Source organism: Pseudomonas sp. GW821-FHT01C01 (assembly GCF_059422645.1).
Genome location: NZ_JBWKXF010000011.1, coordinates 42,134 through 99,246 on the forward strand (window position 1 = coordinate 42,134; position 57,113 = coordinate 99,246).

General features: G+C 59.2%; 51 protein-coding genes and 2 pseudogenes (1 of these 53 cut by a window edge). 19 read left to right on the forward strand and 34 right to left on the reverse strand.

What is annotated here, in order from left to right:
• Positions 1-252 precede the first annotated feature (252 nt).
• From fapF to pnuC, 8 genes are all read right to left on the reverse strand, one after another.
• Complete coding sequence (gene fapF / locus AC07XF_RS10355; RefSeq protein WP_495026391.1) at positions 253-1,560, reverse strand: fibril amyloid transporter FapF; 1,308 nt, start codon at positions 1,558-1,560, stop codon at positions 253-255.
• 46 nt (positions 1,561-1,606) lie between these two features.
• Entirely contained in the window at positions 1,607-2,368 is a 762-nt protein-coding gene (gene fapE, locus AC07XF_RS10360; protein WP_495026392.1) for a fibril amyloid subunit FapE, read from the reverse strand.
• Between the two features lie 26 nt (positions 2,369-2,394).
• Positions 2,395-3,075 (reverse strand): fibril amyloid maturation endopeptidase FapD, encoded by a 681-nt coding sequence (gene fapD, locus AC07XF_RS10365; protein ID WP_495026393.1) that lies wholly within the window; start codon positions 3,073-3,075, stop codon positions 2,395-2,397.
• Between the two features lie 61 nt (positions 3,076-3,136).
• Entirely contained in the window at positions 3,137-3,964 is an 828-nt protein-coding gene (fapC, locus tag AC07XF_RS10370; RefSeq protein WP_495026394.1) for an amyloid-like fimbrin subunit FapC, read from the reverse strand.
• A 64-nt stretch (positions 3,965-4,028) separates the two neighbouring features.
• Entirely contained in the window at positions 4,029-4,607 is a 579-nt protein-coding gene (fapB, locus tag AC07XF_RS10375) for a fibril amyloid subunit FapB (protein WP_495026395.1), read from the reverse strand.
• Between the two features lies 1 nt (position 4,608).
• Positions 4,609-5,046, reverse strand: coding sequence for a functional amyloid chaperone FapA (gene fapA / locus AC07XF_RS10380; RefSeq protein WP_495026396.1), 438 nt, complete (start codon positions 5,044-5,046; stop codon positions 4,609-4,611).
• 356 nt (positions 5,047-5,402) lie between these two features.
• Positions 5,403-5,927 carry an AAA family ATPase gene (locus AC07XF_RS10385; protein WP_495026397.1) on the reverse strand — a complete coding sequence of 175 codons (525 nt, stop codon included), beginning with the start codon at positions 5,925-5,927 and terminating at the stop codon, positions 5,403-5,405.
• The gene (gene pnuC / locus AC07XF_RS10390) at positions 5,924-6,487 is read right to left on the reverse strand and encodes a nicotinamide riboside transporter PnuC (protein ID WP_495026398.1); all 564 of its coding nucleotides are present in this window, start codon (positions 6,485-6,487) and stop codon (positions 5,924-5,926) included. Before pnuC ends, AC07XF_RS10385 begins: the two co-directional genes overlap by 4 nt.
• 287 nt (positions 6,488-6,774) lie before the next feature.
• Here pnuC and AC07XF_RS10395 point away from each other — a divergent pair, with 287 nt between their 5' ends.
• The gene (locus AC07XF_RS10395; protein WP_046042069.1) at positions 6,775-7,605 is read left to right on the forward strand and encodes an undecaprenyl-diphosphate phosphatase; all 831 of its coding nucleotides are present in this window, start codon (positions 6,775-6,777) and stop codon (positions 7,603-7,605) included.
• On the forward strand, positions 7,602-8,030 hold the full coding sequence (locus AC07XF_RS10400; RefSeq protein WP_495026399.1) for a DUF1294 domain-containing protein: 429 nt from the start codon (positions 7,602-7,604) through the stop codon (positions 8,028-8,030). Before AC07XF_RS10395 ends, AC07XF_RS10400 begins: the two co-directional genes overlap by 4 nt.
• Positions 8,031-8,041: 11 nt before the next feature.
• On the opposite strand, the gene AC07XF_RS10405 is transcribed toward AC07XF_RS10400, so the two are convergent.
• Together AC07XF_RS10405 and AC07XF_RS10410 are read right to left on the reverse strand one after the other, a co-directional pair.
• A complete protein-coding gene (locus tag AC07XF_RS10405) occupies positions 8,042-8,401 on the reverse strand; it encodes an MmcQ/YjbR family DNA-binding protein (protein WP_495026400.1) in 360 nt (119 codons plus the stop codon).
• Entirely contained in the window at positions 8,398-9,306 is a 909-nt protein-coding gene (locus AC07XF_RS10410) for a LysR substrate-binding domain-containing protein (RefSeq protein WP_495026401.1), read from the reverse strand. The genes AC07XF_RS10405 and AC07XF_RS10410 overlap by 4 nt, the downstream gene beginning before the upstream one ends.
• 131 nt (positions 9,307-9,437) lie before the next feature.
• On the opposite strand from AC07XF_RS10410, the gene AC07XF_RS10415 reads away from it, so the two are divergent.
• Both AC07XF_RS10415 and AC07XF_RS10420 read left to right on the forward strand, forming a co-directional pair.
• A complete protein-coding gene (locus tag AC07XF_RS10415) occupies positions 9,438-10,049 on the forward strand; it encodes an FMN-dependent NADH-azoreductase (RefSeq protein ID WP_495026402.1) in 612 nt (203 codons plus the stop codon).
• A 167-nt stretch (positions 10,050-10,216) separates the two neighbouring features.
• Entirely contained in the window at positions 10,217-11,254 is a 1,038-nt protein-coding gene (locus AC07XF_RS10420) for an alpha/beta hydrolase family protein (RefSeq protein WP_495026403.1), read from the forward strand.
• A gap of 105 nt (positions 11,255-11,359) precedes the next feature.
• On the opposite strand, the gene AC07XF_RS10425 is transcribed toward AC07XF_RS10420, so the two are convergent.
• A complete protein-coding gene (locus tag AC07XF_RS10425) occupies positions 11,360-12,547 on the reverse strand; it encodes an MFS transporter (RefSeq protein ID WP_495026404.1) in 1,188 nt (395 codons plus the stop codon).
• 259 nt (positions 12,548-12,806) lie between these two features.
• Entirely contained in the window at positions 12,807-14,393 is a 1,587-nt protein-coding gene (locus tag AC07XF_RS10430) for an ABC-F family ATPase (protein ID WP_108228295.1), read from the reverse strand.
• A gap of 488 nt (positions 14,394-14,881) precedes the next feature.
• Here AC07XF_RS10430 and lpxO point away from each other — a divergent pair, with 488 nt between their 5' ends.
• From lpxO to AC07XF_RS10445, 3 genes are all read left to right on the forward strand, one after another.
• Positions 14,882-15,781, forward strand: coding sequence for a lipid A hydroxylase LpxO (gene lpxO / locus AC07XF_RS10435; protein WP_495026405.1), 900 nt, complete (start codon positions 14,882-14,884; stop codon positions 15,779-15,781).
• Positions 15,782-15,928: 147 nt separating this feature from the next.
• Positions 15,929-16,276 (forward strand): hypothetical protein, encoded by a 348-nt coding sequence (locus AC07XF_RS10440; protein ID WP_495026406.1) that lies wholly within the window; start codon positions 15,929-15,931, stop codon positions 16,274-16,276.
• 65 nt (positions 16,277-16,341) lie between these two features.
• The gene (locus tag AC07XF_RS10445; protein WP_495026407.1) at positions 16,342-17,493 is read left to right on the forward strand and encodes a PQQ-dependent sugar dehydrogenase; all 1,152 of its coding nucleotides are present in this window, start codon (positions 16,342-16,344) and stop codon (positions 17,491-17,493) included.
• Between the two features lie 57 nt (positions 17,494-17,550).
• Here the strand turns inward: AC07XF_RS10445 and rimI are convergent.
• A pseudogene (rimI, locus tag AC07XF_RS10450) lies at positions 17,551-18,003 on the reverse strand (ribosomal protein S18-alanine N-acetyltransferase); the annotation flags it as partial.
• Positions 18,004-18,095: 92 nt separating this feature from the next.
• Between rimI and AC07XF_RS10455 the strand changes: the two are divergent.
• Complete coding sequence (locus AC07XF_RS10455) at positions 18,096-19,682, forward strand: RimK family ATP-grasp domain-containing protein (RefSeq protein ID WP_495026408.1); 1,587 nt, start codon at positions 18,096-18,098, stop codon at positions 19,680-19,682.
• Positions 19,683-19,689: 7 nt separating this feature from the next.
• The gene (locus AC07XF_RS10460) at positions 19,690-20,613 is read left to right on the forward strand and encodes a magnesium transporter CorA family protein (protein WP_495026409.1); all 924 of its coding nucleotides are present in this window, start codon (positions 19,690-19,692) and stop codon (positions 20,611-20,613) included.
• Between the two features lie 142 nt (positions 20,614-20,755).
• On the opposite strand, the pseudogene AC07XF_RS10465 reads toward AC07XF_RS10460, so the two are convergent.
• Together AC07XF_RS10465 and eco are read right to left on the reverse strand one after the other, a co-directional pair.
• Positions 20,756-20,896, reverse strand: a pseudogene (locus AC07XF_RS10465) (IS110 family transposase); the annotation flags it as partial.
• Positions 20,897-21,068: 172 nt separating this feature from the next.
• A complete protein-coding gene (gene eco, locus AC07XF_RS10470; RefSeq protein WP_204928727.1) occupies positions 21,069-21,551 on the reverse strand; it encodes a serine protease inhibitor ecotin in 483 nt (160 codons plus the stop codon).
• A gap of 251 nt (positions 21,552-21,802) precedes the next feature.
• On the opposite strand from eco, the gene AC07XF_RS10475 reads away from it, so the two are divergent.
• A complete protein-coding gene (locus tag AC07XF_RS10475) occupies positions 21,803-22,069 on the forward strand; it encodes a DUF1652 domain-containing protein (RefSeq protein ID WP_495026410.1) in 267 nt (88 codons plus the stop codon).
• Here the strand turns inward: AC07XF_RS10475 and AC07XF_RS10480 are convergent.
• The 14 genes from AC07XF_RS10480 to AC07XF_RS10545 form a co-directional block, all read right to left on the reverse strand.
• On the reverse strand, positions 22,066-22,461 hold the full coding sequence (locus AC07XF_RS10480; protein ID WP_495026411.1) for a hypothetical protein: 396 nt from the start codon (positions 22,459-22,461) through the stop codon (positions 22,066-22,068). The two genes, AC07XF_RS10475 and AC07XF_RS10480, sit on opposite strands and share 4 nt — an antisense overlap.
• A 91-nt stretch (positions 22,462-22,552) precedes the next feature.
• Positions 22,553-22,819 (reverse strand): DUF2790 domain-containing protein, encoded by a 267-nt coding sequence (locus tag AC07XF_RS10485; protein WP_495026412.1) that lies wholly within the window; start codon positions 22,817-22,819, stop codon positions 22,553-22,555.
• 204 nt (positions 22,820-23,023) lie between these two features.
• Entirely contained in the window at positions 23,024-23,968 is a 945-nt protein-coding gene (locus AC07XF_RS10490) for a carbohydrate kinase family protein (protein WP_495026413.1), read from the reverse strand.
• Positions 23,969-23,981: 13 nt separating this feature from the next.
• A complete protein-coding gene (xylB, locus tag AC07XF_RS10495; RefSeq protein ID WP_495026414.1) occupies positions 23,982-25,478 on the reverse strand; it encodes a xylulokinase in 1,497 nt (498 codons plus the stop codon).
• A 145-nt stretch (positions 25,479-25,623) separates the two neighbouring features.
• On the reverse strand, positions 25,624-27,096 hold the full coding sequence (locus tag AC07XF_RS10500) for a mannitol dehydrogenase family protein (protein WP_495026415.1): 1,473 nt from the start codon (positions 27,094-27,096) through the stop codon (positions 25,624-25,626).
• A 16-nt stretch (positions 27,097-27,112) separates the two neighbouring features.
• Entirely contained in the window at positions 27,113-28,216 is a 1,104-nt protein-coding gene (locus AC07XF_RS10505; RefSeq protein ID WP_495026416.1) for an ABC transporter ATP-binding protein, read from the reverse strand.
• Positions 28,217-28,383: 167 nt separating this feature from the next.
• On the reverse strand, positions 28,384-29,214 hold the full coding sequence (locus AC07XF_RS10510; RefSeq protein ID WP_495026417.1) for a carbohydrate ABC transporter permease: 831 nt from the start codon (positions 29,212-29,214) through the stop codon (positions 28,384-28,386).
• Positions 29,215-29,222: 8 nt separating this feature from the next.
• Positions 29,223-30,122 carry a carbohydrate ABC transporter permease gene (locus tag AC07XF_RS10515; RefSeq protein WP_495026454.1) on the reverse strand — a complete coding sequence of 300 codons (900 nt, stop codon included), beginning with the start codon at positions 30,120-30,122 and terminating at the stop codon, positions 29,223-29,225.
• 183 nt (positions 30,123-30,305) lie between these two features.
• A complete protein-coding gene (locus AC07XF_RS10520; RefSeq protein WP_495026418.1) occupies positions 30,306-31,616 on the reverse strand; it encodes an ABC transporter substrate-binding protein in 1,311 nt (436 codons plus the stop codon).
• A 278-nt stretch (positions 31,617-31,894) separates the two neighbouring features.
• Positions 31,895-32,800: a helix-turn-helix domain-containing protein gene (locus tag AC07XF_RS10525; RefSeq protein ID WP_495026419.1), complete on the reverse strand. Its 906-nt coding sequence runs from the start codon at positions 32,798-32,800 to the stop codon at positions 31,895-31,897.
• A gap of 73 nt (positions 32,801-32,873) precedes the next feature.
• Positions 32,874-33,740, reverse strand: coding sequence for a phosphatidylinositol-specific phospholipase C domain-containing protein (locus AC07XF_RS10530; RefSeq protein ID WP_495026420.1), 867 nt, complete (start codon positions 33,738-33,740; stop codon positions 32,874-32,876).
• A 279-nt stretch (positions 33,741-34,019) separates the two neighbouring features.
• Positions 34,020-34,910 (reverse strand): phosphatidylinositol-specific phospholipase C domain-containing protein, encoded by an 891-nt coding sequence (locus AC07XF_RS10535; protein WP_495026421.1) that lies wholly within the window; start codon positions 34,908-34,910, stop codon positions 34,020-34,022.
• Between the two features lie 101 nt (positions 34,911-35,011).
• Positions 35,012-36,304, reverse strand: coding sequence for a glycosyltransferase (locus tag AC07XF_RS10540; RefSeq protein WP_495026422.1), 1,293 nt, complete (start codon positions 36,302-36,304; stop codon positions 35,012-35,014).
• Positions 36,305-36,379: 75 nt separating this feature from the next.
• Positions 36,380-36,742 carry a response regulator gene (locus AC07XF_RS10545; RefSeq protein ID WP_495026423.1) on the reverse strand — a complete coding sequence of 121 codons (363 nt, stop codon included), beginning with the start codon at positions 36,740-36,742 and terminating at the stop codon, positions 36,380-36,382.
• Positions 36,743-37,001: 259 nt separating this feature from the next.
• On the opposite strand from AC07XF_RS10545, the gene AC07XF_RS10550 reads away from it, so the two are divergent.
• From AC07XF_RS10550 to AC07XF_RS10570, 5 genes are all read left to right on the forward strand, one after another.
• Positions 37,002-40,493 (forward strand): response regulator, encoded by a 3,492-nt coding sequence (locus tag AC07XF_RS10550; RefSeq protein WP_495026424.1) that lies wholly within the window; start codon positions 37,002-37,004, stop codon positions 40,491-40,493.
• Complete coding sequence (locus AC07XF_RS10555; protein WP_495026425.1) at positions 40,493-41,326, forward strand: CheR family methyltransferase; 834 nt, start codon at positions 40,493-40,495, stop codon at positions 41,324-41,326. Before AC07XF_RS10550 ends, AC07XF_RS10555 begins: the two co-directional genes overlap by 1 nt.
• Positions 41,323-41,916, forward strand: coding sequence for a chemotaxis protein CheB (locus AC07XF_RS10560; RefSeq protein ID WP_495026426.1), 594 nt, complete (start codon positions 41,323-41,325; stop codon positions 41,914-41,916). Before AC07XF_RS10555 ends, AC07XF_RS10560 begins: the two co-directional genes overlap by 4 nt.
• The gene (locus tag AC07XF_RS10565; RefSeq protein WP_495026427.1) at positions 41,910-43,091 is read left to right on the forward strand and encodes a hybrid sensor histidine kinase/response regulator; all 1,182 of its coding nucleotides are present in this window, start codon (positions 41,910-41,912) and stop codon (positions 43,089-43,091) included. The genes AC07XF_RS10560 and AC07XF_RS10565 overlap by 7 nt, the downstream gene beginning before the upstream one ends.
• A gap of 77 nt (positions 43,092-43,168) precedes the next feature.
• Entirely contained in the window at positions 43,169-43,546 is a 378-nt protein-coding gene (locus AC07XF_RS10570) for a response regulator (RefSeq protein ID WP_007983728.1), read from the forward strand.
• Between the two features lie 11 nt (positions 43,547-43,557).
• On the opposite strand, the gene AC07XF_RS10575 is transcribed toward AC07XF_RS10570, so the two are convergent.
• Positions 43,558-44,613 (reverse strand): tetratricopeptide repeat protein, encoded by a 1,056-nt coding sequence (locus AC07XF_RS10575; protein ID WP_495026428.1) that lies wholly within the window; start codon positions 44,611-44,613, stop codon positions 43,558-43,560.
• A gap of 215 nt (positions 44,614-44,828) precedes the next feature.
• On the opposite strand from AC07XF_RS10575, the gene AC07XF_RS10580 reads away from it, so the two are divergent.
• From AC07XF_RS10580 to AC07XF_RS10590, 3 genes are read left to right on the forward strand one after another with little or no spacing between them, the layout of a single operon-like run.
• Positions 44,829-46,964, forward strand: a complete 2,136-nt coding sequence (locus AC07XF_RS10580; protein WP_495026429.1) for an FUSC family protein — start codon at positions 44,829-44,831, stop codon at positions 46,962-46,964.
• Complete coding sequence (locus tag AC07XF_RS10585; protein ID WP_495026430.1) at positions 46,954-47,154, forward strand: DUF1656 domain-containing protein; 201 nt, start codon at positions 46,954-46,956, stop codon at positions 47,152-47,154. Before AC07XF_RS10580 ends, AC07XF_RS10585 begins: the two co-directional genes overlap by 11 nt.
• A 4-nt stretch (positions 47,155-47,158) precedes the next feature.
• Complete coding sequence (locus tag AC07XF_RS10590; RefSeq protein ID WP_495026431.1) at positions 47,159-48,124, forward strand: HlyD family secretion protein; 966 nt, start codon at positions 47,159-47,161, stop codon at positions 48,122-48,124.
• A 204-nt stretch (positions 48,125-48,328) separates the two neighbouring features.
• Here AC07XF_RS10590 and AC07XF_RS10595 read toward each other — a convergent pair whose 3' ends face one another.
• The 3 genes from AC07XF_RS10595 to mexE are packed head-to-tail and all read right to left on the reverse strand — an operon-like array spanning position 48,329 to position 54,204.
• Positions 48,329-49,750: an efflux transporter outer membrane subunit gene (locus AC07XF_RS10595; protein WP_495026432.1), complete on the reverse strand. Its 1,422-nt coding sequence runs from the start codon at positions 49,748-49,750 to the stop codon at positions 48,329-48,331.
• Positions 49,750-52,938: an efflux RND transporter permease subunit gene (locus AC07XF_RS10600; RefSeq protein WP_495026433.1), complete on the reverse strand. Its 3,189-nt coding sequence runs from the start codon at positions 52,936-52,938 to the stop codon at positions 49,750-49,752. The genes AC07XF_RS10595 and AC07XF_RS10600 overlap by 1 nt, the downstream gene beginning before the upstream one ends.
• Positions 52,939-52,950: 12 nt before the next feature.
• Positions 52,951-54,204, reverse strand: coding sequence for a multidrug efflux RND transporter periplasmic adaptor subunit MexE (gene mexE / locus AC07XF_RS10605; protein ID WP_495026434.1), 1,254 nt, complete (start codon positions 54,202-54,204; stop codon positions 52,951-52,953).
• 404 nt (positions 54,205-54,608) lie between these two features.
• Here mexE and AC07XF_RS10610 point away from each other — a divergent pair, with 404 nt between their 5' ends.
• Positions 54,609-55,616, forward strand: coding sequence for an Ldh family oxidoreductase (locus AC07XF_RS10610; RefSeq protein WP_495026435.1), 1,008 nt, complete (start codon positions 54,609-54,611; stop codon positions 55,614-55,616).
• A 128-nt stretch (positions 55,617-55,744) separates the two neighbouring features.
• Here AC07XF_RS10610 and AC07XF_RS10615 read toward each other — a convergent pair whose 3' ends face one another.
• A protein-coding gene (locus AC07XF_RS10615) for an aldehyde dehydrogenase (NADP(+)) (RefSeq protein WP_495026436.1) crosses the window boundary here: on the reverse strand, positions 55,745-57,113 show its 3' portion. The gene runs 212 nt beyond the window's last position; the window shows 1,369 of its 1,581 coding nt (coding positions 213-1,581); its start codon lies off the right edge, out of view; the stop codon is at positions 55,745-55,747.

The following is a 57,113-nucleotide window of genomic DNA, read 5'->3' on the forward strand; positions in this document are numbered from 1 at the left end:
ATGGTCGTTAACGATTACGCGTGTGAACTGGATGAACGCGGCGTACTTGAGTCCATCGCCAGCAAGCTGGCTCCTACAGATTCAGCGTGGGCACGCTCCCTTGTAGGCGCTGGCTTGCCAGCGATGGTCGTTAACGATAACGCGTGTGAACTGGATGAACGCGGCGCGCTTGAGTCCATCGCCAGCAATCGAGCGTCGACCGGCTGCTCCTGCAATTCGCCGGAGTTGCGTGAAGAACCTGTTTTGTTCGGGTCAGAAGTAGTAAGGGAATTTCAGGCTGAACTGGAAGTCCGGGGCATCGTCCGTCATGCCGATGGACAGGTTCGGTACGATGGTCAGGTTGTTGGTGGCAGCAATGGTCATGCCGATGTTGAAGTAACCGGCGTTGGCATCGCTGGAAACCACCGATTGCCAATCCCCGCCATCTTCCTTGAGCTGGCTTTTGCGTTGCACCAGGTCAGAGACCGAGAACGACATACTCATCTTTTCGTTCAAGGCGAACGCAATACCGGCGCCAATCTGGAAGCTGTCGCCAATGCGTACTTTCCCAGGTGTCTTGACTGCCGGGTTGGAGCTGATGTCGTCGAAAGACTCTTCCAGGTTGTGCGTGTAGGACAGGCTGCCGAACAGCACTGCCGGATCGAACGTCTTGACCAGCGAGATCCCGGGTGTAATCGACCAGACGCCGTTACCGGTAGGCAAGGACTCAGGCACGGCCAGGTTGGAGTTATCGTCCACACGAATCAGCTTGATGCCGAACGGATCTTTGCCGGTCGGCGCCTTGACGCGCAAGGTCACCACGGCATCCGGGGTGTTGACCGACTCGTCGAGGAACTTGTAGGCGATACCGAAGTTGACGTCACCAATGGTCGGGTCTTCTTTGACGGTGTCTTCGGTCGTGACGTTTGCCGAACCGTTATTGCCGCCACCGGACTGGTACGTGGACTGACGGTAGACCACCGGCACGTTCAAGTCGAACTGCCAGCGATTGTTGAAGTTGTAGCGGCCGGTGAGGTCCAGCGTCCAGGTGTCGGCCTTGATCCGGTCCAGGTTGATGGCACCCAGAAAGATCGAGTCCAGGGCGAGAAAACCGTTGAGGATCAGTTGGCGGGTATCGTATCGGGAGTAGGTTATCCCGGTTTCGAAGCTGAACTTTCCGCCGCCGAAGAATCCGCTGGCCTCGTCATACAGGTTTGAAACACTTTGCGCCGGTTGTGAATCATCGGCCAGCGATTGCCCATAAGAGCTGCCACTGCCCCCGGCGGCGCCCCCTGAAGCCGCTGCGGCACCGGTGCCAGTGGCGACATTTTGATTGCCCTTGAGATCCGCTGGCGACTTGGCCAGGCGTTTGGGAGGGGGCGAAGCGGGCTGGTCTTCGACCTGGCGGATCCGTTGTTCGAGAACCGCCAGGGCTTTTTGCTGTACTTCGTATCGTTGTTTCAACTCCAGAAGTTCTTGTTTGAGAGCCTCCATTTCCGGGTCAGGTGCTGCCTGCAACATCGCCGCGGGGAGTAGAGCACTCAAGCATGCAACTGCACGCAGTGATACTGATCGATACATGAAATAAGCCGTCCATTTGTGCCCAATGCTCGAGACTTAGCGTAGTTCAATACCCCTGGGTCCGTAATGCAGCGAGTTGGTTCAGATTGCAGTCCAATACACTGGCACTCGGGCCATTATTGTTGAGCACTACGTTGAGTTGAGTCATGTTGTTGACCACATTGCTGCTGCCCAGCAACCGGGTGTTTTGCAGCAACCCGCCGTGGGCGACTTGTTGCAGGCTTGAGCCCTGGTTGTTGTTGGCGGTAATGGCCATCTGAACACCGCCGCTGGTGGCGGAAACCGCGACACTGCCTGCGGCATTGCTGCCGGTAATGGTTTGACCGGCTGTCAGCGCCTGGCCCTGGCTCGGCACCAGTGCAGGGGCCGTGCTGGCCTCTTTGACGTTGATGGCGATGTTGTTGTTTGAGCTGTTGCCATCGCCTGCGGCCCGTGTGACCTGGGTGATGCCCCGGGAGGTGTTCAGTCCGGCGCCACCCGTCACGTTACCGGTACCCTCGTTGTGCGAACTGCCTTTACCGGATTGTTTGATGGTTGAAACATAGAACTCGGGCTTGACCGTTGCGGCTTGAAGTTGCATCGAGGTGGATGCCCCGATCAGATCATCACTGGCGTTGCGCCAGGTACTGCTCATGACAACACCGAAGCTGATGATCCGCCCCGGCATCACATACCGGCCACGCAACTCGGCCAGTTCCTGGTCCTTGATTTCGATGGGTCTGAACTCATCAGCAAAACCTGAAGTGGTCGCTGCCAGACAGGCAGCGACCACCCAATACGAGGTTTTCATTTGCTGCTCCCGGAGCATCCTGCCCCCTATCATCTTATTGGCGATTAAAAGAAGTCGCTCTGTATGAAACCAAAATCCATCAATTCAGCATCTTTGACCGGGTTGAAATTATCCAGCTTGTTCTTGGCTGTCAGCGGTTGCGGTGGACTGCGTAACGCATTGGTTTTGTCATAACCCGTACCGACAATAGCGAAGATAATGCCATTCCAGCCTTTGACAAAGTCATCATGGGAGTAGCGTTTGTGACCGAGTACCGGGTCGCCGATGTAGACCCAGTTCTTGTCCGCCCGCTGCATCACCACGAAGTGCTTGTAGCCACGGATTTCCATCAGTACCACCACTGGAATCGTCACTGCATCGAGTCTTTCCGGTGGGATCTTGTAGCCCCGGGCGCGCATGCCGATGCTTTCTATGTAGCGCTTCATGTCCAGCATGGAAAAACCCTGGGTACGAACAAGGTCCTGGTCGGCGTAGACCAGCATGCCTTTGATAATGTGCTCCTCATCGACGTCGAGCCAATAGGCCTGGCGCAGTATCGTTGCCAGCGCGGCGGCGCCGCAGCTGAAATCGGTTTTCTGTTCGACGATGTCGCTGAACTTGCGCTCACGCAAACTCTGTACATGCTTGTACACCAGCACGCCACCCGGCAGGGCGGCAACCGGCATCTGTGCAGCCTGGGTCAGGCCAGACAGGCAGAGCAGGGCGAAAAGGACAGTCTTACGCATGATCGATACGCCTTGGGACTGTGGAAAAGCCCCGTCGCCGGGGCTTTCATTGCAATCGCGATTACAGACAGGACTTGCAGCCTGCGGCGATGGACAGCGAGTTGCTTTGCTGGTTGCCGACGCCGGACGATACGTTGGCTCCGCCGTTGCCGGAGAAGTTGTTCATCGAGCCCGTGATCGAAGCATTGTTGGTTACAGGAGGTTTCCAGCTTTCTGGCGTCATCACTTGTTGAGTGGTTATGCCGGACAGACCGAGTACACCCACGGGTACGAAATCAGTCCTGGCGTTGTTGGTGACGTTCAGCCCGGACGTGCTTTGGTTAGCCGCCGCCGCGGCAACTGCTACACGGCCACCCGAAACGGCAATCGCCAGGTTGTTTTTCTGTTGGTTGAAGTCGCCGGTGGTCACGTTGATGCCGATGTTGCCGGAACCGCTGTTGCCAGCGTTATTGAGCGTTGTGTTGTTGGTGTTGGAGTGGTTCCTGGCGGTGTTGCCGGTGTTCTTCTGAGTCGCGCTGGAGGCGGCGACCGCGGTGCCGAAGATGAAGCTTTCGTCAGCCGTGGCAAGGGCGGCGGCGTTGTCTTGTTGGTTGCCGTTACCGGCTGCAATGTTGGCGCCCATGTTGCCGTTGGAGTTGTTCAGGGAGTTATCGATTTTAGCGTCGTTTTTGGTGCCCCGGTTCACTACCCTGCTGTCACTGCTTTCCTGCGAGTCCAGCACGGCGGCCCCGGCGCCTGCGGTAATCTGCAGAATCTGATCCAGCGACGGGCCATTAGGCTGTTGGTTGCTGCCCTGTCCATTGCCCTGCACGGGATCAGCCTGGGCTGCGAATGCCATCACTGCTGCCAGGGCGAAAGCCAGTGGTTTGAGAGCAGTTGTCGGGTTCATGGTGTTTCTCCGTGCTCATTAGTTGTTCAAGTGTTGGTACTTCCCTAATTGCACTCCATAAGGGTCAGTCAGCGACCCGGATGCTCAGGGTGTTAGCCATTCGGTTCCCCACCCCGGCACTCTGGTTTACCTGGATCACTCCCCGGCTGCCGGTGAAGGCCTGGTCGCTTGTCACGACCTGGCGACTGCCGTTTGGGGTGCCAGTTGCTCCCGAGTTCGGTAACAACGCCACGTTCTGTTGAGAAAGGGCACTATCGTCAATGGCTTGCGGTACAGCGCTGATGCTGATGCGCATGGCGTTGGCCATCTGGTTGTTCGCCCCGGCGCCCTGGTTGACGCCCAGCACGCCGTTGCCATTACTGAAGGAGGTGCCGTCGATATTGGCCGTCGCATCCATCGACGGATTGGCGGGCGTGGTGATTCTCTGCCTGACGCTGGTGGTCGCACCGGCTTCGGTACCAATGGCAATCGCGCGGGCGTTGGCCTGCTGCTGTTGATCTCCAGCCGCCTGGTTGACGTTGAAGTTGCCTCGGTAATTTGTCCCGGAATCCTGGAGGGTGGCGGAGTTCACCGAACTGACGCCCGAATCGGCCATCACGCTGGTACAGCCGAGCAGGGCAAGTAAAAGGAGGGAACGACTCATCTCATTGACCTCCCGCCATTCTTCCCAGTGAGCCTAGGCCGCTGCTCATGGCGCGGTTGATGGTTCCGGAAATGGCGCCGCCACTGCCGCCACCGTGGCCGACGGACATCCCAGGCAAACCGTTGGGGTTGGTGACGACATTGAAGCCTTGCATGCCACCCAGACTTTGCCCGTTGCTGTTGCGAAGGGCCGTTCCGGTGGTTACCCCGGCAATGTCGGTGTCGCTGAGTTCGCTGGTGACGCGGGTCGACGGGTTGGCATTGATGGTGATCGGGGCCGGATCTCTACCGCCGCTGCGACCGATGGGAGTTGCGTGAATGGTTCGATCAAGCACGATGACACCGTTGCCTTCGGCTTGTATGTTGAAACTGATAACAGTGCCGCCAGCGCTCGCGATCAGCAGGAGGCACGTCAAGCCCTTTTTATTCAGTATCCCCACGACGGTCATTCCTTCATTTGTGGGCTGGCACTGGTCAGCTGTGTAAGGGATAGAGCGAAAGCTGTGCCGTTTCTTGAATATCGCGTTGATTCAATGACTTGCGGAATTTGCCCGGGGACCCTTTGTCGAGGATGTTCCAACGGTGAGACGAAACCATGCGCCGGGAGCCCGGAAATACCGACGCACCGCTCTAGAACAAGGGTTATAGCGTTGTTGTATCAATGCCTTAACAAGTCCGGCGACTAAACGATGAAGGGCGTTGAAATGGGCAGTTTCAGGCAGGGAGGGTGTTTCAGGATCGGACACTTTTCCCCCAAAGCAGGGGGGGATGATGGGGATATTGCCCCAAACGCCGGTCAGGCGCCGAGCAATCGGGTCACGGCGTTCAGTGCCAGGAGTCGGCGTTCTGCCCAATCTCCGTGCAGTACCTGAACCGGTTGTGCGTGGCGCTCGAGCCAGGCGAGGGTCTGGTCGAAAAATGCCTGGCGCTCACTCAAACGGGGCTGGCAACGCTGGCCGTCGTCAGTCCAGTCGACGTGTTCCGGCGACAGCAACAGGTGCAAGTCGTAATGCCGGGCCAGTAGCGCTTGTTCAATCCAGGTGGGGCAATCGCCAAACAGGGTTTGGCTCCAGAGAATATTGCTCAGCAGGTGCGTGTCGAGGATCAGCAAAGACGGTTGTTGCGCCCGCGCCTGGTCTTCCCATGCCAATTGACCGCGAGCGATCTGCGAAATGTCGGCCAACGTGGTGTCCCGCGGATTCTGCTCAATGAAGAAGCGCACATACTCCTCGACCAGAATCCCGCCGAAACGCTGTTGCAACTCGGCCGCCAGCCAGCTTTTACCGCTGGATTCGGGACCTGTAAGTACCAGTACTTTCATGCGCGCAATGCCGGATCGGCGCGCCATTCGCGCCAGCCCTGCACGGCGATAACGGTGAACAACCCGTACAGGGTGGCGGTCAGGTACAAGCCCTTATAGACGAACAGCCCGACGAAAATCACATCCAGGGCGATCCACAACGGCCAGCACTGGACACGTTTTTGCGCCATCCAGACTTGCGCCACCAGGCTGAATCCAGTCAACGCCGCATCGAGCCAGGGTTGCGCAGCGTCGGTCCAGTGGGCCATGGCCGCCCCCAGCAGCAGACTGCCGAGTGCGCCAATGGCAAGGCTCAACGCCACAGAGCGGGTATCGAGCCGACTGACTTCGCGGCCATGGGTGGTTTCGCCAAACCGCGTCCACTGCCACCAGCCATAAAGCTGCAAGGCGGCATAGACGACTTGCAGCAGCATGTCCGAATACAGCTTCACCTCAAAAAAGATCCAGCTATAAAGCAGCACCATGACCAGGCCGATCGGCCAGCACCAGGCATTCTGTTTGACCGTCAGCCAGACGGCAATGACACCGAGGGCGGCGGCAAACAGTTCAAGCCCGGACATGGAGGTTCCTTGGGGAAGTCGAAGAGGGGGGCGGATTGTAACCGGATTGGCGTCAGGAATCCCGTGCCAGGGCCGCGCGCCCCGATAACGTGGCAGCGCCAATCGGACTTGTCTGATAGGATTTCGGCCCCGCGCGGGAAACTCCGAATCAGGGTTGTTTTTTCACAGGATTTTTACGGTTCTGTGGTAATCCTTGATGCGCGGGGCTTCAGCGACGCTGATCGCGATGAACGCTTTTGAAAAATACTAACGGGGCATGCCGATGCGCATAGCCTTTTGGGGGATTGATGGATCTTTGGACCGCCTTTCAGGCATTGATTCTTGGGGTTGTAGAAGGGCTGACCGAGTTCCTGCCCATTTCCAGTACCGGCCACCAGATCATCGTGGCCGACTTGCTCGGCTTCGGGGGCGAGCGGGCGATGGCGTTCAACATCATTATTCAGTTGGGGGCAATCCTGGCGGTGGTGTGGGAGTTTCGACGCAAGATCTTCGACGTGGTCATCGGTCTGCCGACCCAGCCGGGCGCTAGGCGGTTTACCGCGAACCTGTTGATCGCGTTCTTGCCGGCCGTGGTGTTGGGCGTCATCTTCGCCGACCTGATCCACAAGTACCTGTTCAATCCGATCACCGTGGCAACGGCGCTGGTCGTGGGCGGGTTCATCATGTTGTGGGCCGAGCGCCGTCAGCATGAGGTACACGCCGAAACGGTGGATGACATCACCTGGAAAGATGCCCTGAAAGTCGGCTTCGCCCAATGCCTGGCCATGATTCCGGGCACTTCGCGTTCGGGCTCGACGATCATCGGCGGCTTACTGTTCGGCCTGTCGCGCAAGACCGCTACCGAGTTCTCGTTCTTCCTGGCCATGCCAACCATGGTCGGCGCGGCGGTGTACTCGGGCTATAAATACCGTCACCTGTTTGTCCCGGCGGATTTCCCGGTGTTCGCGATCGGCTTCGTCACGGCATTCGTCTTCGCGATGATTGCGGTCCGTGGGCTGCTCAAGTTCATCGCCAACCACAGCTATGCGGCGTTTGCCTGGTATCGCATTGTGTTCGGTCTGATCATCCTGGCGACCTGGCAATTCGGCTGGGTCGACTGGAGCGCGGCCAAGCCGTGAGTGATTCGCGCTCGCGCAACAACCCCGGGCGCCAGTCCGGGGGACAGATCCGCCATTCGCGGCTGAAGTGGCTGGTGTTTGCCATCCTGTGCGCGTTGCCGCTGTCGGGTTCGGTGTCGACATGGCTGCACGGGGAGTCGCTGATTCCCCTGGCGGCCTACGGCATCGTCAGCGTCGTGACGTTTTTTCTGTACTGGAGCGACAAGCGCAAGGCGCGCGCCGAGCAATGGCGGACTCCGGAGAATGTCCTGCATGCGCTGGAGTTCGCCGGTGGCTGGCCCGGCGCGTTGCTGGCCCAGCAAGTGTTTCGGCACAAAACCCGCAAAGTCTCGTTCCAGTTGGTGTTCTGGGTCATCGTGCTTCTGCACCAGGTGTTCTGGATCGATCACCTGTTCCTCGGCGCACACCTGTTCGCCTTGTTCTAATAAATAAGGCCCTATAGCAACAGGCCTGCTTGCGTGCGCTTTGGCAGCTTGCTCACCACCAATTGGTGGGAACGCTGCAGCAATCCCTGTAGTTCTTCGCCACCGAGCGGGTAGGGCGTTTCCATGATGATCCACTGGGCGCGCGCCAGATAAGGCGCTGGGTGAATCCCCGGTCGGTCGCAGTGACCGAGAAACAAATCCTTGTCTACCTTGAAGGCCAGGGAATCACCCCGCAGGCCCTGCAAGGCAAACATCTTGTTCCCGGCAATCGAAAACACCCGCACGCCTCCCCATTTATAGTCTTCCCGCGCTCCGGGCAGGGCGAGGCAAAATTTTGCGACATCCTCTTCGCTCATCCGTCCGGCTTTCATAACAATCGTTCCCCGCAGGCATTGAATGATTCGACCAAATGGTCAATCCAGGCGCGTACCGCCGGCATCACCCCCCGTCGATGAGGATAGACCGCTTGCAACCAGCCACCGGGCAACGACCACTCGGGCAACAGCTGCACCAGTGAGCCGTTTTCCAGTTCCTGCTCGCAATACATCATGGGCAGCATCGTGAAGCCCAGACCGGAGAGGGTGCTGGCCTTGCGCACGATAAAGTCATCAATGCCCAGCCGGGCCTCAAGCGCGAGTTCACAGCTTTTGCCTTTTTGATCCAGCATGCGGATGTGCACCATGCGGTCGGCTTCCAGGGCGCCGAGTACCGGCAGGCTTTTCAGATCCTCGGGATGGTTGATCTCACGGCCAACGAGGAAACCGGGACTGGCGACCATCAGCATCTGCGCCTGACGCAGACGGCGGGTGACCAGCAGCGGGTCTTCGTCACCCAGTTCCCGCACGCGCAGGGCCACGTCAATGCCTTCGTTCACCAGGTCGACCCGCCGGTTGAGCAGCATGACCTCCAGCTGGACTTGCGGAAACCGTTCGAGAAAGTCGCTGATCACATCCGGCAACATTTCGTGGGCCAGCCCAACCGGGCACGACACCCGTAATCGCCCACGGGGCTCGCTGGACATGCTGGCCACGGCCTCGTCGGCCATTTCCGCCTCCAACAGCATCGCCTGGCAGTGCCTGAGGAAGCGCTCACCCACGGCGGTCAGCTTCAGCTGTCGGGTGGTGCGTTGCAGCAATCGTGCGCCAAGGCGTTCTTCCAGTTCGGCGATGCGGCGTGACAGACGAGACTTGGGGATGCCCAGCAAGCGCCCGGCCGCCGCGAAACCATCGGCTTCCACGACTTTGGCGAAGTAGTACAGGTCGTTGAGGTCTTGCATGATGTGAGCCTGATTGTTCTATCTGTGAGACGAACTATCGCATTGTTGCCGTCTAATCAGCTATTGGTTTCGTCTGTAGGATTAGTCCCATCAGATCGCCCTTGTGGGCGATCCTCACCTGGAGATCCCACATGAAACTGCTGCATATCGATTCGAGCATTTTGGGCGACAACTCGGCTTCCCGTCAGCTGAGCGGCGAAGTCGTCAAAGCCTGGCAGACCGCCGAGCCAACCGCCGTGGTGACCTACCGTGACCTGGCCGCCGACGCGATCAGCCACTTTTCCGCCACCACCCTGGTCGCCGCCGGCACCACCGCTGAGCTGCGCAACGCCGCACAACAGCACGAAGCCGAACTGAGCGCCTCGACCCTGGCTGAATTCCTTGCCGCCGATGCCGTGGTGATTGCCGCACCGATGTACAACTTCACCATCCCGACTCAACTGAAGGCATGGATCGACCGCATCGCCGTTGCCGGTCAGACCTTCCGTTACACCGAAGCCGGCCCTGAAGGCCTGTGCGGTGGCAAGAAAGTCGTGATCGTCTCGACTTCCGGCGGCATGCACGCCGGTCAGGCCACCGGTGTTGCCCACGAAGAATATTTGAAGCTGCTGTTCGGTTTCATCGGCGTCACCGACATCGAAATCGTCCGCGCCGAAGGCCTGGCCTACGGTGACGATGTTCGCAACAAAGCCATGAGCGATGCCCATGCGCAAATCAGCGAGCAATTGTTCGCCGCCGCGTAAGGCTTGCGTAAAAGTAAGCAAGCGTTCAGGTAAAGCCCAAAAAGCTCTGTATTCTGGTTGCGCAAGTACCAGCTACGGAGTTTTTTGTTTCTGGTCGTTTCAGATTGTGGCCCGACTTATGCAGTCAAGGGCTCACGTCTCAAGTCCGGTAACAAGGTGGGCATCCCATGATGCGTCTTTGTGCAACTTTACTGATTTGTCTGCTCAGCAGCCTGAATACAGTGCACGCCGCGCCTGCACCGCATCCTCACTGGAGCGTCGGTTTCCATGAGATGACTTTTCTCGATCCTCTGGACCTGCAGCCGATGCGCGCCATCGCCTTCTATCCTTCCAGTGACTGGGAGCACACCAGCAAACTCGAGGGTTACACCGTCGAAGCCGGGGAGGACACCAAAGTCGCCATTGGCCGCTTCCCGATGCTGATGCTGTCCCACGGTAACACCGGCACTCCGCTGGCCCTGCACGACCTTGCCACGTCGCTGGCGCGTAAAGGCTTTGTTGTGGTGGCGGTGATTCACCCCGGTGACAACTCCAGGGACCACAGCCGCCTCGGTACTTTGAGTAACCTGTACGGCCGGCCGATCCAGATTTCCGAAGCCATCACCGCCACCTTGGGCGACCGTATGCTGTCACCGTTCGTCAATGCCGACCAGGTGGGGGTCATCGGTTATTCGGCCGGTGGCGAGACTGCATTGATTCTGTCCGGCGCGACCCCGGATCTGGATCGCCTGCGCCGTTACTGCCAGGAGCGTCCGGATGACCGCGATGCCTGCAACACCCGGGGCGAATTGATTGTTGACCGCGACGACCTGCAGCCGGTGGCTGATCCTCGCGTCCACGCCTTGATGCTGATGGCGCCGTTGAGCCTGAAGTTCGGCCGCCACACCCTGGCCGATGTGCATGTGCCAGTGCTGCTGTACAGCGGTGATGGCGACAAACTGGTGGCTTTCGACAAGAACGCCGCGGCACTGGCGCGCAAACTGCCGACGGCGCCTGACTTCAAGTTACTGGCCGGGGCAGGCCACTTCGTGTTCATGGCGCCGTGCAATGACGAACAGATCGTGATCATGCCCGCGCTGTGCACCGATGCCGATGGCGTCGACCGGGAAGACATTCACCGCAATCTGATTTCCGAGGCTGGGAGTTTCTTCTCGCGCACCCTGGGCAGAGCGACCCGGGCGGGGATGCAGACGGCTGATCAGTAAGTTTCCTCGACCCTCTGTGGGAGCGGGCTTGCTCGCGAAGGCGGTGTGCCAGTAGGCATATGTATTGCCTGACACACCGCCTTCGCGAGCTAGCCCGCTCCCACATTAAGCCATCGCGCGACGCTTGAGCAGCAGGGTCAGCCCCAGGCCCGTCACCGACAACAACGCCGCACTGAAGAAAATCCACGCATAACCCAGGTTCAACGCCACGGCGCCCATCAACGGGCCGGCGATTGCCAGTGCCAGGTCGAAAAACACCGCGTAAGCACTCAAGCCCGCGCCCCGGCTGGAATCAGGCACCTGTTTGATGGCCTCGACACCCAGTGCCGGGTACACCAGGGACAGGCCGAATCCGGTCAGCCCGGCGCCAATCAGCGCGTACCCGGTCGACGGTGCCAGCCACAGCAGCACCAGGCCAACCGTCTCGATGCACATGCAGGCAATGGCCGACGAGAACCCGCCAAAACGGCTGATGGCGGAAATGAACAGCAGTCGCGACAGAATGAAACACACGCCAAACATGGTCAGGCAGTAGGCCGCGCCGGTCCAGCCGCGATTGGCGTAATACAGGGTAATAAAGGTCGTCAGGGTGCCATAGCCAATGGACGCCAGGCTCAGACTCGCGCCAAACGGCGCAATACGTCCGAACACCGCCCAGAACGGCAATCGCTCACCGCGCACCACGGGTACCGAGGGCTTGTTGCGAATCAGCAACAATGCGGCCAGGGCCAACAGCGAAAGGGCGGTGCCCAGGCTGGCGAAACCGAGTTGTTGAACCATCAGCACACCCAGCGGTGCACCAATGGCAATCGCGCCATAGGACGCAATGCCGTTCCAGGAGATCGACCGCGCGGTGTGCTCGGCACCCACCTGGCCCATGCACCAACTGATGGTGCCGACGCCGATCAACCCTTGGGCGATCCCCAGCAACAGGCGCCCGGCGATCAAAATCAGCAGGCTGAGCAAGGGAAAGCCTTGCAACAGGGTCGACAGCAAGGTCAGCACGCCACTGAGCACAATCCCGGACAAGCCATAAATGATTGCGCGCTTGGTGCCAACACTGTCCGACATCCGCCCGGCCATGGGCCGGCTGAGCAGGGTGGCGAAGTACTGCGAGCCGATAGTCAACCCGGCCACGATGGCGCTGAACCCGAGTTGCTCGTGGACATAACCCGGCAAAACCGCAATCGGCAAACCAATGCAGAGGAAAGCAATGAAGGTATAAAAAACGATAGAGACGATCTGCAGGGTGATCGCCATGGAGCTTTGCGGAGCGACTTGCTGCACAGACATGAGGGCTCGTTCGCGGGCGGCGGTGGGAGAACTGCATCATGGCGCGGGACAGTGACAAAAGAAAGCAGGCTAACTAATTATTGCTGGTCTTGAAGGCCTCTTCGCGAGCAAGCCCGCTCCCACAGGGGGAATGCATTCCAAATGTGGGAGCGAGCTTGCTCGCGAAAAACGTCTGGATAACGCGTTCTGGCAGGTTGCACGCGTTATCGTTGTCGTCCATCGCGAGCAAGCTCGCTCCTACAAATGCAGCGAGGTAGTTTTAGAACACCACACCCTGGCTACGCAGGTAGTCGTCATAGGTGCCGCTGAAGTCGGTCACGCCGTTAGGGCTCAACTCGATGATGCGGGTGGCCAGGGACGATACGAACTCACGGTCGTGGCTGACGAAGATCAGTGTGCCCGGGTAGTTCTCCAGCGCCAGGTTCAGCGCCTCGATGGATTCCATGTCCAGGTGGTTGGTCGGTTCGTCCATCACCAGTACGTTCGGCTTTTGCAGGATCAGCTTGCCGAACAGCATGCGGCCTTGCTCACCACCGGAGATGACCTTGACCGACTTGAGGATCTCGTCGTTGGAGAACAGCATGCGACCCAGCGTGCCGCGAATGATCTGCTCGCCCTGAGTCCACTGGCCCATCCAGTCGAACAGGCTGACATCGTCTTCGAAGTCATGGGCGTGGTCCTGGGCGTAGTAGCCCAGCTCCGCGCTTTCGGTCCATTTCACAGAACCGGCGTCCGGGGTCAGCTCACCCATCAAGGTGCGCAGCAGGGTGGTCTTGCCGATACCGTTCGGGCCGATGATCGCCACGCGCTCGCCGGCTTCGACAGTGAAGCTGAAGTTCTTGAACAGGGTCTTGCCGTCGAAGCCCTTGGACATCTGCTCGATGGTCACGGCCTGGCGGTGCAGCTTCTTGGTCTGTTCGAAGCGGATGAACGGGCTCACGCGGCTCGATGGCTTGACCTCGGCCAGCTGGATCTTGTCGATCTGCTTGGCGCGGGAAGTGGCCTGCTTGGCTTTCGAGGCGTTGGCCGAGAAGCGGCTGACGAACGTTTGCAGTTCGGCAATCTGGGCTTTCTTCTTGGCGTTGTCCGACAGCAGTTGCTCGCGGGACTGGGTCGCCGCGGTCATGTACTCGTCGTAGTTGCCCGGGAACAGGCGCAGCTCACCATAGTCCAGGTCGGCCATGTGGGTGCAGACACTGTTGAGGAAGTGACGGTCGTGGGAAATGATAATCATGGTGCTGTTGCGCACCGTGAGAATGGATTCCAGCCAGCGAATGGTGTTGATGTCCAGGTGGTTGGTCGGTTCGTCGAGCAACAGCACTTCAGGATCGGAAAACAGTGCCTGAGCCAGCAATACGCGCAGTTTCCAGCCTGGAGCGACTTCGGACATCGGGCCGAAATGCTGTTCCAGTGGAATACCCAGGCCCAGCAGCAGCTCACCGGCGCGGGATTCGGCGGTGTAGCCGTCCATTTCGGCGAATTCGGTTTCCAGCTCGGCCACGGCCATGCCGTCTGCTTCGCTCATTTCCGGCAGCGAATAGATGCGGTCGCGCTCGGCCTTGACCTTCCACAGCTCCTCGTGACCCATGATCACGGTGTCGATCACGGTGAATTCTTCGTAGGCGAACTGGTCCTGGCGCAATTTACCCAGACGCACGTTCGGCTCCAGCATGACCTGGCCGCCGGACGGCTCGAGGTCGTTGCCGAGAATCTTCATGAAGGTCGACTTGCCGCAACCGTTGGCGCCGATCAGACCGTAACGGTTGCCACCGTTGAACTTGACCGAGACGTTTTCGAAGAGCGGCTTGGCGCCGAACTGCATCGTGATGTTAGCTGTAGAAATCAAAGGTTTTTCCTGCGAAGCATTCAGAGTAGCTAGGGTTGCGGCAGTACCGGTTCAGTACCCGTTCCACTGTTCGAACCCCGGGACATTCATCCCGATCAACAGTGGAAGATCCATCTGGCATTAAGTGGACAGCAGCATGTGGAGCGCTTGGCCCGAGTCAACGTGCGCTGAAAGGGGATGATTCCCGCTCTCAACCTGGGGGCGCGTAAAGTTTGGCGGCGATTGTACTGGTCTGGCTCTTTAAACGATAGGGCGTTGAGGCTTCTGTAACGCTTTGGCAGCTTTCGCGGACACATTTTCACAGTTACAGGTTAACTATTGGTTACAATCTTTGGCTAAAATGCCATCCATCAGCTGTCTGCCGACCATCGGCATGACTGGAAGGCACTACGGGGCCGCTGTTTCGTATTCAGTTGCTGCACAAGACCCGGGGGCCGGCATGCCGGTAAAGGGCGCAGTTTGTTTACTTCCGACCAGTGACGATTTCCGTGAAACTCATCATTGCCGTTGTCTACGTTGTCTCTATTGCGTATGTCCATCTGCGTGGTCAAGTGCGCCATAAGCTGGGTCGCCAGTTGAGCGATCACTCGACGTTTCTGGCGCCGATCAATTGCTTTCTTTATCTGTTTTCGAAAATCCCCAACAAACCGTATCTCGACCCGGCCGACTTCCCCGACCTGAGTCCGTTGCAGGCGCATTGGGAGGAAATCCGCGCTGAAGGCCAGAACCTGCTCGATACCGGGGCGATCAAGCGTTCGAATCAATACGATGACGTGGGTTTCAACTCGTTTTTCAAGACCGGCTGGAAGCGCTTCTACCTCAAGTGGTACGGCGATAACCATCCGTCGGCCATGAAACTTTGTCCACGGACCACCGAACTGGTGCAAGGCATTGGTTCGATCAAGGCAGCGATGTTCGCCGAGTTGCCACCGGGCTCCAGACTGGTGCGCCATCGCGACCCGTACGCCGGTTCGTACCGTTATCACCTCGGGCTGGAAACACCCAACGCTGCCGGTTGCTACATCAATGTCGATGGCCAGAACTACCATTGGCGCGATGGCGAAGCGGTGATGTTCGATGAGACCTACATTCATTACGCAGAAAACACCACGCAGCAGAATCGCATCATCCTGTTTTGCGACGTCGAACGGCCGATGAAGTATCGCTGGGCGGCGGCATTCAATCGCTGGTTCAGCCGCAATGTCATGTCGGCGGCAGGTGCGCCGAACGAGGTTGGAGACAGGACGGGCGGGCTCAACCGACTGTTCAGCAAGATCTACAGGATCCGCCTGCGCGGCAAGGAACTGAAAAAACGCAACCGCAAGCTTTACTACCTCGAAAAGTGGTCGATCTTCGCCGGGTTGCTGGTGGTCTTCATACTGCTCTGATTTTTTTGGGTAGCGTTCCAGGCTTTCGCGAGCAGGCCGGATCAACGTCGTGTTACATCTTGCCGGGGAGGTTTTGGTTAACAAATCCGAACCCCGGGCGTAGCGTGGTATCGAAGTCCTTATCCACGCGACGTAGAGAGGCACCTCATGAACCGATACGTGTTTGGCGCCATTGCGCTGGCCTTGAGTGGCGTACTGGGCCCACTGGCCCTGGCCGAAGCCGCTGCTGCGTTGCAATTGGCCCAGAACCTGCCGGGCAGCACCAACAATAACCCTTACAACAGTCCTGTTCGCCGGGCCAATCCCAACAGCATGCAAGGCACTCAACCCAGTGCCCCGGTAATACGCGGGCCGAATACCGTGCCGGTGACGCACCCGCCAACGCTGGACAACGGTGGCATCGGTAATCGCTATCCCGCGCGGACTGCTCCCGCCAGCCAACCGAAATTCATTCCCAATCCTCCCCTTCGAGACGCCGATACCAGCAACCGTTGAGGGCCGGCATGACGTATTGCCCGGCATTTTCAACAGACCCATGCTCACCGGAAAAGGGATCCTGCATGTTGCGAAAAACCTTACTGGCCACCTTCTGTGCCAGTGCATTGATCGCCGCTACGGCCCCCGTGCTTGCGGCGCCGGATCAGGCAATGAAAAGCGAGGAGGGCACCCTGGAGGTCACCCCCGTCGTGACGGGACTGGAGCACCCTTGGGCCCTGGCATTCTTGCCGGATCGTAAAGGCATGCTGCTGACCGAACGGCCCGGCAACCTGCGGCTGGTGACCGCCGACGGCAAGCTGTCGGCACCGCTCGGTGGCGTGCCCAAGGTCTGGGCCAAGGGGCAGGGCGGTTTGCTGGATGTGGCGCTGTCGCCCGATTTCAAGCAGGACCACATGGTCTATCTGTCCTATGCCGAGGGTGACGCTCAGGGCGACAGGGCCGGTACAGCGGTGGGACGCGGCCGGCTCTCCGAAGAGATGACGGCGATCAAGGATTTCCAGGTGATCCTGCGCCAGGAGCCAAAACTCTCGGTCGGCAACCATTTTGGTTCGCGGCTGGTGTTCGATCGCGACGGCTATCTGTTCGTGACCCTGGGGGAAAACAACGACCGCCCGACCGCCCAGGACCTCGACAAACTGCAAGGCAAAGTGGTGCGAATCTACCCGGACGGGACGGTGCCCAAGGACAACCCCTTTGTCGGCCAAGCCAACGTACGCCCGGAGATCTGGTCCTACGGGCACCGCAACCCGCAAGGTGCGGCGCTCAACCCGTGGAACGGCACGCTTTGGGAAAACGAACACGGCCCTCGGGGCGGCGATGAAATCAACATCATCGAGCGTGGCAAGAATTACGGCTGGCCGCTGGCAACCCATGGCATCAACTACTCCGGTCTGCCGATTCCCGAAGCCAGGGGCGATACCGTTGAAGGCGCCGTTGCCCCGAACCATGTCTGGGAAAAGTCCCCGGGCCTGAGCGGCATGGCGTTTTACGATGGCGACCGTTTCAAGGCCTGGCAGCACAATGTGTTTATCGGCGCGCTGGTCAGCCAGGAGCTGATCCGCCTGGAGTTCGACGGCGACAAGGTGGTGCACGAGGAGCGCTTGCTCGGGGAGTTGAACAAGCGCATTCGCGATGTGCGACAGGGGCCGGATGGCTACTTGTATGTATTGACCGATGAGGAAGACGGCGGGTTGTACAAGGTGGGATTGAAGTAGCTAACCGTTGGTATGTACTGCGGCCGCCGTAGCGAGCGGCTGCAGGGCGGGTATTCAATGTTGGGCAATCTGTTTTTCCAGGCGCAGCGCATCAGTGTGGTCCTGGTAATAGCCGTGACTCAGCGCGAAGCGGCGGTAACCGCTGCGTTCATACAGGGCGATCGCTGCCGGGTTATCGATGCGCACCTCCAGTCGAAGCCAGTCGCAGCCGTGTTCGAAAGCGCATGCCTCCATGCGCTCGAGCAGTTGCTTGCCCAACCCGTTGCCACGGCTGTGGGGCGCGATTGCGATCGAGTAAAGACGTGCCCGCGAAGTGCCGTGACGAAACAGCACCAAGGCATAGCCAGCGAGTTTTCCGTCTCGTTCGGTCACCCACAGCTGTCCGTGAGCGCGAGTGATCATCCATCGGAAACTGCGACCATTGAGTCGATCCGTGTTGAAACACTGCTGTTCAAGTTCGAGGAGCGCCGGCAAGTCTTCGATCAGCGCCAAGCGAAAAATCCAACTCATATGACCACCGTAAAAGTTGCGTAACGAAACGAGACTTTCGAAAAAGTTCGTGCTTAATAGGAAAGGTCTTGTTCTCCAACGGATCAATCACTATGTCAGCGGTACAGGGTCATTGGCGTGAAGTGTCTGAGCAAACTTTGCCGGCAGCAATCAATTTTTCAACTTATTTGAATGAACCAAATAGAACTTCCAGCCAGTTGATTATCATCGTCGAACGCAAGGAAGACTGGGCGTCCTATTTCCCCAGCGAAGACATTGTCACCGCCCAGCAGTACCTTGAGCAGACCCGCGATGGCGAGCCGGGCAAACGTGTTCAGGTGATCAACCTGTGCCGCAGCTACAAATACCTGGGGCATGGCTATTACTGTTCGCTTCTGGCCGAAGCACGGGGGCACAAGGTGATTCCGTCGGTACGGACCATCAGTGAACTGACCCGCAAATCCCTGTACGGCCTGGCCCTGGATGATCTGGATAAAGCCCTGGATAAAGCCCTCAGTCATCATGTTTACAGCGATACCGAAGGTTTTACCCTGACGTTGTATTTCGGAAAAACCAATATTGAGCCGTTGCAGGATCTGGCACGACAATTATTCGAAGTGTTTGCCTGTCCAATTCTGTTAGTTGAGTTTCGTCGAACAAATGGCTGGCACATAGAAGGTATCAAGTCCGGTGCTCTGCATAAGTTGCGAGAGGATCAGGAAGACCAGTTCGCCCACTCGCTCGACAGTTTCAGCCGCAAGATCTGGCGCATGCCACGTTCGAGGCGTGTGGCCCGTTACGACCTGGCGATCTTGCACGATCCCGAAGAAGCACTGCCGCCGTCGAATGCCGGGGCGCTCCTTAACTTCGTCCGTGTCGGCAAGACCCTGGGCATCGATGTCGAATTGATCGAACGCAAAGACTACGCGCGGATCGCCGAATACGACGGCCTGCTGATCCGCGAGACCACCAGCGTCGACAACCACACCTATCGTTTCGCCAAAAAGGCCGAGAGCGAAGGGCTGGTGGTGATGGACGATCCGACATCGATCTTGCGCTGTACCAACAAGGTTTACCTGACCGACCTGCTCAGGAGTCATCAACTGGGCATGCCCGCTACCGAAATTCTGTACAAGGAGCGACCGGAAGACTTCGAGCGGGTCGGTGAGCGCCTGGGCTTTCCCTTGGTGTTGAAGATCCCGGATGGTTGTTTCTCCCGGGGCGTGATCAAGGTCGAGAGCCAGCAAGCGCTGCTCGAAGCCACTGCCGAACTCTTCGAGCATTCCGTGCTGTTGCTGGCCCAGGAGTTTTTCTACACCGAGTACGACTGGCGCATCGGCGTACTCAATCGTAAACCGATCTTTGCCTGCCAATACTTCATGTCCAAGGGACACTGGCAGATCTACAACCACAAGGCCAAGGGCCAGGACATCAACGGTGAATGCCGTACGCTGGCGGTTCACGAAGCGCCGCGAGCGGTAGTGGAGCTGGCGGTGAAAACGGCCAACCTGATCGGCGACGGCCTCTATGGCGTCGACCTCAAGCAGTCCGGCGACAAAGTGGTGGTGATTGAGGTCAACGACAACCCGAACCTGGACGCCGGTATCGAAGACGCCTACTTGCAGGACGATTTGTACACGCTGGTGCTGGAAGAGTTCGTCCGGCGCCTGGAGCTCAAACGTCGCGGTCAGGCCTGGTGACGCGTCGATGATCAAGAGTTTTCAATTGACCGGTGGAACGCTGCACGCCGTCGAACGACTGGACGCCGAGGTGATGCTGTTCAGTAACCCCGATGCGGCCGAGCGTGACCTGTTGCACAGTCATTTCAAACTCGATGAACACGCGCTGGCTTCGGCGCTGGACCCCGATGAGGTGTCGCGCATCGAATTCCATCCCGACAACCTGTTCCTGATCTGGAAGCGTCCGGACAGTTACTCCGGCGCCGACAGCCTGGGGTTCCAGGTGTCGTCCTGTGGCCTGCTGTTTTCTCCGGGGCGTTTGCTGGTGATCGCCACTGACGATGCGCCACTCAGCGGGCTCGGCAAGCGCCAGGCGCTCAACACGCCACTGGATGTCTTGCTCGATCTGCTGTTCAACAATATTCATCACTATCTGGGGCACTTGAAGGTCATCAAGCTGATTGCCCGTGAATTGCAGCAGAAATTCAACGCTTCGATGCAGAACCAGCATCTGATCCAGATGTTCAACCTCAGCGAAAGCCTGATCTATTACATCAACGCAATTCACAGTAATGGTGCCGTCCTGACCCGACTGCGCAACCACGCGCAAAAGCAGGGCTTCAGCGCCGAGGCCATTGGTCTGATTGATGACCTGATCATCGAAAACAACCAGTGCTACAAACAGGCGGAAATCTATTCAACGGTGTTCTCGGGCCTTATCGACGCCCGGGGCAATCTGATGAACAACAGCATGAACAACTTGCTGCGCAAGCTGACATTGATCAACGTGGTGTTTCTGCCGTTGAATCTGATTGCAAGCATCGGTGGCATGTCCGAGTTCAGCATGATGACGGCGGGGACGTCGTGGTGGGTTTCGTATCCGTTGCTGCTGTCGGCGATGATGATCGGGGCCGGGGCGATGGTGGTGGGACTCAAGCGGTTGGCCAAGTGACGGCGGTGAGTCAGGCAATGAAGATGTCGAATCTGATGATCCCTTCGCGAGCAAGCCCGCTCCCACAGGGATTTTCGGTGGGCCAAAGATCCGTGAACGACACAAAGTCAATGTGGGAGATTCTATGGTTGAGCGGAAGCCCTCAACCTGCTTTCGGTTGGTATTCACTTTGACCTTTCAGTAGTGCAAATACGACCCGTGAAAGCTTACGGGCCAAGATCAGCAGTGCCTGCGTTGTACTGAAACCTCGAGCTCTTTGCTCCTCGTAAAACCCTTTCCAGGCGCGGTGCTTCAGGCACACCTGTTTTTGTGGCGAGGGAGCTTGCTCCCGCTTGAGTGCGTAGCACTCACAAAAAACGGCATTTTTTGGGGCCGCTACGCAGCTCAGCGGGAGCAAGCTCCCTCGCCACGGGTTTCTCTCTGACTGAAGACAAGCATTACGCTGGATGGCCGGGTTATTCCTGAATGGCTTTCTCGACCTTGTTCGATGCCGACCAGATCCGATAGCGCACTTCGATGTCCTTGGGCACGTACAGCACGAGCGGCAGTTTGCTGTTGTAACGCAGCAGGAAGCCATCGCCGACCACCGGTACGAAATCCTGTTTGCTCGTGCCGTCCGGGCAGGCCATCAAGGTGCTCATCGGGCCAATGACTTTTTCCAGTCGATAGAAGGGGTAGCCCCAACCCTCGAGGTTCTTCTCCTCGAGAATGCCGCCCAGACGAGGGTGATTGCAGTCGACAGTCATCGTCTTGCCGGCCAGGATCTCGACCTGGAAGTCGCCTTCCCGGGTCTGTGGTGCGAGGTGAATCACTTGGCGGGTAAACCCGCTTTCGGCCTTAGGATAGGGTGCGGTTGCTTCGAGTTTGGCGGCGTGCGCCACGCCGGCAAGCCCCAGTGCGAACAGCGCTGCGCTCGCGTTAACGGTCAAAGAACTCATGATGCCTCCTTGCTTGAAGTGAAGGGCGGCATTTTCACTGTCGTGTGCAGCGAATGCAAACCTGCGGCGCCCAGTGTGCAAACTGCATGGCAGGTTTTACAGGCGACTTGCCGAAACCCTTAAATTGCCGATGAGCTGCACAGCGAAATCCGGGACATGCTTTATGCTGTAGGTGCCCTAGAAGCTTGCCGGGATTTCATATGAGTGAGCGTTGATAGTTGATTGGCAGTCTCACAAAGGAGAAGGTCGTCATGTTTCTTTCTGCCTTGGAACTTCGCAATATCATCGAAAGCAGCTTTTTACCCAAACGTTGCGAGTGCAGTTTGTCACCGGATCTGTCGATGACCGTGAAGGTCTATGCCGACGGGCAAACCGATCATCTCGATCTATTGGTCACCGGCATCGATGCCTCCGGGCTCAATGGTTGTCGGGAAATAAACGAGTTGATTGCCCAACTGCGTTCCAGACAGCATCACGTAGAAGTCGAGCCACACTCGATGCTGGGCAAAGCGCTTTAGCCTGCGGTTTCGAGTTCCACCGACACGCGCCGGGACTGGAAGAACGCCAGGCCCAGCGCCAGTTCAACCCCCACAGCCAGCAACATGCCCGGCCCGACATGGCCGGCGAGCCATTCGGCAAAACCCAGCACGGCCAATCCCCAACAGCCGACGACGAAGCCGAGGCTCAGTGCATTGCGGGTTGCGCAAGGGGGGGCGTTGCGAACCAGACAAGAGATCACGCTGAACGCCGCAAACAGCACGGCGGTGCGGCGCGCGACCAATTCTGCCGCGAATGAAAATTCGATTCCCCAGAACGATAGTAGCCATTGCGGTGCCAGGCCCCAGAGCAGGCTCAGCAAAAGACATAAGGCGGCGGTAAACATCGACAGCGTGCGAAACGAAAACTGCATGGCCAATCCTTGCGGGCAGTGAGGGAGGCGCTAGAGCATAGCGCCGCAGCCCTCAAAGGAATACCGCCAGGTGTCAAATCAGACGTTTCAGTCAGCCTTGGTTCTCGCAGGCGTCGGAAAGTTTACGGTAGGTGATTTCTGCGGGTTTCCCCGTGTCATCGATGTACTTCATGTCGGCGCTCACCACTTTGCACTCCAGGGTGGTCGGCTCGGTCAGTGAAATCACTTTGCTGACATGCAACGGCATGCCGTAGTGATAGGGCACGGCTTGAGAGGTTGTGGTGTCACTGGCCTGTGCCAGACCGGCAAACGCGGTGCAGGCGAGGGTGGCGGTAACCAGCAGGGTGCGAGTGTTCATCAGCGATCTCCGGTGCGGGCGGAAAGTCAGTTCGATGTGTTGCCTGTCGAACTTGCCGCACTGGGCGTCAGAACAGTCTGAGGGCGTGCGGTCCAGTGAAGTGTCGGACCGCACGGTTAAACGAGGGTTAACCCGGCTGAACGCCGCCTGTCGCAAATGCGCGGTCCTGTAGGAGCGAGCTTGCTCGCGATGAGGGCATCAGATTCAGTACAACTCCAATTGTTGGCGATAAGGCAAGTCCGGCCCGGTCTTGCTGCACGTCAGCGCCGCCGCCTGCACCGCGAACTTCAACATGCTGTCGATCTGGTCGCGGCCAAGCTGCTTCACGCCCTCGACCGAATCCAGTTGCTGCTCGGTCAGCCAGGTAATCAGCGCCGCCTGAAAGGTATCGCCCGCGCCCACGGTGTCGGCGATTTTCACCGGACGGGCGGGAGCCGACCATGAACCGTGAGCCCGGCTGAACACACTCGCGCCTTCGCCACCCCGGGTCAGGAACACCAGCTGACAACGGTGCTGCAACCAGCCTTCGATCACCCGCGCCGGGTCCTGGCCGGGATACAACAGATGCAGATCCTCGTCGCTGACCTTGATCAGATCGGCCAACTCCACCAGCGTCGCGATCCGCGCGCGCCACAGGTCGATGTCCGGCTGCGGGTTCAGTCGCACGTTCGGGTCGAGGCTGATCAGGCGTTTGCCGCTTTCCCGGCGCACCAGTGCCAATAGCGTGTCGGCAATCGGTTGTACCACCAGGGAAAACGAGCCGATGTGCAGGCCGCGTATCTCGGGCCCGAGTGCCGGCAGGTGTTCCGGTTGCAATTGTCGATCCGCACAGCCTTCGCCACGGAAGCTGTACTGCGGCGAGCCATTGGCCCCCACGGCGACCATCGCCAGGGTGGTCGGTGCGGCAAAATCCAGCAGGTAGTCCTGGCACACGCCTTCATCTTGCAACACTTGCAGTAGACGCCGGCCCAGGTAGTCGGTGGACAACCCGGCCAACAGGGCCGCGTCCACGCCTAATCGACGCAATCCCACGGCCACATTGAACGGCGAGCCACCGGCAATGGCTTTGAAATTCACTTTGGAAGCCAGACCGCCGGCATCGTTTTCACTGAAAAAATCGAACAGTGCTTCGCCACACACCAGGTACATAGTTGTTCACTCTTTAAAGGGTTGCGACATGCCGTTGATAGCGTTCATAAGTCTGCTGGCAGGCTTGTACATTGTCGGCCTGCGGCAGGGTTTCACTGGCCGGGTCGAGTTTCACGCAGCGCTCGCACAAGTCCGCCAGGCTGTGTTCGTGCCCGTTTTCCCAGGATACGCACCAGGCCGCCTGAATCGCTGCACCCAGGGCCGCCGCTTCACTTTGTTCGGTGCAGATCACGGGCGTGTTCATGGTGTCGGCGACAATCTGCCGCCAGACCGTGCTTTTCGATCCACCACCGATCAGGCAAATGCTGCGGCTTTGTAAGCCATTGTGGCGTAGCAGGTCCAGTCCGTAACGCAAACCGAACGTCGTGCCTTCGACCACCGCGCGGCACAGGTTGGCCCGGGTCAGGTTGGTCATGGTCAGACCCGACAGACTGGCGCTGGCATGGGGCAGGGCGGGTACCCGCTCGCCGTTGAAGAACGGCAGCATGCTCACACCTTCGGCGCCGATGGGCGCTTTGGCAACGAGCTCGTTGAACTGATCGATGTCGAGGTCCAGCAGGTCGCGAATCAGGCCGGTGGCATTGGTCAGGTTCATGGTGCAGATCAATGGCAGCCAGCCGCCACTGGAAGAACAGAAGGTGGCAACCGCAGCATCCGGGGCGACGTTCGGCCGATCTGAATAGGCGTACACGGTGCCCGAGGAACCGAGGCTCATGGTGATCGCACCGGGCTGGATGTTGCCGGTGCCGATGGCCCCCATCATGTTGTCGCCGCCGCCACTGGACACCAGTGCCCGCGGGTTGATGCCCAGGTGTCCGGCAATACCCGGCAGAATCGTGCCGACCGCCTGGTGGGCATCGATCAGCTCCGGTAGCGCGGCTTGCAGGCGTCCGCTCGGGTCGATGTCGCGCAACAATTGCAGATCCCACTGGCGAGTACGCACATTGAAATACCCGGTACCCGAGGCATCACCGTATTCGCTGCAACTGCGGCCGGTGAGCCAATGGTTGAGGTAGTCGTGGGGCAGCAGAATGCGGGCGATCCGGGAAAACACCTCGGGGTGCTGCTCTTTGGTCCATAACAATTTGGACACCGTGTAGCCCGGCGCGATGACCACGCCGAGGCGCTCCAGCGAAGCCTTTTCGCCACCCAGGTGGGCCAGCAGTCGGTCATTCTCCGGGGTGGTTTCGGTGTCGCACCAGAGTTTGGCCGGACGCAGCACCTTGCCCTGATCGTCGAGCAGCACCAGGCCGTGTTGCTGGCCGGACACGCCGATGCCGAGGATCGACTGGCCATCGACTTTGGCCGCGAGCAATGCGCGGCGGGTGGCGGTGGCGAAGGCTTCCAGCCACTGATGGGTGTCCTGTTCGCGGCGGCCATTGGCAGCACTGATCAAGCTGTGACTGGCCGCTCCCTGGCCGAGTACCACGCCACTGGTCGCATCGAGGATGATGGCTTTGGTGCCTTGGGTGCCGCAGTCGATGCCGAGGAAGAGTTGTTGGTTTGGCATAGTGGATCCTTGGATCATTCAACATAAATGTCGCCTGTCAGGCCGCTTTCGCGAGCAAGCCCGCTCCCACAGCAATTGTGTTCAACAGCGCTTCAGTGTGGGAGCGGGCTTGCTCGCGAAGACGGCAGCAGCTCCACCGCAGGACTTACGCCAGCACCCGCTCCAGCGTCCGCGACACACCCACCTCGCGCAAACTGTTGCAGCACCACTCGAACGCCGCGACAAACTCCGCCGAGCGAGCAATCGCCGTACCAAAAATCTCCTCGACCGCCAGCAACCGCTGGGTAATCAGCACATCATCGGCCACCAACGCCTGGCAGAATGCTGCACGCGGGTCCGCAACCGTGTAGGTCTCGCCATGCTCATCCACGCCTTTGAGGTACAACGCCCACGCCGCCACCACCAGTGCCGCACGCTTGGTCTCGCGGCCATCGGCGATCAGGCGGTTGATGGTCGGCACGGTGAATTTCGGAAACTTCGAAGAGCCGTCCGAACACACCCGTTCAAGCTGGTCGGCAATTGCCTGGTTGGAGAAACGCGCCACCAGGGTGTTCTTGTACTCGCTCAGGTCGATTCCCGGCACTGGGGCCAGTTGCGGCGTCACGTCCAGGTCCATGTAGGCGCGCATGTAGCGTACGAACAGCGGATCGTTCATGGTTTCGTGGACGAAACGGTAACCCTTGAGGAATCCCAGATAGGTCAGCGCCAGATGACTGCCGTTGAGCAGCTTGATCTTCATTTCCTCATAGGGTGTGACGTCGTCGGTGAATTGCACGCCGACCTTTTCCCAGGCCGGGCGTCCGTTGACGAATTTGTCTTCCAGCACCCATTGCACATAGGGCTCGCAGACCACCGGCCAGGCATCGTCCAGCCCATGCTGGTCCGCCAGTTGCAGGCGGTGTCGGGTGCTGGTCATCGGCGTGATGCGGTCGACCATGGCGTTGGGGAAGCTGACGTTGGCGTCGATCCAGTCGCGCAGTTGGCTGTCGTGCAAGGCGGCAAAGGCCAGCAGGGCCTTGCGGGTGACAGCGCCATTGTGCGGCAGGTTATCGCAGGACATCAGGGTGAAGGCCGCTGTGCCGGCCGCGCGGCGCCTGGCCAATGCGGCACAGAGGAAGCCGAACACGGTTTTCGGAGTGCCGGGGTGCGCCAGGTCATGCTGGATCTGCGGCAAGTGCGCCATGAACTCGCCATTGCTGTCGTCGATGCAGTAACCGCCTTCGGTGATGGTCAGCGAGACGATACGGATCTCGGGACTGGCCAGTTTGTCGATCAATGCCTGGGCATCGTCCTCGGCCAGCAGCATGTCGCGAAGGGCGCCGATCACCCGCACTTCGGTGTCGTCGCCATCGCCGAGTTCGAACAGGGTGAACAGGTAGTCCTGATCCTTGAGATCGTCACGGGCGCGGCGGTCCTCGGCACGCAAACCGACACCACAAATCGCCCAGTCCAGGCCTTCTCCAGTGTTCATCAGTGCATCGGTGTAAAACGCCTGATGGGCGCGATGGAAACCGCCGACGCCGATGTGCGCGATGCCTTGGCGGGTATCGCCCAGCGCGTAGGCGGGCAGGACCACTTCGGGAGCGAGGCGGTTGAGGTTCTGTTTGTTCAGTTTCATCGCAGGCTCTCTGAAATCAGGCAGCAACGCGCAACGGGCGGGTCAACGCTACGCCGTTGGCATCGAACAAATGGCAGTGTTGCGCGTCCAGGTGCAGGCTCAGGGTTTCGCCATAGCGGCTGGCCAGATCGCCGCGAACGCGCATAGTCAGGGCTTCGCCGGACGACGTCAGGACGTGGCAGAACGTGTCGCTGCCCAGGCGCTCGCTGACATCGGCGGTGACTTGCAAGGTGCAATCGCCCGGTTTGGCCAGTTCCAGATGCTCCGGGCGAATGCCCAGGGTCACCGCCCCCCCGATGCTCAGGTGACCGCCGCTCAAGGGCAGGTTGATGCGGGTTCCGGCGTCCAGTTGCACTTCGCAGCCCTGGCTGTTGACGCGGGTGACCTTGCCCTTGAGGAAGCCCATTTTCGGCGTGCCCAGGAAACCGGCGACGAACAGGTTGGCAGGCTGGTGATAGAGATCCAGCGGCGAGCCGACTTGCTCGATCTTGCCGCCATTGAGTACGACGACTTTGTCGGCCATGGTCATCGCTTCGACCTGATCGTGTGTGACGTAGATCATCGTGGCTTGCAGGTCTTTGTGCAGGCGTAATAGTTCCAGACGCATCTGCACGCGCAGGGCGGCATCGAGGTTGGACAACGGTTCGTCGAACAGGAAGATTTTCGGGTTGCGCACGATGGCCCGGCCAATCGCCACGCGCTGGCGCTGGCCGCCGGACAGTTGCTTGGGTTTGCGCTCCAGCATTGGCCCCAGCTCGAGGATCCGCGCCGCTTCGCTGACCTTTTTCTCCACTTCGGCTTTCGCAACGCCAGCCAGGTCCAGGGCGAACGACATGTTCTTGCGCACGCTCATGTGCGGGTACAGGGCGTAGGTCTGGAACACCATCGCCAGGTCGCGCTTGGCCGGGCTCACTTCGGTGATGTCGCGGCCGTCGAGCTCGATGGTACCGCCGCTGACTTCTTCGAGCCCCGCGATCAGCCGCAGCAGCGTGGATTTACCGCAGCCCGACGGGCCGACGAAGACCACGAATTCCTTGTCGTTAACTTCAAGGTCAATGCCTTTGATAATGGAAAAGCCTTCGAAGCCTTTGTGCAGATTCTTGATTTTCAGGTTGGCCATGGTGATGGGCCTCCGTTCGTTTTTATTCAGATTGAGCCGGGCAGGCTTTTCGTAGGAGCCGGCTTGCCGGCGAAGGGGGCCTGGAACCTTGCATCGATCTTTCGGCCGTCTTCGCTGGCAAGCCAGCTCCTACAAAGGATCGCGTTGGGTCAGGAATCCGGGGAGGTTCATTTCACGGCGCCAAACGACAGGCCGCGCACCAGTTGTTTCTGGCTGATCCAGCCGAAGATCAGGATCGGCGCGCAGGCCAGGGTCGAGACCGCCGACAACTTGGCCCAGAACAGCCCTTCGGGGCTCGAATACGAGGCGATCAACGCGGTCAGTGGTGCGGCTTTCGACGAGGTCAGGTTCAGCGACCAGAACGCCTCGTTCCAGCACAGGATCAGCGACAGCAGCACCGTGGACGCCAGGCCGCCCTTGGCGATGGGCAGCAACACCCGGAGCATCTCCTGCGCCAGCGTTGCGCCGTCCAGGCGTGCGGCTTCGAGGATGTCCCTGGGGATGTCCTTGAAGTAGGTGTAAATCATCCAGACCACGATCGGCAGGTTGATCAGCGTGTAGATGACGATCAGCGCGATCCGCGTGTCGAGCAGGCCGAAACTCTTGGCCAGCAGATAGATCGGCATCAGCACGCCCACCGGCGGCAGCATCTTGGTCGAGAGCATCCACAGCAGCGTGCGTTTGGTGCGCTGGGTTTCGTAGAACGCCATGGAGTAGGCGGCCGGCACCGCGATCAGCAGGCACAGGGCCGTGGTACTGAAGGAAATCACCACCGAGTTCCAGGCGAAACTGAAATAGTCGCTGCGTTCGTTGATGTGCAGATAGTTCTCCAGCGTCGGCGTAAAGATGAACTGCGGCGGCGTGGCGAAGGCATCGATTTCGGTTTTGAAACTGGTCATTACCATCCAGAAGATCGGGAAGAAAATCAGGATCGCGATGGCCCAGGCCAACGTACCGAGCAGCAGGCTTTGCAGGCGACGGGATTGTTGAAGAGTCATGGCAGGCCTCAGGCTTTGTCGGTCAGGTTTTTGCCGATCATCCGCACCAGGATGATCGCGGCGATGTTGGCGATGACCACGGCGATCAAACCGCCCGCCGAGGCCATGCCGACGTCGAACTGCACCAGCGCCTGGTTGTAGATCAGGTAGGCGAGGTTGGTCGAGGCGTAGCCGGGGCCGCCATTGGTGGTGGTGAAGATTTCGGCGAACACCGAGAGCAGGAAGATGGTTTCGATCATCACCACCACCGCAATCGGCCGCGCCAGGTGCGGCAGGGTCAGGTGCCAGAAGATGGCGACAGGCCCGGCCCCGTCCAGGCGTGCGGCTTCTTTCTGTTCCTGGTCGAGGGACTGCATGGCAGTCATCAGGATCAGGATCGCGAACGGCAGCCATTGCCACGAGACAATGATGATGATCGACAGCAGCGGATAGTGCGCCAGCCAGTCCACCGGTTGCGCGCCGAACAGCTTCCAGACGTAGGCGAGAATCCCCGACACCGGATGGAAAATCAGGTTTTTCCAGATCAGCGCACCGACGGTGGGCATGATGAAGAACGGCGAGATCAGCATCACCCGCACGATGCCGCGACCGAAAAACTCACTGGCCTCCAGTAGTGCACTGATCAGCACACCGAATACCACGCTGATCAGCAGCACGCTGCCCACCAGCAACAGGGTGTTGCTGGCGCCGGGCAGGAAGCCCGAATCCGTCAGGAAGTAGGTGAAGTTCTCGATGCCGACAAATTCGTTTTCGCCGGGGTTGAGCAAGTTGTAGCGGATCATCGAAAAGTAGACGGTCATGCCCAGCGGCACGATCATCCACAACAGCAGCAGTGCCACCGAAGGGCTGACCAGAAACCAGCCGGGATTGGCCACACGGTTTTTGTGCTGCGGTTGGGCAATGTCCATGTGAGCTTTTGCAGTTGATGTATTCATGGCATTAAACCTATTCATTCAGACCTATGAAGATCCAATGTGGGAGCGGGCTTGCTCGCGAAGGCGATGGTTCAGTCACGAATATCCGGCGGATGCACCGGCCTCTTCGCGAGCAAGCCCGCTCCCACACAAGGCAAGAGCAGGGAAGTGCGAGGGTTACTTGGGATAACCCGCGCGCTTCATCTCGCGTTCAGTGGTTTGCTGGGCCGCCGCCAATGCCTGGTCGACCGTGGTCTGGCCGATCAGCGCCGCGGAGAAGGATTTGCCGACCTGGGTACCAATGCCCTGGAACTCGGGAATGGTCACCAGCTGGATGCCGATGTACGGCACTGGCTTGAGCGTCGGTTTGCCAGGGTCGGCAGCCTTGAGTGATTCCAGCGTGACTTTGGCGAATGGCGCGGCGTTCATGTACGCCTCGCTGTAGGTCGAGGCCCGGGTTCCCGGTGGCACGTTGGCGATGCCGTCCTTTTCCGCAACCAGTGCGCTGTATTCCCTGGAGGTGGCCCAGGCGCTGAAGGTTTTCGCGGCATCCTTGGCTTTGGAACTGGCCGGAATGGCCAAAGCCCAGGAGTACAACCAGGCCGAGCCCTTGTCGGTGACCTGGTGCGGCGCATAGGTGAAACCGACGTGATCGGTGACCTTGCTCTGGGCCTTGTCGGTAACGAACGAGCCGGCGACGCTGGCGTCGACCCAGATCGCGCATTTGCCGCTGTTGAACAACGCCAGGTTTTCATTGAAACCGTTGCTCGACGCACCCGGCGGGCCGGCTTTCTTCATGGTGTCGACGTAGAAGTTCAGCGCGTTTTTCCACTCGGGACCGTTGAATTCCGCTTGCCACTTTTCATCGAACCAGCGCGCGCCATAGGCGTTGGCGACGGTGGTGATCAGCGCCATGTTCTCACCCCAGCCGGCCTTGCCGCGCAGGCAGATGCCGTACTGTTCCTGCTCGGGTTTGTTCAGTTTGGCGGCGAACTCACCGATCTGCTCCCAGGTCGGGCGCTCGGGCATGCTCAGGCCGGCGTCCTTGAACAGATCGATACGGTAATAGGTAATCGAGCTTTCGGCGTAGAACGGCAGGGCATACAGCGCCCCCTTCACCGACAGGCCTTCACGCACCGATGGAAACACGTCGTCGAGGGCATAACCGGCCGGCAAATCCTTCATCGGCTCCAGCCAGCCCTTGGCACCCCAGAGTGCGGCTTCGTACATGCCGATGGTCAGCACATCGAACTGCCCGCCCTGGGTGGCGATGTCGGTGGTCAGGCGCTGGCGCAGGACGTTTTCTTCGAGGACCACCCAATTGAGCTTGATATCCGGGTGCTCGGCCTCGAAGGTTTTCGAGAGCTTCTGCATGCGGATCATGTCGCTGTTGTTGACGGTGGCGATGGTCAGGGTCTGGGCGCCAAGGCTGACGCTGCTGAGGGTCATGCAGGTGAGAGCAAGCAGAGCTTTTACCGAAGGTTGCATCGTGCACTCCTTTTCTGCACCCGGTGGGATACAGAAGGACAGTTATTGTTTTTGTGTCTTCCGACGGCAGGAAGAATGTGCACTGATTACATCCTTCAATGGAGAGCGAAACAAATCATCCATCGCACTTTAATCGATACTTTTTTGCACTGGGGTTTGGCGCTGTAAACGTAGGGAAGGGCTTTTCAGCGAAAGGGAGACATCGAATCCGTACAGGTTTCAAGGCTTGGCACTGTACCTGTGGGAGCGAGCAAGCCCGCTCCCACATTTGATCGCATCTAGCCGAGGTTTTGCTCGGTGAGCCGCTGCACCACCAAACGCCGGTAATGCGAAGGCGTCATGCCCTTGAGTTGCTGGAAGCGCCGGTTGAAGTTGGAAATATTGTTGAAGCCCGATTCGAAGCACACGTCCGTGACCGGTTTGTCGCCATCGGCGAGCAACTCGCAGGACTTGCTGATGCGCAAGCGATTGACGAATTCGATGAAATTGCGCCCGGTAGCCTGCTTGAACACCCGGCTGAAATACGTGGGCTTCATGCCCAGGTGCCCGGCGACTTCTTCCAGCGGCAATTCCCGGGCGTAATGGGCGAAGATGTAATCCACCGCGCGGTTGGTGCGATCGATATTGTGTTCGTCGGCCAGTTGCGGGGTCGTGGCGCCGGAGAGCAATTGGTAATCGTCGGTGGCCGCGAGCAATTCCAGCAGAATGAAAAAGTGCCCGAGCCGGGTGGCGCCGCTGGTATCGGCAATGCGCTGCATCAAGTCCATGGCCTGGGCGATGGTGTGCTTGCAGCGAAACTCAATGCCGTACTGCGCGCGTTCGAGCAACGGCGCCAGGGTCTTGAGCTCGGCGAATACCTGATAGCCGCTGTCGAACAACTCGTCGGTGAAATTGACCAGCATGTCGCGCTTGGGCACCACTTCGTCCTCGGCCACCTGGCTGATCCAGTTGTGGGGCAGGTTGGGGCCGGTCAGGAACAGGGTTTGCGGGTAGAAGTTGCCGATGTAATCGCCAATGAACACCTTGCCGGAGCTGGCGACAATCAGGTGCAGCTCGTATTCCTTGTGGAAATGCCAGCGCACCAGCGGGCAGGGAAACCCGTGCTGGCGGTAGATAATGGACAAGCCATTGTGGTCGTCCATCAATTCATAGGAAGGATCGGTAACTCTGGCGGTGCGGGTCATGTCCAGTGTGGTCTTTTTGTTTTTCAGACGCCAATCATGCACCCCCGCCCAAGACAGTTCCAGTTCGCCGGCCTTACGTCTTGCGCAGTCCCCTGGAAAAGTTGATTTCCCTGCAATAGCTGACCAGTTGTGTCGCTCCAATAAAGTCGGCACTGATGATGCTGCACTTCGGCGCCCATCCAGAGTCCGGACCAAACCACTCGTTCAATTCCCGGGTGATTCGTTTTACACCGGCCAGTTCTCCATAACTGGTGGCGGATAATGACCAGAGCGTATTTTTGTCGGGTGGGTTATTCAGTGTTTTTTCAATATGCTGTCTTAGCTCTTCGGGGGAAGTAATGTCGTTGCCACTCCATCTAACTGTGATTTTCGGCCAATACAGGGAAGCGTTGAAGTCCGGATGCCAATCGGCGGCAAGTACGATTCTTTGCAAGGGATTTATTTTCTTTAGTGCGCTCAGTGTCAAATAACGGTTTTCTCGCGGAATCAGTCGTGTACCCAGTTCACTCATGATGGCCTTATGAAAGCCTGTGTAGTCGAAACGTTTTTCATCAAGGCCCTTGAGTTCGTGAATATCCAGCACGATGAATTCATCCGGGTTTTCATTGAGGAAAAAGTCCAGGCTCTTGAACAGTTCGCTCAACGATCGACCTCTGAGCAGCTTGAAGCCGTGAAACGTATGGAACTTCTTGACTCCCAGCCAGTGCTCGTCTGAATGGAATCGCAGGTCGAGTACCCGGACGCCCTCGTTGAGCTGCTGGATAAATGGCCCATCCTGGCAGACGAACCAGTGACTGGCCGGTTGAACGTGGATTGGGTACGAGAAGTCATAATCCACTCCCGCGTTATGGGCGCCGGGCCAGACCAGTTCCAAGAGGGTTAACTTGTCAATGGAAGGTGTCGCCGACATCCAGTTTTTATGGGGGTAAGTATTTGTCATTGTGCAGTCCGTTGCTATTTAAGAATAAAGAAACGCCCAAATATCAGAGTTGATGTCGGGCGATTTATTCTTGGTTGCAAGTCAGGGGCTGTACAAGTAATTAGTGTTTTCAGGATATTGTTTTTGCTGGCTGTTTTTCGCCTCTAGATGATGGACAAGCCATTGTGGTCGTCCATCGATTCATAGGAAGGATCGGTAACTTTGGCGGTGCGGGTCATGTCAGGGTGCTTTTGTAGTTATCTCGCCCTGTTCATGCCTCTTGCCGGATGGATAACGCTACTACCGGACGCGAGCCTGTTCATGCAAGGCATGGCCGTAAACCGCTTTCATGCTGGTGGCGCTCCAGCAGTAACGGACGATTTCGGATTCATCGAAAAAATCGGTACTGATGATGCTGCAACGCGTCACCCAGTTTCCCGTGGTGTTGAACCAGTCGTTGATCTGCCGTTTGATATGCCCGGGCCCGCCCAGCAGCGAGTAGGTGATCGCGGACAATGACCAGAGGAAGGTCTCATAGGGCGCATCTTCCAGGTTTTGCGCGATGTGGCCTTGCAGCTCGGTGGTGTCGGAAAACGTGCTGTCACGCCACTTGTGCGGGATTCGCGGCCAGAAGTAATCACCGTCGAGCTCTGCCAGTGCGGGCGCCGCCATGACCACGCGGCGCTGCCGACTCGCGCTTTTCAGTGCTCCCACTGTCTTGAGTCCGTCGCCGGGAAGGACGGCCCGAAGCCCGAGACGACGCACGAGCCAGTCACTGAGCCTTTTATGATCGAAGGGTTTGTTGCCATCCGCCAGTTGATGGAAGTCCAGCACGATGAATTCGTCCGGGTTTCGATCAAGGAACAGCAGCACCGCGTCAATCAGATCGTCCAGAACGCGATGCGAGCGAAAGCCGTTGTGGTGAAAGTAAAACCCGGATCGAGCCGCGCCGGCCGTGTAGCCCAGGCGGATATCAAAGGCGCGGGCGCCATTGGCCAGTTGCCAGGAAAAAGTGTCGTTCTGACAGCAGGTCCAGTTGCCGGTCACCGCATCGTAATTCGACGCCTTTTTGTCCATGCCGGCGTTATGCACGCCAGGCCAGACGATATCGGTGAGTTTGAGTTGATTGATGTCGAGGGTGTTGCTCATCCAGGTTTGCTTGTCGAGCAATCCTGTTTTGTTGTGCGTCATGGCTATTCCTTTTGCCGGTCACCCCGTCCGTGGGGCGGTGAAGGCCAAAGGATATCCGGTCATTGGCGATCAGTGCGGTAGATATGTATCGCACAGGGCGGCTAGTTGAGGCGGTTCTTGGCCTCGATCCATTGCGCCATGTATTGGGTACTTTTGTGTTGATGATGGCGCAACATGCTGCCGGTGAAGTTATCCCTGCGGATGTCGGCCAGATGTTGTTGGCATTCAACCAGTCTCTCGATCAACGCCGGGCCGTGAAGGGCTTGCTGGTAACGACCGGTCAGCAGGGTTTGCGCTTGAGCCTGGGCGTTCAACCATTGCGCCTTGTCGTTGTAAAGCCGGACGGCGCAGTCGGCGAACTCGCGTGCAGTCCGGGTTATGGCACCGGGCCAAGCCTCTTCGCCGTACATCGCTTCCGCACCCACTGGCGTTGTGACATTGGGCGTGCCGCAGAGCATTGCGTCGACGATCTTGCCTTTGATACCGGCGCCGAAACGCAACGGCGCCAGGCACACCCGCGTGGCCGACATGACTTGCAACGCATCTTCGGCCCAGTTCAAGACGTGAAACCCCTGGGCGGCGTTGTGCAACGCGGTGGCCTTGGGTGGCGTATACGCGCCGTAGATGTGCAATTGCGCCGTGGGCAGCTGTGCGCGGATCAACGGCCAGATCGTGGTTTTCAGCCAGAGCACGGCATCCCAGTTCGGTGCATGGCGAAAATTGCCGATGTGCAGAAAGTTCGCCCGGTCTTCGAAGGCAACCGGCGGCTGGGTCGGCAGTTCGACCATCAACGGGCACCAGTGCAACAGGTTGCGCGGCACTTTGAACTGCTCGACCAGCAATTCGATTTCCACCTGCGAAACCATCAGGGTCAAGTCGCATCGATAAATCGCCGCGATCTCCCGTTTGGCCAGGTCGGTATCAGCCATGAATTCGAACTCTTCGCGTAACGCGGGCGCGAACATTTCGCTGAAGTCGTTGCTGTCGTCGCTGGCCTTCAGGCGGTCCTTGAGACGCTGATGACGGGCGTCACGCAAGCTTTGCAGGTCGGAAGATTCCAGCACCCGCATGGCATCCGGACAGTGTTTTTCGACGCGCCAGCCGAATTGTTCTTCCATCATGAAGCGATCGAACAGCACCACATCCGGGGCGAGTTCGCTGATGAACGTGTCGAAACTGCTGTTGTTCAACTCGATGGGCACTTCGCGAATGCCCAGCGGTGCCAGGTCGGCGCGGTGCTCGCCGGTACCGGCGGGGCTGCTGAAGGTGATGTCCCAGCCTTGCTGCAGGAACGTTTCAAGGATTTGCATCATGTGCCCACCGGCTGCCGAAGAGCGGGGCTCGGGCCAGACGTAACCAATGACCAGGACTTTGGTTGCGCGGGGTTGAATCATTGACGGGAATTCCTTGAAGCGAATACAGGGCAGGGATGAAAAACGGCGCGCATTAAACCACAGCGCAGCGCAAGCTCACCCGAGAATGCTTTTGACCTTGTCGCGCAACTGATCGATGGAGAAGGGTTTGCCGATCACGTGCATGTCGACAGGAACTTCGATGTTTTCGGCATAGCCGCTGGCGAACAGGATGGGCAGCTCGGGGCGTAACGTGCGGGCGAGGGTGGCCAGTTCGCGGCCGTCCATGAACGGCAGGCCCACATCAGTCATCATCAGATCAATCGGTTGATTCAGGTCCTTGAGCTTCTCCAGCGCCTGTTCGCTGCCATCGGCTTCAAGTACGTTGAAATCCAACTCCTCCAATACGTCAACGATCAACATGCGCACGATGGCATCGTCTTCGACGACGAGGATGATGGAGGCGTTGGCGGATGACATGGTCGAATTCCCGAAAAAGATTGGCATTGCCGGTCGCTCGAAATCACGGGGCTCTTGCATGAGTAAGTGGCGGATCCCGACAAGTTCCCAACGCGATGGAAAAAGGTTTCACTGCGCCGTTGAGGCAAGGATAACCCGAGCACTGGAACGGGCGCAGCGGAATGTAGGACCTCGCGCGAAAACATGTCAGAAAAATGGATCAATGTCCGAGTTTTGGGGCAAACTCCTTGCATTCTGACAGTTCGACAAGGCCTGCCCCATGACCTCTGCGTCCTCGGTTGATGAGCAACGATTTCGTAAACTCCTGAGTCGCAACATCAGCCTGCCCTTGGGTCTGGGCCTGATCAGTGCAGTGTTCTTCGTGTCGCTGATCACCTATTTACTGTCGACGATCCAGTGGGTGGAACACACCGACCGGGTGATCAATAACGCCAATGAAGCGGTCAAGCTGACCGTGGACCTGGAAACCGGGATGCGCGGTTTCCTGCTCAGTGGCGACGAACATTTCCTCGACCCCTACGAAACCGCCAAGCCGCGAATTGCCGTGGCCCTCAACACCTTGCTCGAGCTGACCGCCGACAACCCGGTGCAGACCGACCGTTTGCTGCGGTTGCAGGCACTGCAACAGGATTGGGCCCGCTACGCACAATCGTTGATCGATTTGCAGCGTAGCAGCGGTGACTATCGCGCCGTGGTCAAGACCGGACGTGGCAAGCGATTGACCGATGAAATACGCAAGCAGTTCGAAGACGTGATCGACGCCGAACAACAATTGCGTACATCGCGCAATGAAGAAGTGCGCCGTACCACAGTCGTGAGCATCAGCCTCTATCTGTTGTTCATTGCCGGTGTCAGCGGGTTGCTGGCGTATATCGGGCGCCGCGATTTGCTGAGCCTTTCGCAAAACTACAGCGTCAACCTCGCGGCCCAGCAGGCCAGCGCCCATCGCCTGGAGCAGCAGGCCTGGCTGCGCAACGGCCAGACCGAACTGGCCGAGCAAGTGCTGGGGCAATTGAGCTTGAACATGCTGGGTCGCAACATCCTGCAGTTTTGCGCGCAGTACCTGGGCAGCGCCGTGGCGGCCATTTATGTCCGTGAAGACCATGGTGGCCTCAAGCGCATCGCGACCTACGGCTTCTCCCGTGAGCAGGAAGATCGCGAACAGCAGATATACAGCGACGAAGGCATTGTCGGCCAGGTGGCGCAGCAGGCACGGCTGATTCGCCTGGACGAGGTGCCGGGTGATTATTTCAAGGTCAGCTCCGGCCTCGGCGAAGGTTTGCCGCGCAGTGTGCTGGTGGTGCCAACCAGCGACGACGATCGGGTCAATGGTGTGATCGAGTTGGGTTTCCTGCGTCCGCTGAATGACCGCGATGTCGCGTTGCTGGAGTTGATTGCCAGCAACATCGGCACGTCCATCGAGGCCGCACGCTATCGCCAGCGCTTGCAGGAAGTGCTGGCTGAAACCCAGCAGCTCAATGAAGAGCTGCAAGTGCAACAGGAAGAACTCAAGACCGCCAACGAAGAGCTCGAAGAACAGTCGCGGATTCTCAAGGAGTCCCAGGCGCACCTGGAAACCCAGCAAGTGGAGCTGGAGCAGACCAACGAGCAACTCGCGGAGCAGGCAGAAGCACTGGCCGAGCAACGTGACGCCATGGACCTGAAAAATACCGAACTCAATCAGGCCCAGATCCAGCTCGAAGAACGCGCTGAAGAATTGCAGCGCTCAAGCAAGTACAAGTCCGAATTCCTCGCCAACATGTCCCACGAGCTGCGCACGCCGCTGAACAGCTCGTTGATCCTGGCCAAGCTGCTGGCGGAAAACTCCGAGGAAAACCTCAGCGCCGAGCAGGTCAAGTTCGCCGAATCGATCTACTCCGCCGGCAATGACTTGCTCAACCTGATCAACGACATTCTGGATATTTCCAAAGTCGAGGCCGGCAAGCTGGAAATCCGTCCGGAGAACACCAGCGTGGTGCGTCTGGTGGAGGGCCTGCGCGGCCTGTTCCAGCCATTGGCCACGGACAAGCAGCTGGATTTCCAGGTGGATATGCAGGACGGTGCGCCGCTGATGCTGTTCACCGACCGCCAGCGCCTGGAGCAGGTCCTCAAGAACCTGCTGTCCAACGCCGTTAAGTTCACCGAAAAAGGCTGCGTCAGCCTGGCCGTCGCCATGGCGCCTGACGAGGGCATTGCGTTTACCGTCCGCGATTCCGGCATTGGCGTTGCGATGGATCAGCACGAAAGCATCTTCGAAGCGTTCCGTCAGGCCGATGGCACCACCAACCGGCGTTATGGCGGCACCGGGCTGGGTTTATCGATTTCCCGTGATCTGGCGGCCTTGCTCGGCGGCTCCATCAACGTGAGCAGCACGCCGGGGCAGGGCAGTGTGTTTACTCTGGTTTTGCCGCAGCAGTACGTGGAACCCGGCGAAGTGCCTGTCGAACCGATGCGAGCCGTTCCTGTGGCGGCTGTACCGAGTGTAGTGCCGCCCACGTTGTCGCCACTGATTGCCGACGTCGACATTCCGCGTTTCGACGACGATCGCAACAACGGCCCGTTCACCAGCCGCTGCATTCTGGTGGTGGAAGACGAGGCGAACTTTGCGCACATCCTCTACGATCTTGCCCATGAACTGGGGTATCAGTGTCTGGTGGCCCATGGCGCCGATGAAGGTTATGACCTGGCCAAAACGTTCATTCCCGATGCGATCCTGTTGGACATGCGGCTTCCGGATCATTCCGGCCTGACCGTGCTGCAACGTTTGAAGGAGCACGCCGAAACCCGGCACATCCCGGTGCATGTGATTTCGGTCGAGGACCGGGTTGAGGCGGCGATGCACATGGGCGCCATTGGCTATGCGGTCAAACCGACCACCCGCGAAGAACTCAAGGACGTGTTCGGCCGCCTTGAGGCGAAGCTGACCCAGAAGGTCAAGCGTGTGCTGCTGGTCGAAGATGACGATTTGCAACGCGACAGCATTGCCCGCCTGATCGGCGACGATGACATCGAAATCACCGCCGTTGGCCTGGCGCAGGAGGCGCTGGACCGGCTGCGGGCCTCCGTCTTCGATTGCATGATCATCGACCTCAAACTGCCGGACATGCTCGGCAATGACCTGCTCAAGCGTATGTCCACCGAAGACATCTGCTCCTTCCCGCCCGTCATCGTCTATACCGGGCGCAACCTGACCCGGGATGAAGAGGCCGAACTGCGCAAGTATTCGCGCTCGATCATCATCAAGGGCGCCCGCTCGCCGGAGCGGCTGCTGGACGAGGTGACGCTTTTTCTGCACAAAGTCGAATCACGGTTGTCCCATGAGCGGCAGAAGATGCTCAAAGTCGCCCGTAGTCGTGACAAAGTCTTCGAGGGCCGCAAGGTGCTGCTGGTGGATGACGATGTGCGCAACATCTTCGCCCTCACCAGCGCGCTGGAGCAAAAGGGCGCGGTCGTGGTCATTGGCCGCAACGGCCGTGAAGCGATTGAGCGATTGAATGACGTGGAAGACATCGATCTGGTGTTGATGGACGTGATGATGCCGGAGATGGATGGTTATGAAGCCACCGTTGAAATCCGCAAGGATCCGCGCTGGCGCAAGTTGCCGATCATTGCGGTGACGGCCAAGGCCATGAAGGACGATCAGGAACGCTGCCTGCAGGCCGGCGCCAACGATTACCTGGCCAAGCCCATCGACCTGGATCGCCTGTTTTCGCTGATTCGTGTCTGGTTGCCGAAGATGGAACGTATCTAGTGGAGCGCAGTTTTTCAGTGGAGCGAAACAGCGAAATCGAATTGCGGTTGTTGATCGAGGCGATCTACCTCAAGTACAGCTACGATTTTCGCGATTACTCCGGCGCTTCGATCAAGCGCCGGGTCAACCATGCGTTGAGTCAGTTCGAGTGCACTACCATCTCAGCGTTGCAGGAAAAGGTCTTGCACGATCCCACCGCGTTCATGCAACTGCTGCAATTGCTGACCATTCCGGTCAGCGAGATGTTTCGCGACCCTTCGCACTTTCTGGCCATCCGCAAGGAAGTGGTGCCACTGCTCAGAACCTACCCTTCGATCAAGATCTGGATCGCCGGATGCAGCACCGGTGAAGAGGTGTATTCGATGGCCATTCTGTTACGCGAGGAGGGCCTGCTCGACCGCACGATCATCTACGCCACCGACATCAATCCGCGTTCCCTGGAAAAAGCCAAGCAAGGGATTTTCTCGATGGAGAATGTCCGCGCCTACACTGCTAATTACCAGCAGGCCGGTGGCCAGAGTTCGTTTGCCGACTACTATACGGCGGCTTATGGGTACGCCATTTTCGACAAGACGCTGCGCGAGAACGTGACCTTCGCCGATCACAGCCTGGCGACGGACAGCGTATTTTCCGAAACTCAATTAATTTCGTGTCGTAACGTATTGATTTATTTTAACAAAAAACTTCAGGATCGAGCGTTCGGACTGTTTCACGAGTCTCTCTGTCATCGCGGTTTTTTGGTGTTGGGCAGTAAGGAAACCCCGGATTTCTCGGCCTTCGGCAAACAGTTCGAGCCGCTGGTCAAACAAGAACGGATCTACCGAAAATCATGAAAAGTGCAACGAACCTGCCAGCGATCGAAGCGATCGTGATCGGTGCCTCCGCCGGTGGCGTCGAGGCGCTGTTGAACATCCTCGGCCCGCTGCGCGAGGGTTTCGCGCTGCCGATCATTGTCGTGCTGCACCTGCCGGATGAGCGCTGCAGCCAACTGGCGGACGTGTTTTCCCGCCGGGTTGCCCTGCCGGTGCAGGAGGCGTGCGACAAGACTCCGGTCGAGGCCGGCACGCTGTATTTCGCCGCGCCCGGTTATCACCTGTCGGTGGAGCAGGACCGCAGCTTTTCCCTGAGCCTGGAGCCTCGAGTGCATCATTCGCGTCCCGCCATCGATTACCTGTTCGAATCGGCTGCCGATACGTACGGAGCCAATCTGGCCGCGGTATTGCTGACCGGTGCCAACCGCGACGGCGCGCGCGGGCTGGCTCAGGTCAAAAAGCACGGTGGCGTGACCATCGTGCAAGATCCGCAAGAGGCCCAGGTCGCCACCATGCCCCAGGCTGCGCTGGATTTGCACCAGCCGGATCACATACTTTCTGTACGCGGCATCGGCCGTCTGCTTGTCGAGCTGGAACGAATCGCATGCTAAGTAATATCCAGGCCAAACTGCTGATCGTTGACGATCTGCCGGAGAATCTGCTGGCGCTCGAAGCGCTGATCAAGCGTGAGGACCGAATCGTGTACAAGGCGCTGTCCGCCGACGAAGCCTTGTCCCTGCTGTTGCAACACGAATTCGCCATGGCCATCCTCGATGTGCAGATGCCCGGCATGAATGGTTTCGAGTTGGCCGAGTTGATGCGTGGCACGGAAAAAACCAAGAACATCCCGATCGTTTTCGTCAGTGCCGCCGGACGCGAACTGAACTACGCGTTCAAAGGTTATGAAAGCGGTGCCGTGGACTTCCTGCACAAGCCGCTGGACATCCTGGCGGTCAAGAGCAAGGTCAATGTGTTCGTCGACCTGTATCGCCAGAGCAAGGCGATGAAGGAACAAGTGCTGGCCCTGGAGCACAGTCGCCGCGAACAGGAGGCTCTGCTCAAGCAGCTGCAAAAAACCCAGCTGGAACTGGAGCAGGCGGTGCGCATGCGCGATGACTTCATGTCCATCGTCGCCCACGAAGTGCGCACGCCACTCAACGGCCTGATCCTTGAAACCCAGTTGCGCAAGATGCACCTGGCCCGGGACAACGCCGCCGCCTTCACCCTGGACAAAATGCACGCCATGGTCGACCGCGACGAGCGGCAGATCAAAAGCCTCATACGTTTGATTGAAGACATGCTTGATGTCTCGCGCATTCGCACCGGCAAGTTGTCGATCCGGCCGACGTGCTTCGATCTTTCGGCGCTGGTTCGGGGTTTGTTACAGAGTTTTTCCCAGCAGATCGACGCCGCCGAGTCGTCGGTTACACTCGATGCCGAGCAACCGGTGATCGGAAAATGGGACGAGTTTCGTATAGAACAGGTCATTTCCAACCTGTTGACCAACGCCTTGCGCTACGGGGCCAAGGGCCCGATCTCGGTGAAGGTATACAGTGAGGAGGGTCAGGCGCTGGTGGAGGTGCACGATCAGGGGATTGGCATCAGCGAAGAAAACCAGAAGCGGATTTTCCAGCAGTTCGAACGGGTATCGGCCCAGCACGCCGTCGCCGGACTGGGCCTTGGATTGTTTATTTCAGAACAGATTGTGGCCGCCCATGGCGGTACTATTACCGTCCAGAGCAGGATTGGCGAAGGCGCCTTGTTTCGCGTTTGTCTGCCGCTGTAGGAAAACAGCCAGATAGACGCAACCTCTGATCGACCCCACGGTCGTATCAGCAGCAATTGACCGAACAAAGGCTTCCCATGAGCGAAGATGCACAAGATGTAGTACTTGTCGTCGAGGACGATCCCTCGATTCTGATGGTGCTGTCCGCTTATCTGTCGGGCGAGGGTTACCGCGTATTGCAGGCCGAAAACGGCGAGCAGGCGTTTGAAATCCTGGCGAGCAAACCGCACCTGGACATGATGATCACCGACTTCCGCCTGCCCGGTGGAATCTCCGGCGTGCAGATCGCCGAACCCGCGGTGAAGCTGCGACCGGAACTCAAGGTGATTTTCATCAGCGGCTATGCCCAGGAAATCCGTGAGACGGACAGCCCGATCACGCGCAAGGCGCCGATTCTCGAAAAGCCGTTCGATCTGGATAAATTGCAGGAACTGATGCAGGACATGCTTTCGTAAGCAAGTCGAGGTTAAAGCCCTTGTTGCAACGCCGGATCATCGGGATTCATCTGTTCGAGTTGCGCCAACAGGATCTGCACGTTTTGCAGTTGGCCGCTTTCCTTCCAGTAATTGATCAGCGACACCCGGGCCTTGCGGTCATTCGGATGGCGCTGAACGATTTCCTGCAATTGTTTCTGCGCCGCTTCCAACTCCTGCTCGCCGTGCAACGTGGTGGCCAGGTCGTAGCGGTAATCCCGGTTGTTCGGCTCAAGTTCAACGGCCTTGGACAGGCCGAGCAGGGCGAATTCGCTTTGGTCGTGATGCAGCAACCAGAGCCCGAGGGCATGTTGCAGGTAGGCTGAATCGGGTTGCGCCTGGAGTTGGCTGGCCAACAGCTGCCGGGCGGCGTCGTTCTGGCCCTGTTTATCCAGTACCTCGATTTGCAGCACCAGCGCCGGCAGGTTGTCCGGCGCCAGGCGCAGGGTGTTGTCCAGCGCCTCTTGCGCTTCTTTAAGCTCGGCATTGTGCAGGTGCAGCCGGGCCAGTTGGTATTGATTGTCGGCGCTTTGCGGCGCGCTCCTGAGCACCTGCTCCCAGGCGTCGATGGCTTGCTCCAGCGGCCCGAAATACAAACCCAGTTCATCCGGTGACAACCCCAGCAGCGCGTTGATCGCGGCCAGTCGCACGCTTTGTTCGCTGTCATCGAGCAATGGCCCCAGCAATAAACTGCGCTGGCCGTTCGGCACTAGGCCGCTGATGCTCTTGATCGCGGCGATACGGACGTCGGGCGACTCGTTCTGCAAGTCGGCAGCCGCCAGTTTCAGGGCCACCGAGCTTGGATAGTTGGGCAGCTCGGCATGCAGCCAGACACGACGCTTGGGAGACAGGTCCGGACGGCCCATTTGCTGATAGAGCACGCGCGCGGCACCTGGTTTGCCGGCCCGGGCTGCCTCCAGCGCTTCGCTGTAGCCATGCTGGATGGCTTCGGGAACCACCGGGGTGGTATCGCGCAGGGAAAACCACGCAAGGCCGATGACGAGCAGGGCGAAGAGGCTGATAAACAGATAGCGGCGGGACTTGGGCATGCAGGAATCCGGAAGCTGGCGAGCTTTTGCAAAGGCGCAAGCTTCGGTCAGGCAAGGCTGTGAGTCAAACCTTGACGACGTTCACGCTCGATTCAAACGGTTGAAAAGCCCTTCAGCCGACAAAGAATGGGCCTACAGGCTGCGTCGACAGCAAAACCTCTCTTGGCACCGCTGCAGTGACTACGCTTGCTGGAGGTGTCTCGACGAGCGTTCCCATGCAAGCATTGCTGCAGTACTTCAAGGCCATGCTCAACCCCGGGCCCGGGGTGTTGCTGTTTGCCTTGAGAACCATCGCGGCCGGGCTGTTGACCCTGTACCTGGCGTTCCTGTTCGATCTGGACCAGCCCAAATGGTCGATCATGGCCGTGGTCATCATCAGCCAGCCACTGGGTGGCATGGTGCTGGCGCGCAGTTTTGGTCAGGTCATCGGCACCACCATGGGCGCGGTTGTCGCGGTGGCTATCATGGCGATTTTTCCGCAGGCACCGCTGCCTTTCATCACCACCCTGGCCCTGTGGCTGGCGCTGTGCACCGCCGGTGGCACGCTGTTGCGCTACACCAGTTCCGGGGCATTCGTGCTCAGTGGTTACACCGCCGTGGTCATCGCGTTGCTGGCGATTCCCGATCAGGATGGCACCTTTTTGCTGGCGGTGACGCGCCTCACAGAAACCTTGCTGGCCGTCGCCTGCGTGTGCGTGGTCAGCCTGCTCACCGCCAGGCCGGAAGCCGTGGCCCGGGATTATTTCGCCAGGATCGATCAAATCACCCGGTTGCTGGCCACCCATGCCAGCGCCGTCATCCGCACCGAAGAAAGCGAAGCGGATTTCCAGCACCGGCAAATGCAGCTGTTGGGCCAGATCAGCGGCCTGGAGGGCGTGCGTCGGCACATGTACTTCGATGCGCCACGGTTACGCAGTGCCAACGGCCTGGTGCAACTATTGGGTAACGAACTGGTGTTGTTGACCGCGCGGCTGACAGCTCTGCGCCATCAGCGGCTGTTGTTGACCGAGCGCTGGGAGGGCGAGTTGCCTGAGGAGATTCAACGGTTACGCGCCGAAGAACTGGCCTTTCTCGATGAACTGGCGCAGCAGGGGCGTTCACTGTCCAGTGAACAACGCCATCACTTCACGTCGCTGCAAAAAAGCTTTGATGAGCTGGCGTACAGGGCCGAACAATTGACCGAGCCGCTGCCGGCCACCTTGCGCTCGCTGGCCTGGTCGCTGCGCTGGGAGCAAGCGCGTCTGTTGCAGCAACTGGAGCAGATTCTGGAATTGAGCGATGCGATCCAGAGCGGGCGACCCGCCAGCAGTGTGTTTCGCGGGCGCGAAAACCCGCTGCATCTGGACTTTACCCTGGCGACCATGAATGCCGTCCGGGCCTTTTCCGCGCTATTGATTGCCGGCCTAATCTGGATCGAAACCGGCTGGGACGGTGCACGTGGTGGCATGGTGCTGCTGGGAATCCTTTGCTCGCTGATGTCGACGTTTCCACGGCCGTTGCTGGCCGTTCAAAGCTATGCGAGGGGATTCGGGCTGGCATTGGTGGCCTCGGCGCTCCTTCAGTTCATGTTTGTTCCGATGATCAGCAACTTCGAGATGCTTGCCTTGCTGCTGGCACCTTTGCTCTACGCCGTCGCGGTGGGGCTGGCCAGTCCACCCACCACAGGTACCGGCATTGGCCTGGGGCTTACGACTTTTCTGTTGCTCGGCCCGTTGAACGTGGGGATTGGTCAAAACACCGCCATCCAGTGGTTTGAGTTTGCCGGGGCCTACACCTGCGCGACCGTGCTGGCGTTAAGTGTCTATGCGCTGATCTTTCCGTTCAGGCCGGATTTGCGCATGCGCCGGCTCTACAGAGAGAACTGCGAGCAGGTCCACGCCTTGCTCAAAACCTCGGCGACCGATGAACAGCAGTTTGCTTTCGAGAGCCGCATGGTTGATCGCCTGACCATGATGCTGGGGTTGCTGCCGGCGACCCAGGAGCCACAATCGCGTGAGCTGTTTCAAGTCAGCCTGGCCTGTATGGCACTGGGCATCGCCTTGAGCCAGCTCAGGCAACAAGGGCAGAACAACACACTGCTGAGCCCGCCAGTGCAAAACCGCTTGTTTTCGACGGTCCGTGACACCGGGAGACTGGTCGCCGGTCGGCCCGGGATCGAAGTGGCTCAGGTGCTGGACAGCCTCCACACCTTGGGCGACGAACTGGATGCCTTGCATACCAATGTCCATGAACACTTGTGGTCGGTGTTCCGGATGCGTGTAGCGCTGTTGATCGTGGTGTCGTTCGTCGAACGTTATCGCCGCCACTTCGAACCCTCAGGCCCTGAAGGAGACCCCGTCCTTGCCCATTGATCTGGAAGTGGGTGGTGCCTATTTGCCCCCGATTGCCCAGGCGCTGCTGCTGGGCTTGCCGATTTTCCTGTTGCTGGACTGGACATTGCGGCGCCTCGGGGTGCTGCGGTTTGTCTGGCACGAGGCGTTGTTTGAAGGCGCGTTGTACGTCTGCGTCTGCGCTACATTGATTCTGGTGATGGGAGCCTGATGCCTTGAAGAACATCCTTTCCCGACTCACGACGGTAGCGGTGGTGCTGCTGGCCTTCATCCTGGGCTGGTTCGCCTGGGAGCATTACACCCGCGCCCCCTGGACCCGGGATGCCAGGGTGCGTGCCGATGTAGTGACCTTGTCCGCCGATGTTTCGGGGCGAATCGTCAGCCTGGCCGTGCAGGACAACCAACACGTGGACAAGGGCCAGGCCCTGCTGGAGATCGACCCGGCGCGTTACATCCTTGCGGTGGAACATGCCAAACGTGCGGTGGAGGTGGCCAAAGCTTCACTTGGGCAGGCCCAGGCGACCATTACCGCCAGCGAAGCGTTGCTCAAACAACGTCAGAGCGAAGAGCAGCGGCGGCGCACGCTTAAGGATCGTTCGGCGATTTCCGGCGAAGAGTGGGAAAAAGCCAACACCGATGTATCGGTGGCCCAGGCTGATTTACTGCGTAATCAGGCCAATCTGGTGCTGGCCCAGGCCAACGTGCAACTGGCCATCGCGGCCTTGACCCAGTCCGAGCTCGATTTGCAACGTACCCATGTCGTATCCCCGGTGACCGGCTACGTCACCAATCTTCTGACCCGGGAGGGCGACTACGCCTCGGCCGGCGGTCCATTGCTGGCGCTGGTGGACAGCGACTCGTTCTATGTCAGTGGCTACTTTGAAGAAACCAAGTTGCCGCGGATCGGGGAGGGTGACCGGGTCAAAATCGAATTGATGAGTGGCGAGACGTTCGGCGGCAAAGTGCAGAGCATTGCTTTCGCCATTGCCGACCGGGAAAACCTGCCGGGCGGTCGCCTGCTGGCCAACATCAACCCCAGTTACACCTGGATCAAACTGGCGCAGCGGGTGCCGGTGCGGATCGAGATCGATGCCGACTATGCCGGTAAAAACAATCTGAGGGCAGGGACTACGGCTACTGTCACTGTCCAGGAAAACCACAAATCCCAAGACCAGCATTAACCCCCCCTGTAGGAGCTGGCTTGCCAGCGAAAGCATTGTGTCGGCCAACATAAAAGTGACTGATACACCAGTATTCGCTGGCAAGCCAGCTCCTACAGGGATTGGGTAAGTCCCGGGCAAAAAAAAGCCCCGCGACCGAATGAGACGCAGGGCAAAGAAATTGGTTGGTTGCGGCCAACCAAAGGGGCGTTTCAAAACATCGGGTTAATTGCTCGCGACCGTCTCCGGTTGCCAGCCACCGCCGAGGGCCTTGTAGATCGCGACGATGCCGCGATACAGGTCGACTTCAGCCTGGGCCTGGGAGTCTTCGGCGGCCAGGCGTTCACGCTGGGCATCGAGCAACACGAGGAAATCGGCGGTGCCTTCGCGGTAGCGGATTTCCGCCAGGTCGGCGGCCGAGCGGCTGGACTCGCTCTGACGAATCAGCGAGATCAGGCGCTGTTGGCGTTTGCCATAGTCGCTGAACGCGTTTTCCGATTCTTCCAGGGCTAGCAACACTTGCTGCTCGTAGGTCGCCAGGGCGCCTTCGGCATCGGCATCGGCGGCGCGCAAACGGGCGCGCACGCTGCCCAGGTCGAACGCCGCCCAGGTGATGCTCGGGCCCAGCGCCCAGGCGTTGGCCGCCGAGGAACCGATTTGCGAACCACGCCCGGCGGTGAAACCAAGGAAGCCGCTGAGGCTGACTTGCGGGAACAGGTCGGCCTTGGCCACGCCGATCCGCGCCGTGGCCGAAGCCAGTTTGCGTTCGGCACTGAGAATGTCCGGCCGGCGTTGCAGCAGTTCACCTGGATTACCGATCGGCAAGGCCTTGGCAATCGCCGGCAAGTCTTTCGGGCTCAGGTCCACGGTCAACTTGTCCGGACGCTCGCCCAGCAGCGTGGCGATACGGTTCTTTTCCCGAACCTGCTCGGCCTGCAATTGCGGCACGCTGGCTTCGACCGACGCCAGGCGGGCATCGGCACGTTCCACATCGAGCTGATCGCCGACACCGGCATCACGCAGGTTGATGGTGATCTTGCGCGACTCCTGCTGGTTCTCCAGGTTGGCCAGGGCGATCTTTTCCCGCAGTTGCGCACCGCGCAGTTGACCGTAGGCATCCACCAGTTCGGCAATCATGGTCACTTGCAACTGGTACAGATCGGCTTCAAGCGACTGTTGCTCGGCATTCGCTGATTCCAGATTGCGCTGGATGCGGCCAAACAGGTCGATCTCCCAGGCCATGTCCAGGCCCAGGTCGTAGCGTTCGCTATTGACCCGGTCGGTGGTCTGGCCGGGAATCTGCCCCTTGCCCAAGTCACTGCTGACACGGCTGGTGACGACTGGCAAGTTGTCGTTACTGATGTCATCGCGGATGGCACGTGCCGCTTTCCAGCGGGCAAAAGCGACGCGCAAATCACGGTTGCCCTTGAGTGATTCGGTTACCAACTGGTTGAGCGTCGGGTCTTCGAACTGCTGCCACCAGATGCCTTCGAAACGAGATCGGTCAAAGTTTTTCTGACCGGCCGCGCCATCGGTGGCGGTGGTGATGTTCGCCGGTTCCGTGGCTGGGGTCTTGTAGTCCGGGCCGACGGCACAGGCACTCAGGGCCAGTACCAGCAGGCTCGGCAGAAAGGCTTTCAAACTCATCAATGAGACTCCAGCTTCTTATCCAGTTTCAGCGCCTTGGCGGCTTTGCGCGATTGGCCGCGCTCGACAAAGTTACGGATCAGTACGTAGAACACTGGCGTCAGCAACAGACCGAAGAAGGTCACGCCGAGCATCCCGGAGAACACCGCTACACCCATGGCGTGGCGCATTTCGGCACCGGCACCGCTGGAGAACACCAGCGGCACAACACCCATGATGAACGCGAAGGAGGTCATCAGGATCGGCCGCAGACGCAGACGGCAGGCTTCCAGAACCGCCGCCAGAGGGTTGAGGCCTTCCAGTTGCTTGTCCTTGGCAAACTCGACGATCAGGATCGCGTTCTTACAGGCCAGGCCCACCAGTACGATCAGGCCGATCTGGGTGAAGATGTTGTTGTCACCACCGGAGGCAATCACCCCGGTAATCGCCGACAGCAGGGTCATCGGTACGATCAGGATCACCGCCAGCGGCAGGCTCCAGCTTTCGTACTGAGCCGCCAGTACCAGGAACGCCAGCAGTACGCAGAGCGGGAACACGAACAGCGCGGTGTTGCCGGACAAAATCTGCTGGTAGGTCAGGTCGGTCCATTCGTAGGTCATGCCGTTCGGAAGTTCTTCCTTGAGCAGTTTCTCGATGGCTTTTTCGGCTTGGCCTGAGCTGTAGCCGGGGGCGGCGGCACCGTTGATTTCAGCGGTGATGAAGCCGTTGTAGTGCATCACGCGGTCCGGGCCCGAGGTGTCGCTGACCTTGATGAAGGTCGCCAGCGGGATCATCTCGCCTTTGTTGTTCCGCACCTTCAACTGGCCGATCTGATCAGACTCGAGGCGGAACTGTTGCTCAGCCTGAACGTTGACCTGATAGGTGCGGCCAAAGCGGTTGAAGTCGTTGGCATACAGCGAACCCAGGTAGATCTGCAGGGTGTCGAAGATGTCGCTGACGGCCACGCCGTGGGTCTTGGCTTTTTCCCGGTCGATGGCGGCATCGACCTGGGGCACGTTCACCGTGTAGCTGGTGAACAGCCCGGCCAGTTCCGGCACGCTGTGGCTCTTGGCGATGATGTTCATGGTTTCCTTGTACAGCTCTTCGTAGCCCAGGTTGCCCCGGTCTTCGATTTGCAGGCGGAAACCGCCAATCGTGCCCAGTCCTTGTACCGGCGGTGGCGGGAAGATCGCCATGTAGGCTTCCTGAATGTTCGCGTACTGGCCGTTCAGGGCACCGGCAATCGCACCGGCGGACATGCTCGGGTCTTTACGTTGGTCGAACGGTTTCAGGGTCACGAACACGATGCCGGCGTTCGGGCTGTTGGTGAAGCCGTTGATCGACAGGCCAGGGAAGGCCACGGCACTTTCCACGCCAGGCTGTTTCAGGGCCAGCTCGGACATGCGCTTGATCACGTCTTCGGTGCGGTCCAGGCTCGACGCATCCGGCAGTTGCGCGAAGGCCACCAGGTATTGCTTGTCCTGGCCGGGTACGAAACCGGTCGGGGTGCTGGAGAAACCGAAGAAGGTCAGGACCATCAGGCCGGCGTACAGCAGCAGGGCGATACCGCTTGAGCGGATCACACGGGCAACCGTGCCGACATAACCGTGGCTGGCCTTCTCGAAGAAACGGTTGAACGGACGGAACAGCCAGCCACCGAAAATCTTGTCCAGTACCTTGGAGAATCGGTCTTTCGGCGCGTCATGACCTTTGAGCAATACCGCGGCCAGTGCCGGCGACAGGGTCAGCGAGTTGAAGGCCGAGATCACCGTGGAAATCGCAATGGTCAGGGCGAATTGCTTGTAGAACTGGCCCGTCAGGCCGGAGATGAATGCTGCAGGGACGAACACCGCACACAGCACCAGTGCCGTCGCAATGATGGGTCCGGTCACTTCACGCATGGCGCGTTTGGTGGCTTCGACCGGTGTCAGTCCGAGCTCGATGTTCCGCTCGACGTTCTCCACCACCACGATGGCGTCGTCCACCACGATACCGATCGCCAATACCAGGCCGAACAGCGACAGGGCGTTGAGCGAGAAACCGAACAGGTGCATCACGGCAAACGTACCGATCAGCGATACCGGCACCGCCACCAACGGAATGATCGAGGCGCGCCAGGTTTGCAGGAACAGGATCACCACCAGCACCACGAGGATCAATGCTTCGAAGAGGGTGTGAACCACGGCCTCGATAGAGCCGCGCACGAAAATCGTCGGGTCATAGACGATGCTGAAGTCCATGCCTTCGGGGAAGCTCTTCTTCAGCTCGGCCATTTTCGACCGCACTTCGTTGGAGATCTCGATGGCGTTGGAACCCGGACGCTGGAAGATCGGGATTGCCACGGCCGGTTGGTTGTTCAACAGCGAACGCAGGGCGTATTGGCTGGAGCCCAGCTCAACGCGAGCAATGTCCTTGAGGCGAGTGATTTCACCATTGTCGCCTGCGCGAATGATGATGTTCTCGAACTCTTCCTCGGAAACCAGACGCCCCTGGGTATTGACCGACAGCTGGAATGCAGTGGCATTCGGTGCAGGAGGCGCACCCAATGCACCAGCCGCTACTTGACGGTTCTGCTCGCGAATCGCGGTGACGACGTCGGTTGCGGTCAGGTTGCGCGAAGCAGTCTTGTTCGGATCGAGCCACACGCGCAGCGAGTAATCGCCCATACCGAACAACTGCACATCACCGACACCGCCCAGGCGCGCCAGCTCATCCTTGATGTTGAGCAGGGCGTAGTTGGACAGGTACAGCATGTCGTAGCGTTTGTCCGGCGAGGTCAAGTGCACAACCATCGTCAGGTCGGGCGATGCCTTGTCCACCGTGATACCGATGCGCGTCACTTCCTCGGGAAGTTTCGGCTCGGTCCGGGTCACGCGGTTCTGTACCTGCACCTGCGCGTTGTCCAGGTCGGTACCCAGGGCAAAGGTGATGGTCAGGGTGATCTTGCCGTCGGCGGTGGACTGCGAGGACATGTACAGCATGTTCTCGACGCCGGTGATCGCTTGCTCCAGCGGAGCGGCCACGGTTTCACCGATGACTTTAGGGTTGGCACCCGGGAAGTTGGCGCGCACCACCACGGTCGGCGGCACCACTTCCGGGTATTCGCTGATTGGCAACTGGAACAGCGAGATCGCACCGGCGATCAGGATCAGCAGCGATAGAACCGCTGCGAAGATCGGCCGCGAAATGAAGAACTGGGAAAAATTCATCTTGGAAATCCCTTAACCGCGTGGGGTCGTGGCAGCCAGTTTCACAGCCGTACCCGGTGCAACCTTGACAGGTGCGACTTGAGGCAGGTTGCTGGCTTCCAGCGCTTGGCGTTGTTGTGCGAGAGCCGCGAGGGTTTGTTCGCTGGCCATCGGAATCACTTCAGGCGTGACCGGTGAACCAGGACGTACCCGTTGCAGACCCTTGACGATAATGGTGTCGTCCTTGTTCAGGCCGTTGCGCACGATACGCAAGCCTTCAATCTTCGGACCCAGCTCCACTGCGCGGTAGGCGGTCTTGTTGTCGGCATCCATCACCAGCACGAACTTCTTGCCCAGGTCGGTGCCGACGGCTTCATCGTTGATCAGCATGGCGTTGTAGGTGCCGCTGCCCACCAGTTTCAGGCGTGCATACAGGCCTGGGGTGTAGCTGCCATCGCTGTTGTCGAACACGGCGCGACCACGGATGGTGCCGGTTTTCGGGTTGACCTGGTTGTCGACGAAGTTCATCTGGCCCTGGTGCGGGTTGCCGTCTTCGTTGGACAGGCCCATGTACACCGGAGTGGTGTCGCCGCGTTTGCCCTGGCGAGCGAGTTGCGTGTACTTGAGGAACACACGCTCGTCAGCATCGAAGTAGGCGTACACCTTGTCGGTGGAGACCACGCTGGTCAGCGGGGTAGTGTCGGCAGTCACCAGGTTGCCGGCGGTTATTTCGGCACGGCTGACACGGCCGTTGATTGGAGCAGTCACGCGAGTGAAGCTCAGGTTCAGCCGCGCTAGATCAAGCTGCGCTTGCAGGGCACCGACGGCGGCACGGGCTTCCTGAGCGGCGCTGGTACGCGAGTCGGCCAGTTCGGCGGAAATGGCATTGCTGGTGCGCAGGCGTTCACCGCGCTGGGCTTCGTTTTCGCTGCGGGTGGCATTGGCGCGCGATTGTGCAACCAGTGCTTCGAGGCGGCGGACCTCAGCCTGGAACGGACGCGGGTCGATCTGGAACAGCAGGTCGCCTTTCTTGACCAGCGCGCCTTCAGTGAACGCCACTTCATCGATCTGGCCGGAGACCCGTGGGCGAATCTCGACAGTTTCCGGGGCTTCCAGGCGCCCGGTGAATTCGTCCCACTCGTTGACCGGTTGCTCCAGCACCTTGGCTACGCTGACTTTGGCTGCCGGCATCGTGGCGGCGGTTTCTGGGGCCTTGCCGCAAGCGCTGATCACCACTACGGCCAACAAAGCCAACGGGAAGCGCAAATGTTTGAATGACTGTTCCATGGATGCATCCGCCAATGTGTTGAGATTGGCGAATGATGCGCGGCAGGGTTGTATCTCACGAATCGAATGGGGCAAAGGTAACTATCATTCGGAATGATATAAGGCCCAGGCCAGCCCTCTAGATTGCGCCTTTGATTAATCGGCGATCAATTGGGTTGATGACAATTCTGTGTTGCCTCGTCTGCAAAGATCAGGCTTGGGACCGAGTCGTGCCCTTCGCGAGCAGCCTTCTACACAATCAGGATCAGGCCAAGCTATCCGGATCCCCGAAAACACCCGGACTTCGGGTTTAACGCATTCCAACCGCCTGCGCTGTGCCAATTTCGTCACCGCCAATGCCAAAACCCATCAAGCCATAACGCCTCGGATAGACCACTCTGACCGGTCTGTCCAAGGAGATGACCATGATCCGACTGACCCTGATCGAAGCCCGTGAGTTGGCCGAATCGATCTTGTTGCACAACGGTTTTAATCTGGCCCATGCACAAGCGGTGGCGGCGACAGTGATTGTTGGCGAACGTGATGGCTGTGCCTCCCACGGTTTGTACCGGATTCTGGGGTGTGTGAATTCCCTGCGGGCCGGCAAGGTGTCAGCCGATGCCGAGCCACAGGTGATCGACCAGGCGCCGTCGATTGTGCGGGTGGATGCTGGCGGTGGGTTTTCGCAGTTGGCGTTTCAGGCGGGGTTGCCGTTGCTGGCGCAGAAAACCCGGGCCAACGGTATTGCGGCGTTAGCAATCAACCGCTGCGTACATTTCTCGGCGCTGTGGGTGGAGATCGAGCAACTGACTGCTGCCGGTCTGGTGGCACTGGCGTGTAATCCGAGCCACGCCTGGGTGGCGCCGGCTGGAGGACGACTGCCGGTGTTCGGCACCAACCCCATTGCCTTCGGTTGGCCGCGTGCGGGGCAAGATCCGTTTGTGTTCGACTTCGCCACCAGCGCGATTGCCCGTGGTGATATCGAACTGCACCGGCGTGCCGGCAAGGCGATTCCCGAAGGTTGGGGCATCGACGCCCAAGGCCAGCCGAGCACCGACGCCAACGTGGTGCTCGACAGCGGCGCGATGTTGACGTTCGGCGGGCACAAGGGTTCGGCGCTGGCAGCGATGGTGGAGTTGATTGCCGGGCCGCTGATTGGTGACCTGACCAGTGCCGAGTCGTTGGCTTACGACGGGGGCAGCAAGTCGTCGCCGTACCATGGCGAGTTGATCATTGCCCTGGACCCTCGGCGCTTTCTGGGGGACGCCACTGAAGAACATTTGGCCCGGGCCGAAACGTTGTTCCAGGGTATTGAAGGGCAGGGCGCACGCTTACCGTCGCAACGACGTTACGCGGCGCGGGTACGCAGCCTGGTGGAAGGCGTGCAAATTCCCGAGGCGCTGTACAACGACCTCAAGGCCTTGCTCGCCTGATTGAATCAAAGTGCTCAACCCTGTGGGAGCGGGCTTGCTCGCGAAGGCGGTGTGTCAATCAACCAGGATGTTGGACCCGATGACCCCTTCGCGAGCAAGCCCGCTCCCACAGGTATTTGTGTGGTTTTCTAGATTGAGTCGCGTTGGCTGCTGCCATCCACCAGCCGTGCAATCCCCAGCGGGTTGGCGTTTTTCAAGGCGTCGGGTAGCAAGGCGTCCGGGCAGTTCTGGTAGCACACCGGACGCAGGAATCGCTCGATGGCCAGGCTGCCAACCGACGTGCCACGGGCGTCGGAGGTTGCAGGGTAAGGCCCGCCATGGACCATGGCATCGCAGACTTCGACCCCGGTGGGGTAACCGTTGAACAGTACCCGGCCGACTTTTTGTTCCAGCCGTATCAGCAGGTCCGCATGGGTCTGAAGATCCGATGCTTCGCCAATCAATGTCGCAGTCAGTTGCCCGTGCAAGCTGTTCAACGCGTGCTGCAGCTCAACCTTGTCCGCTACTTCAACGACAATGGTGGTCGGCCCGAACACTTCTTCCTGAAGCAGCGGATCCCCATTGAGCAGCAGGCTGACGTCGGCCTTGAACAGTTGCGGCCGCGCCTGATTACCCTGCTGGTCGTGACCCGCCAGGTGCGTCACGCCCGGATGCTCGAGCAAGGCCCGCACCCCTTTTTCATAGCTGCGGAGGGTGCCAGCATTGAGCATGGTTTGCGCCGGTTGTTCGGCCATCAGGTTGCTTAGTCGCGCAGTGAACGCCGTCCATTCAGGGGCGCGAATACCAATGACCAACCCCGGATTGGTGCAGAACTGCCCGCAACCCTGGACCACCGATGCCACCAGTTCACCGGCGATTTTCTCGCCGCGCGCACGCAAGGCTTCGGGCAATACCAACACTGGATTGATGCTGCTCATCTCGGCGAACACCGGGATGGGTTGTTGCCGTGCGGCGGCCATGTCGCAAAGGGCACGGCCACCTTTGAGCGAGCCGGTGAAACCGACAGCCTGAATCGCCGGGTGCTTGACCAGCGCTTCACCGACGCCAGCGCCGTAGATCATGTTGAACACACCCTTGGGCATGTCGGTCTGCTCGGCGGCGCGCAGGATCGCATTAGCCACGCATTCGGCGGTTGCCATGTGCCCGCTGTGGGCCTTGAACACCACTGGACAACCGGCGGCCAGGGCCGCTGTGGTATCGCCGCCAGCAGTCGAAAAGGCCAACGGAAAATTGCTGGCGCCAAACACTGCCACCGGGCCGACGCCGATCCGGTACTGGCGCAGGTCAACCCGTGGCAGCGGCTGACGCTCCGGCAGGGCACGGTCGATGCGCGCGCCGTAGAAATCGCCCCGACGCAGGACCTGAGCGAACAGACGCATCTGACCGCTGGTGCGCCCGCGCTCGCCCTGAATACGGGCGCTGGGCAGGGCGGTCTCACGGGTCACCAGGGCAACGAACTCGTCATCCAGGGCATCCAGTTGCGCGGCGATGGCTTCA

Bases quoted from the DNA above. Each gene is read 5' to 3' on its own strand.
- fapF (WP_495026391.1), bottom strand. From the start codon at position 1,560: ATGTATCGATCAGTATCACTGCGTGCAGTTGCATGCTTGAGTGCTCTA.
- fapE (WP_495026392.1), bottom strand. From the start codon at position 2,368: ATGCTCCGGGAGCAGCAAATGAAAACCTCGTATTGGGTGGTCGCTGCC.
- fapD (WP_495026393.1), bottom strand. From the start codon at position 3,075: ATGCGTAAGACTGTCCTTTTCGCCCTGCTCTGCCTGTCTGGCCTGACC.
- fapC (WP_495026394.1), bottom strand. From the start codon at position 3,964: ATGAACCCGACAACTGCTCTCAAACCACTGGCTTTCGCCCTGGCAGCA.
- fapB (WP_495026395.1), bottom strand. From the start codon at position 4,607: ATGAGTCGTTCCCTCCTTTTACTTGCCCTGCTCGGCTGTACCAGCGTG.
- AC07XF_RS10385 (WP_495026397.1), bottom strand. From the start codon at position 5,927: ATGAAAGTACTGGTACTTACAGGTCCCGAATCCAGCGGTAAAAGCTGG.
- pnuC (WP_495026398.1), bottom strand. From the start codon at position 6,487: ATGTCCGGGCTTGAACTGTTTGCCGCCGCCCTCGGTGTCATTGCCGTC.
- AC07XF_RS10395 (WP_046042069.1), top strand. From the start codon at position 6,775: ATGGATCTTTGGACCGCCTTTCAGGCATTGATTCTTGGGGTTGTAGAA.
- AC07XF_RS10405 (WP_495026400.1), bottom strand. From the start codon at position 8,401: ATGAAAGCCGGACGGATGAGCGAAGAGGATGTCGCAAAATTTTGCCTC.
- AC07XF_RS10410 (WP_495026401.1), bottom strand. From the start codon at position 9,306: ATGCAAGACCTCAACGACCTGTACTACTTCGCCAAAGTCGTGGAAGCC.
- AC07XF_RS10415 (WP_495026402.1), top strand. From the start codon at position 9,438: ATGAAACTGCTGCATATCGATTCGAGCATTTTGGGCGACAACTCGGCT.
- AC07XF_RS10420 (WP_495026403.1), top strand. From the start codon at position 10,217: ATGATGCGTCTTTGTGCAACTTTACTGATTTGTCTGCTCAGCAGCCTG.
- AC07XF_RS10425 (WP_495026404.1), bottom strand. From the start codon at position 12,547: ATGTCTGTGCAGCAAGTCGCTCCGCAAAGCTCCATGGCGATCACCCTG.
- AC07XF_RS10440 (WP_495026406.1), top strand. From the start codon at position 15,929: ATGAACCGATACGTGTTTGGCGCCATTGCGCTGGCCTTGAGTGGCGTA.
- AC07XF_RS10445 (WP_495026407.1), top strand. From the start codon at position 16,342: ATGTTGCGAAAAACCTTACTGGCCACCTTCTGTGCCAGTGCATTGATC.
- AC07XF_RS10455 (WP_495026408.1), top strand. From the start codon at position 18,096: ATGTCAGCGGTACAGGGTCATTGGCGTGAAGTGTCTGAGCAAACTTTG.
- AC07XF_RS10460 (WP_495026409.1), top strand. From the start codon at position 19,690: ATGATCAAGAGTTTTCAATTGACCGGTGGAACGCTGCACGCCGTCGAA.
- eco (WP_204928727.1), bottom strand. From the start codon at position 21,551: ATGAGTTCTTTGACCGTTAACGCGAGCGCAGCGCTGTTCGCACTGGGG.
- AC07XF_RS10475 (WP_495026410.1), top strand. From the start codon at position 21,803: ATGTTTCTTTCTGCCTTGGAACTTCGCAATATCATCGAAAGCAGCTTT.
- AC07XF_RS10480 (WP_495026411.1), bottom strand. From the start codon at position 22,461: ATGCAGTTTTCGTTTCGCACGCTGTCGATGTTTACCGCCGCCTTATGT.
- AC07XF_RS10485 (WP_495026412.1), bottom strand. From the start codon at position 22,819: ATGAACACTCGCACCCTGCTGGTTACCGCCACCCTCGCCTGCACCGCG.
- AC07XF_RS10490 (WP_495026413.1), bottom strand. From the start codon at position 23,968: ATGTACCTGGTGTGTGGCGAAGCACTGTTCGATTTTTTCAGTGAAAAC.
- xylB (WP_495026414.1), bottom strand. From the start codon at position 25,478: ATGCCAAACCAACAACTCTTCCTCGGCATCGACTGCGGCACCCAAGGC.
- AC07XF_RS10500 (WP_495026415.1), bottom strand. From the start codon at position 27,096: ATGAAACTGAACAAACAGAACCTCAACCGCCTCGCTCCCGAAGTGGTC.
- AC07XF_RS10505 (WP_495026416.1), bottom strand. From the start codon at position 28,216: ATGGCCAACCTGAAAATCAAGAATCTGCACAAAGGCTTCGAAGGCTTT.
- AC07XF_RS10510 (WP_495026417.1), bottom strand. From the start codon at position 29,214: ATGACTCTTCAACAATCCCGTCGCCTGCAAAGCCTGCTGCTCGGTACG.
- AC07XF_RS10515 (WP_495026454.1), bottom strand. From the start codon at position 30,122: ATGGACATTGCCCAACCGCAGCACAAAAACCGTGTGGCCAATCCCGGC.
- AC07XF_RS10520 (WP_495026418.1), bottom strand. From the start codon at position 31,616: ATGCAACCTTCGGTAAAAGCTCTGCTTGCTCTCACCTGCATGACCCTC.
- AC07XF_RS10525 (WP_495026419.1), bottom strand. From the start codon at position 32,800: ATGACCCGCACCGCCAGAGTTACCGATCCTTCCTATGAATTGATGGAC.
- AC07XF_RS10530 (WP_495026420.1), bottom strand. From the start codon at position 33,740: ATGACAAATACTTACCCCCATAAAAACTGGATGTCGGCGACACCTTCC.
- AC07XF_RS10535 (WP_495026421.1), bottom strand. From the start codon at position 34,910: ATGACGCACAACAAAACAGGATTGCTCGACAAGCAAACCTGGATGAGC.
- AC07XF_RS10540 (WP_495026422.1), bottom strand. From the start codon at position 36,304: ATGATTCAACCCCGCGCAACCAAAGTCCTGGTCATTGGTTACGTCTGG.
- AC07XF_RS10545 (WP_495026423.1), bottom strand. From the start codon at position 36,742: ATGTCATCCGCCAACGCCTCCATCATCCTCGTCGTCGAAGACGATGCC.
- AC07XF_RS10550 (WP_495026424.1), top strand. From the start codon at position 37,002: ATGACCTCTGCGTCCTCGGTTGATGAGCAACGATTTCGTAAACTCCTG.
- AC07XF_RS10560 (WP_495026426.1), top strand. From the start codon at position 41,323: ATGAAAAGTGCAACGAACCTGCCAGCGATCGAAGCGATCGTGATCGGT.
- AC07XF_RS10565 (WP_495026427.1), top strand. From the start codon at position 41,910: ATGCTAAGTAATATCCAGGCCAAACTGCTGATCGTTGACGATCTGCCG.
- AC07XF_RS10570 (WP_007983728.1), top strand. From the start codon at position 43,169: ATGAGCGAAGATGCACAAGATGTAGTACTTGTCGTCGAGGACGATCCC.
- AC07XF_RS10575 (WP_495026428.1), bottom strand. From the start codon at position 44,613: ATGCCCAAGTCCCGCCGCTATCTGTTTATCAGCCTCTTCGCCCTGCTC.
- AC07XF_RS10580 (WP_495026429.1), top strand. From the start codon at position 44,829: ATGCAAGCATTGCTGCAGTACTTCAAGGCCATGCTCAACCCCGGGCCC.
- AC07XF_RS10595 (WP_495026432.1), bottom strand. From the start codon at position 49,750: ATGAGTTTGAAAGCCTTTCTGCCGAGCCTGCTGGTACTGGCCCTGAGT.
- AC07XF_RS10600 (WP_495026433.1), bottom strand. From the start codon at position 52,938: ATGAATTTTTCCCAGTTCTTCATTTCGCGGCCGATCTTCGCAGCGGTT.
- mexE (WP_495026434.1), bottom strand. From the start codon at position 54,204: ATGGAACAGTCATTCAAACATTTGCGCTTCCCGTTGGCTTTGTTGGCC.
- AC07XF_RS10610 (WP_495026435.1), top strand. From the start codon at position 54,609: ATGATCCGACTGACCCTGATCGAAGCCCGTGAGTTGGCCGAATCGATC.